The organism is Streptomyces sp. NPDC014995 (assembly GCF_043080745.1).
Classification (GTDB): Bacteria; Actinomycetota; Actinomycetes; order Streptomycetales; family Streptomycetaceae; genus Streptomyces.
This window is the reverse complement of sequence record NZ_JBIBVX010000001.1, coordinates 1-57,121: the sequence shown is the minus strand read 5'-3', so window position 1 is coordinate 57,121 and position 57,121 is coordinate 1. Positions and strand designations below refer to the sequence as shown.

General features: G+C 72.1%; 49 protein-coding genes (1 of these 49 cut by a window edge). 25 read left to right on the top strand and 24 right to left on the bottom strand.

The window, feature by feature from the left end; translation table 11 throughout:
• The 3 genes in view from ACF1A1_RS00245 to ACF1A1_RS00235 are tightly spaced (each overlapping or abutting the next) and all read right to left on the bottom strand, a layout consistent with a single transcriptional unit that may run on beyond the window.
• Positions 1–227, bottom strand: the 5' portion of a protein-coding gene (locus tag ACF1A1_RS00245) for a hypothetical protein (RefSeq protein WP_391643792.1). It extends 64 nt beyond the left edge of the window; 227 of the gene's 291 nt are visible here — the first part of the coding sequence; it begins with the start codon at positions 225–227; the stop codon falls past the left edge of the window.
• Positions 224–817, bottom strand: coding sequence for an RNA polymerase sigma factor (locus ACF1A1_RS00240; protein ID WP_391643790.1), 594 nt, complete (start codon positions 815–817; stop codon positions 224–226). Before ACF1A1_RS00240 ends, ACF1A1_RS00245 begins: the two co-directional genes overlap by 4 nt.
• Positions 814–2,370 (bottom strand): sodium:solute symporter, encoded by a 1,557-nt coding sequence (locus ACF1A1_RS00235; protein WP_391643788.1) that lies wholly within the window; start codon positions 2,368–2,370, stop codon positions 814–816. Before ACF1A1_RS00235 ends, ACF1A1_RS00240 begins: the two co-directional genes overlap by 4 nt.
• Positions 2,371–2,619: 249 nt before the next feature.
• On the opposite strand from ACF1A1_RS00235, the gene ACF1A1_RS00230 reads away from it, so the two are divergent.
• On the top strand, positions 2,620–4,776 hold the full coding sequence (locus tag ACF1A1_RS00230; RefSeq protein ID WP_391643786.1) for a carbon starvation CstA family protein: 2,157 nt from the start codon (positions 2,620–2,622) through the stop codon (positions 4,774–4,776).
• Positions 4,773–4,979, top strand: coding sequence for a CstA-like transporter-associated (seleno)protein (locus ACF1A1_RS00225; RefSeq protein WP_391643784.1), 207 nt, complete (start codon positions 4,773–4,775; stop codon positions 4,977–4,979). The genes ACF1A1_RS00230 and ACF1A1_RS00225 overlap by 4 nt, the downstream gene beginning before the upstream one ends.
• 90 nt (positions 4,980–5,069) lie before the next feature.
• Here ACF1A1_RS00225 and ACF1A1_RS00220 read toward each other — a convergent pair whose 3' ends face one another.
• From ACF1A1_RS00220 to ACF1A1_RS00205, 4 genes are all read right to left on the bottom strand, one after another.
• Entirely contained in the window at positions 5,070–5,861 is a 792-nt protein-coding gene (locus ACF1A1_RS00220; RefSeq protein ID WP_391643782.1) for an SURF1 family protein, read from the bottom strand.
• Positions 5,862–5,909: 48 nt separating this feature from the next.
• Complete coding sequence (locus tag ACF1A1_RS00215; protein WP_391643780.1) at positions 5,910–6,143, bottom strand: hypothetical protein; 234 nt, start codon at positions 6,141–6,143, stop codon at positions 5,910–5,912.
• A gap of 80 nt (positions 6,144–6,223) precedes the next feature.
• Positions 6,224–7,267, bottom strand: a complete 1,044-nt coding sequence (locus tag ACF1A1_RS00210) for a DEDDh family exonuclease (protein WP_391643778.1) — start codon at positions 7,265–7,267, stop codon at positions 6,224–6,226.
• Between the two features lie 219 nt (positions 7,268–7,486).
• Positions 7,487–10,123 (bottom strand): MXAN_6230/SCO0854 family RING domain-containing protein, encoded by a 2,637-nt coding sequence (locus ACF1A1_RS00205; RefSeq protein ID WP_391643776.1) that lies wholly within the window; start codon positions 10,121–10,123, stop codon positions 7,487–7,489.
• Positions 10,124–10,487: 364 nt separating this feature from the next.
• On the opposite strand from ACF1A1_RS00205, the gene ACF1A1_RS00200 reads away from it, so the two are divergent.
• On the top strand, positions 10,488–11,480 hold the full coding sequence (locus ACF1A1_RS00200; protein ID WP_391643774.1) for a sterol desaturase family protein: 993 nt from the start codon (positions 10,488–10,490) through the stop codon (positions 11,478–11,480).
• A complete protein-coding gene (locus ACF1A1_RS00195; RefSeq protein ID WP_391643772.1) occupies positions 11,477–12,145 on the top strand; it encodes a lysoplasmalogenase in 669 nt (222 codons plus the stop codon). The genes ACF1A1_RS00200 and ACF1A1_RS00195 overlap by 4 nt, the downstream gene beginning before the upstream one ends.
• A 112-nt stretch (positions 12,146–12,257) precedes the next feature.
• Here ACF1A1_RS00195 and ACF1A1_RS00190 read toward each other — a convergent pair whose 3' ends face one another.
• Positions 12,258–13,685 carry a CoA transferase gene (locus ACF1A1_RS00190; RefSeq protein WP_391643770.1) on the bottom strand — a complete coding sequence of 476 codons (1,428 nt, stop codon included), beginning with the start codon at positions 13,683–13,685 and terminating at the stop codon, positions 12,258–12,260.
• Positions 13,686–13,853: 168 nt separating this feature from the next.
• Positions 13,854–15,383: a S8 family serine peptidase gene (locus tag ACF1A1_RS00185; protein WP_391643768.1), complete on the bottom strand. Its 1,530-nt coding sequence runs from the start codon at positions 15,381–15,383 to the stop codon at positions 13,854–13,856.
• Positions 15,384–15,645: 262 nt separating this feature from the next.
• Here ACF1A1_RS00185 and ACF1A1_RS00180 point away from each other — a divergent pair, with 262 nt between their 5' ends.
• From ACF1A1_RS00180 to moaA, 3 genes are all read left to right on the top strand, one after another.
• On the top strand, positions 15,646–16,002 hold the full coding sequence (locus ACF1A1_RS00180) for a DUF485 domain-containing protein (RefSeq protein ID WP_391643766.1): 357 nt from the start codon (positions 15,646–15,648) through the stop codon (positions 16,000–16,002).
• Entirely contained in the window at positions 15,999–17,618 is a 1,620-nt protein-coding gene (locus ACF1A1_RS00175) for a cation acetate symporter (RefSeq protein ID WP_391643764.1), read from the top strand. The genes ACF1A1_RS00180 and ACF1A1_RS00175 overlap by 4 nt, the downstream gene beginning before the upstream one ends.
• Positions 17,619–17,765: 147 nt before the next feature.
• Positions 17,766–18,755, top strand: a complete 990-nt coding sequence (gene moaA / locus ACF1A1_RS00170; protein ID WP_391643762.1) for a GTP 3',8-cyclase MoaA — start codon at positions 17,766–17,768, stop codon at positions 18,753–18,755.
• On the opposite strand, the gene ACF1A1_RS00165 is transcribed toward moaA, so the two are convergent.
• Both ACF1A1_RS00165 and ACF1A1_RS00160 read right to left on the bottom strand, forming a co-directional pair.
• Complete coding sequence (locus ACF1A1_RS00165; protein WP_391643760.1) at positions 18,752–18,964, bottom strand: hypothetical protein; 213 nt, start codon at positions 18,962–18,964, stop codon at positions 18,752–18,754. The two genes, moaA and ACF1A1_RS00165, sit on opposite strands and share 4 nt — an antisense overlap.
• Positions 18,965–19,161: 197 nt before the next feature.
• Positions 19,162–19,584, bottom strand: a complete 423-nt coding sequence (locus tag ACF1A1_RS00160; RefSeq protein ID WP_391643758.1) for a DUF3099 domain-containing protein — start codon at positions 19,582–19,584, stop codon at positions 19,162–19,164.
• A 200-nt stretch (positions 19,585–19,784) separates the two neighbouring features.
• On the opposite strand from ACF1A1_RS00160, the gene ACF1A1_RS00155 reads away from it, so the two are divergent.
• Positions 19,785–20,063 carry a GlsB/YeaQ/YmgE family stress response membrane protein gene (locus ACF1A1_RS00155; RefSeq protein WP_391643757.1) on the top strand — a complete coding sequence of 93 codons (279 nt, stop codon included), beginning with the start codon at positions 19,785–19,787 and terminating at the stop codon, positions 20,061–20,063.
• Positions 20,064–20,201: 138 nt separating this feature from the next.
• On the opposite strand, the gene tyrS is transcribed toward ACF1A1_RS00155, so the two are convergent.
• From tyrS to ACF1A1_RS00140, 3 genes are all read right to left on the bottom strand, one after another.
• A complete protein-coding gene (gene tyrS / locus ACF1A1_RS00150; protein ID WP_391643755.1) occupies positions 20,202–21,470 on the bottom strand; it encodes a tyrosine--tRNA ligase in 1,269 nt (422 codons plus the stop codon).
• Between the two features lie 43 nt (positions 21,471–21,513).
• Positions 21,514–22,917 (bottom strand): metallopeptidase TldD-related protein, encoded by a 1,404-nt coding sequence (locus ACF1A1_RS00145; protein ID WP_391643753.1) that lies wholly within the window; start codon positions 22,915–22,917, stop codon positions 21,514–21,516.
• 82 nt (positions 22,918–22,999) lie between these two features.
• A complete protein-coding gene (locus ACF1A1_RS00140) occupies positions 23,000–24,523 on the bottom strand; it encodes a TldD/PmbA family protein (protein WP_391643751.1) in 1,524 nt (507 codons plus the stop codon).
• A 367-nt stretch (positions 24,524–24,890) separates the two neighbouring features.
• Between ACF1A1_RS00140 and ACF1A1_RS00135 the strand changes: the two genes are divergently transcribed.
• The 5 genes from ACF1A1_RS00135 (at position 24,891) to ACF1A1_RS00115 (ending at position 34,609) form a co-directional block, all read left to right on the top strand.
• Positions 24,891–30,932, top strand: a complete 6,042-nt coding sequence (locus ACF1A1_RS00135; RefSeq protein WP_391643749.1) for a hypothetical protein — start codon at positions 24,891–24,893, stop codon at positions 30,930–30,932.
• A 2-nt stretch (positions 30,933–30,934) separates the two neighbouring features.
• Positions 30,935–32,467 carry a hypothetical protein gene (locus tag ACF1A1_RS00130; RefSeq protein ID WP_391643747.1) on the top strand — a complete coding sequence of 511 codons (1,533 nt, stop codon included), beginning with the start codon at positions 30,935–30,937 and terminating at the stop codon, positions 32,465–32,467.
• Between the two features lie 140 nt (positions 32,468–32,607).
• A complete protein-coding gene (gene fabG / locus ACF1A1_RS00125; RefSeq protein ID WP_391643746.1) occupies positions 32,608–33,312 on the top strand; it encodes a 3-oxoacyl-[acyl-carrier-protein] reductase in 705 nt (234 codons plus the stop codon).
• A 5-nt stretch (positions 33,313–33,317) separates the two neighbouring features.
• On the top strand, positions 33,318–34,085 hold the full coding sequence (fabI, locus tag ACF1A1_RS00120; protein ID WP_389524717.1) for an enoyl-ACP reductase FabI: 768 nt from the start codon (positions 33,318–33,320) through the stop codon (positions 34,083–34,085).
• A gap of 161 nt (positions 34,086–34,246) precedes the next feature.
• Positions 34,247–34,609 (top strand): hypothetical protein, encoded by a 363-nt coding sequence (locus ACF1A1_RS00115; RefSeq protein ID WP_391643744.1) that lies wholly within the window; start codon positions 34,247–34,249, stop codon positions 34,607–34,609.
• Here ACF1A1_RS00115 and ACF1A1_RS00110 read toward each other — a convergent pair.
• Entirely contained in the window at positions 34,590–35,279 is a 690-nt protein-coding gene (locus ACF1A1_RS00110; RefSeq protein WP_391643742.1) for a FadR/GntR family transcriptional regulator, read from the bottom strand. The genes ACF1A1_RS00115 and ACF1A1_RS00110 overlap by 20 nt on opposite strands.
• A gap of 70 nt (positions 35,280–35,349) precedes the next feature.
• Between ACF1A1_RS00110 and ACF1A1_RS00105 the strand changes: the two genes are divergently transcribed.
• The 4 genes from ACF1A1_RS00105 to ACF1A1_RS00090 all read left to right on the top strand — a co-directional run bounded on the left by ACF1A1_RS00105 (position 35,350) and on the right by ACF1A1_RS00090 (position 37,811).
• Positions 35,350–36,687, top strand: coding sequence for a CynX/NimT family MFS transporter (locus ACF1A1_RS00105; protein ID WP_391643740.1), 1,338 nt, complete (start codon positions 35,350–35,352; stop codon positions 36,685–36,687).
• 4 nt (positions 36,688–36,691) lie between these two features.
• Entirely contained in the window at positions 36,692–36,808 is a 117-nt protein-coding gene (locus tag ACF1A1_RS00100) for an SGM_5486 family transporter-associated protein (RefSeq protein ID WP_391643738.1), read from the top strand.
• A 171-nt stretch (positions 36,809–36,979) separates the two neighbouring features.
• Positions 36,980–37,186 (top strand): hypothetical protein, encoded by a 207-nt coding sequence (locus ACF1A1_RS00095; RefSeq protein WP_391643736.1) that lies wholly within the window; start codon positions 36,980–36,982, stop codon positions 37,184–37,186.
• Positions 37,187–37,292: 106 nt separating this feature from the next.
• On the top strand, positions 37,293–37,811 hold the full coding sequence (locus ACF1A1_RS00090) for a SixA phosphatase family protein (RefSeq protein WP_391643734.1): 519 nt from the start codon (positions 37,293–37,295) through the stop codon (positions 37,809–37,811).
• Between the two features lie 93 nt (positions 37,812–37,904).
• On the opposite strand, the gene serB is transcribed toward ACF1A1_RS00090, so the two are convergent.
• Together serB and ACF1A1_RS00080 are read right to left on the bottom strand one after the other, a co-directional pair.
• Positions 37,905–39,116 (bottom strand): phosphoserine phosphatase SerB, encoded by a 1,212-nt coding sequence (gene serB / locus ACF1A1_RS00085; protein WP_391643732.1) that lies wholly within the window; start codon positions 39,114–39,116, stop codon positions 37,905–37,907.
• A 412-nt stretch (positions 39,117–39,528) separates the two neighbouring features.
• Positions 39,529–41,313: a streptophobe family protein gene (locus tag ACF1A1_RS00080; RefSeq protein ID WP_391643730.1), complete on the bottom strand. Its 1,785-nt coding sequence runs from the start codon at positions 41,311–41,313 to the stop codon at positions 39,529–39,531.
• 246 nt (positions 41,314–41,559) lie between these two features.
• Between ACF1A1_RS00080 and ACF1A1_RS00075 the strand changes: the two genes are divergently transcribed.
• Positions 41,560–44,070: an FHA domain-containing protein gene (locus tag ACF1A1_RS00075; RefSeq protein WP_391643728.1), complete on the top strand. Its 2,511-nt coding sequence runs from the start codon at positions 41,560–41,562 to the stop codon at positions 44,068–44,070.
• A gap of 86 nt (positions 44,071–44,156) precedes the next feature.
• Here the strand turns inward: ACF1A1_RS00075 and ACF1A1_RS00070 are convergent, their stop codons facing one another.
• The 3 genes from ACF1A1_RS00070 to ACF1A1_RS00060 form a co-directional block, all read right to left on the bottom strand.
• A complete protein-coding gene (locus tag ACF1A1_RS00070) occupies positions 44,157–44,918 on the bottom strand; it encodes a transglycosylase SLT domain-containing protein (protein WP_391643726.1) in 762 nt (253 codons plus the stop codon).
• Between the two features lie 300 nt (positions 44,919–45,218).
• Positions 45,219–46,355 (bottom strand): S-adenosylmethionine:tRNA ribosyltransferase-isomerase, encoded by a 1,137-nt coding sequence (locus tag ACF1A1_RS00065; protein ID WP_391643724.1) that lies wholly within the window; start codon positions 46,353–46,355, stop codon positions 45,219–45,221.
• The gene (locus ACF1A1_RS00060) at positions 46,352–47,050 is read right to left on the bottom strand and encodes an SDR family NAD(P)-dependent oxidoreductase (RefSeq protein ID WP_391643723.1); all 699 of its coding nucleotides are present in this window, start codon (positions 47,048–47,050) and stop codon (positions 46,352–46,354) included. The genes ACF1A1_RS00065 and ACF1A1_RS00060 overlap by 4 nt, the downstream gene beginning before the upstream one ends.
• 475 nt (positions 47,051–47,525) lie before the next feature.
• On the opposite strand from ACF1A1_RS00060, the gene ACF1A1_RS00055 reads away from it, so the two are divergent.
• The 3 genes from ACF1A1_RS00055 to ACF1A1_RS00045 all read left to right on the top strand — a co-directional run bounded on the left by ACF1A1_RS00055 (position 47,526) and on the right by ACF1A1_RS00045 (position 49,771).
• Entirely contained in the window at positions 47,526–48,704 is a 1,179-nt protein-coding gene (locus tag ACF1A1_RS00055) for a GAF domain-containing sensor histidine kinase (protein WP_391643721.1), read from the top strand.
• Complete coding sequence (locus ACF1A1_RS00050) at positions 48,697–49,338, top strand: response regulator (protein WP_391643719.1); 642 nt, start codon at positions 48,697–48,699, stop codon at positions 49,336–49,338. The genes ACF1A1_RS00055 and ACF1A1_RS00050 overlap by 8 nt, the downstream gene beginning before the upstream one ends.
• Positions 49,339–49,525: 187 nt before the next feature.
• On the top strand, positions 49,526–49,771 hold the full coding sequence (locus tag ACF1A1_RS00045; RefSeq protein ID WP_391643717.1) for a chaplin: 246 nt from the start codon (positions 49,526–49,528) through the stop codon (positions 49,769–49,771).
• Positions 49,772–50,028: 257 nt separating this feature from the next.
• On the opposite strand, the gene ACF1A1_RS00040 is transcribed toward ACF1A1_RS00045, so the two are convergent.
• Positions 50,029–50,817 carry a hypothetical protein gene (locus ACF1A1_RS00040; protein WP_391643715.1) on the bottom strand — a complete coding sequence of 263 codons (789 nt, stop codon included), beginning with the start codon at positions 50,815–50,817 and terminating at the stop codon, positions 50,029–50,031.
• A gap of 155 nt (positions 50,818–50,972) precedes the next feature.
• On the opposite strand from ACF1A1_RS00040, the gene ACF1A1_RS00035 reads away from it, so the two are divergent.
• From ACF1A1_RS00035 to ACF1A1_RS00025, 3 genes are all read left to right on the top strand, one after another.
• The gene (locus tag ACF1A1_RS00035; protein ID WP_391643713.1) at positions 50,973–51,770 is read left to right on the top strand and encodes an ABC transporter ATP-binding protein; all 798 of its coding nucleotides are present in this window, start codon (positions 50,973–50,975) and stop codon (positions 51,768–51,770) included.
• A gap of 105 nt (positions 51,771–51,875) precedes the next feature.
• Complete coding sequence (locus ACF1A1_RS00030; protein WP_391643711.1) at positions 51,876–52,307, top strand: NfeD family protein; 432 nt, start codon at positions 51,876–51,878, stop codon at positions 52,305–52,307.
• A gap of 141 nt (positions 52,308–52,448) precedes the next feature.
• Positions 52,449–53,402, top strand: coding sequence for an SPFH domain-containing protein (locus ACF1A1_RS00025; RefSeq protein WP_391643709.1), 954 nt, complete (start codon positions 52,449–52,451; stop codon positions 53,400–53,402).
• Between the two features lie 136 nt (positions 53,403–53,538).
• On the opposite strand, the gene ACF1A1_RS00020 is transcribed toward ACF1A1_RS00025, so the two are convergent.
• From ACF1A1_RS00020 to ACF1A1_RS00010, 3 genes are all read right to left on the bottom strand, one after another.
• Positions 53,539–54,045, bottom strand: a complete 507-nt coding sequence (locus ACF1A1_RS00020) for an HNH endonuclease (protein ID WP_391643707.1) — start codon at positions 54,043–54,045, stop codon at positions 53,539–53,541.
• A gap of 211 nt (positions 54,046–54,256) precedes the next feature.
• Positions 54,257–54,796, bottom strand: coding sequence for a YbhB/YbcL family Raf kinase inhibitor-like protein (locus tag ACF1A1_RS00015; RefSeq protein ID WP_391643705.1), 540 nt, complete (start codon positions 54,794–54,796; stop codon positions 54,257–54,259).
• Between the two features lie 391 nt (positions 54,797–55,187).
• Positions 55,188–55,970, bottom strand: a complete 783-nt coding sequence (locus tag ACF1A1_RS00010) for a sporulation protein (protein WP_391643703.1) — start codon at positions 55,968–55,970, stop codon at positions 55,188–55,190.
• Between the two features lie 146 nt (positions 55,971–56,116).
• Here ACF1A1_RS00010 and ACF1A1_RS00005 point away from each other — a divergent pair, with 146 nt between their 5' ends.
• Positions 56,117–56,758, top strand: a complete 642-nt coding sequence (locus tag ACF1A1_RS00005; RefSeq protein ID WP_391643701.1) for a DNA-3-methyladenine glycosylase — start codon at positions 56,117–56,119, stop codon at positions 56,756–56,758.
• The last annotated feature ends 363 nt before the right edge of the window (positions 56,759–57,121 follow it).

Genomic DNA, 57,121 nt, shown 5'->3' with positions numbered 1-57,121 from the left:
CCGGGGTTCGCGGGGGACTGGTTGAGCACCCACAGCCCGATCAGCGTCGCCAGGGTGAAGACGACGGCGATCAGGACGGCCAGCACCAGCCGTCGCCGGCGTTCCCTGCGCAGCCATTCGCCCCGTGCCGTGCGATAGGCGTCGGGGGCCGCCCGCACCCCGTCGGCCAGCGCCTCCAGGGCTTCGCGCAGCTCCCGCTCCGTGCGGTCGTGACCGGTGTCGTTCATCGCCGGGCCTCCATCGCCTGGGTCAGGGCGGCAAGGCCGCGTGAGGTGTGGGTCTTGACGGAGCCGCAGGAGATGCCCATCGCGGCGGCGATCTCGCTCTCCTTCAGTCCGAGCCAGTGTCGCAGCACCAGCGCCTCCCGCTGTCGCGCGGGCAACTGCTGGAGGGCGTCGATCAGGACCCGCTGGTCGTCGCGGAGCAGCGCGGTGTTCTCGGCGGAGGCGACGGTCTCGTCCGGGAGTTCGGGCGGGTTCTCGACGTGCTTGCGGGCGACCTGGAGGTGGCGTATCCGCATCCGGGTCAGGTTGCAGACGGTGGAGCGCAGATACGCCTCCGCCGCCTCGACGTCCCGCAGCCGCCGCCACTTGCGGTAGATCTGGTAGTAGGCCTCGGCCACCACGTTCTCCGGGTCGTCGGCGCCGAGCAGTACGGCGAGCCGCAGCATCGAGGAGTAGTGCAGCTCGAAGAGCCGGGCGAGACCGGCCTCGCGCTCCAGTTCGGCCGGGTCGACCGCCGTGGGGGCGAGCGGCTCGGCCGGCCCGGCGAGCGACGGCTCCGGCTCCGGCACGGGAAGGAGGTGTCTGCGTCTCACGGGTTGTTCGCTCCCGTCTCGGGGCGTCGCCTGACGGTCAGGCGGGACGGCAGGTCGGTGGTGTCGGCGCCGCGCGGGACGCCGAGGCGTTCGAGGGCGGCGGTGCCGGCCACCGCGACGGCCACGTTGAGCAGCAGCGCCGCCAGCCCGGCGTAGATCTCCAGTGGTCCGAAACCGAGGGTCACGATGGACGAGAAGCCCTCGCGGACGACCATGAGGGTGCCGGCCAGCATGCCCGTGGCCCACCCCGCGAGCAGGGCCCTCGGGTGCAGCCGGGCGGTGAACAGCCCGACGGCCACGGCCGGGAAGATCTGCAGGATCCACACGCCGCCGAGCAGTTGGAGATTGACGGCATCCTGGTCGCGCAGCCCGAACACGAACGCCACCGCGCCCACCTTCGCGGTGAGCGACACGGCCTTCGCGATGCGCACCTGCCGCTTGGGCGTGGCCGTCGGATGGACGTACTCGACGTACACGTTCCGCACGAAGCTCGTCGCCGCGGCGATCGACATGACGGCGGCCGGGACCAGCGCGCCCACGGTGATCGCGGCGAACACCAGCCCGGCCAGCGGCGCCGGCATCAGCCGGTCGACCAGCATCGGCACGGCGGCCTCGGCGCCGCCCCGGGGGGCCCGCACCCCCGTCGCGAGGGCCGCGATCCCGAGGAAGCCGAAGAGGGCGAGCAGGCCCGTCCAGGCGGGCAGCGCCACGGAGACCTTGCGCAAGGTGCGCGCCCCGTCGGCGGCGAAGGCGGCGGTGAGCACGTGCGGGTACATCAGCAGAGCCAGTGCGGAGCCGAGGGCGAGCGTGGCGTACGCGGGTTGCTGCGCGGGGGAGAGCAGCAGCGGGGAGTGGGCGAGGTCCGTCCCGCCGAGCCGCCGGGCCGCGCCCTCGAAGACCGGGCCGGGGCCGCCGAGCCGTTCGAGGACCAGCCAGCACACGGCGGTGAGCGAGACGAACACCGCCACCGCCTTCAGCGCGGAGATCACCGTGGGCGCGCGCAGCCCGTGCCGGTAGGTGGCCACCGCGAGCCCCGCGAACAGCGCCACCATCACCAGGTCCCCGGCCGGGCCGCGCGGAGAGACACCGCCGGCGGTCAGCACCGCCTGTATGCCGAGCAGTTGCAGGGCCAGGTACGGCATGGTCGCCAGAATCCCGGTCAGCGCGACCACCAGGGCCAGCGGCGGCGACCCGTACCGTCCGCGCACGAAGTCGGCGGCGGTCACGTAGCCGTGCCGGCGGGCCACGCTCCACAGGCGGCTCAGCAGGACGAAGGCGAGCGGGCAGATGATCACCGTGTACGGCACCGCGAAGAACGCGGGCGCGCCGTTGCCGTACGCCAGTCCCGGTACGGCGGTGAAGGTGTACGCGGTGAAGATGGTGCCGCCGAGCAGCAGCCAGGTCCACGCCGGGCCCAGGCTGCGGTCGGCCAGCGCCCAGCCCTCGAGGGAGGGGAGCCGGTCGCTGGGGCGCAGGCGCCGGGCGGTGACGGCGAACAGCGACGCCGCGCCGATCACGGCGAGGAATGTCGCGATCATGGCTCCGTCGGCCATGGGTCACCGTCCTTGGTGTTCCTGTGCCCTCGACCGTTGGTTGCGCGAGTGGCCGGTTCGGTTGACGGGAACCGGCGGGAAATCTTCTGGAAATTCGCTGTCAACCGGTTCCGGCGGGCGGGCAACTCTTGCACAGACCGACAGCGGGCGGGAGCCCGGAGGAGCCCACGGGCGTCGCCACCGCTGATCCGCACGGTTGGGGATACCGAACACCCCTTTTCACCCGCGCAGTCCGAGCGAGGAGCCGCCATGCCTGCGTCCACCCTGTCCGAAAACGGCCGTCCTGTGCCGGAAAAGTCGCGTATATCACTCAGGTCGATCCTGCTGTGGACCGCCGTCGCCCTGCTCGGCGCCCTCGCCTGGGGCGTCCTGGCGCTGGTCCGGGGCGAGGAGGTCTCCGCTGTCTGGCTGGTCCTGGCCGCGCTCGGCTCGTATGCCATCGCCTACCGGTTCTACTCGCGCTTCATCGCCCGGCGGGTGCTGAAGCCGGACGACCGCCGCGCCACCCCGGCCGAACGGCTGGAGGACGGCGTCGACTTCCAGCCCACCGACCGCCGGGTGCTGCTCGGCCACCACTTCGCCGCGATCGCGGGCGCCGGACCGCTGGTCGGTCCGGTCCTCGCCGCCCAGATGGGATACCTGCCCAGCACGCTGTGGATAGTCGCCGGCGTGATCTTCGCCGGGGCCGTGCAGGACATGGTGGTGCTGTTCCTGTCGATGCGCCGGGACGGCACGTCACTGGGACAGATGGCCCGTGACGAGATCGGCCGGGCGGGCGGAGCCGCGGCCCTGATCGCCGTGTTCGCCATCATGATCATCCTGCTGGGCGTGCTCGCGCTGGTCGTGGTCAACGCGCTGGCCCACTCCCCGTGGGGCACCTTCTCCGTCGCGATGACCATCCCGATCGCCCTGTTCATGGGCTTCTGGCTGCACCGCATCCGCCCGGGCCGGGTCGTCGAGACCAGTCTCATCGGGGTGGCGCTGCTGCTGCTCGCGATCATCGGCGGCAGCTGGGTGCAGAACTCCTCGTGGGCCGACACCTTCACCCTGAGCCCGACGACCCTCGTCTTCTGCCTGATCGGCTACGGCTTCGTCGCCTCGGTCCTGCCCGTGTGGATGCTGCTCGCGCCGCGCGACTACCTCTCCACCTTCATGAAGATCGGCACCATCGCGCTGCTCGCGGTCGGTGTGGTCGTGGCCGCGCCCGTGCTCAGGGCGGACGCGGTGAGCGACTTCGCCACCTCGGGCGCCGGGCCCGTCTTCGCGGGCGCGCTCTTCCCCTTCCTCTTCATCACCATCGCCTGCGGCGCCCTGTCCGGCTTCCACGCCCTGGTCTCCTCCGGGACCACCCCGAAGCTGATCCAGAAGGAGTCCCAGGTCCGGATGATCGGCTACGGCGCCATGCTGATGGAGTCGTTCGTCGCGATCATGGCGCTGATCGCCGCGGCGACCCTGGAGCCCGGCCTGTACTACGCGATGAACGCCCCCGCCGGACTGCTCGGTACGACGGCCGAGTCCGCGTCCCAGGCGGTGGCCGGCCTCGGCTTCACCATCAGCCCCGACCAGCTCACCCAGGCCGCCAAGGCGGTCGAGGAACAGACCCTGATCGCCCGCTCCGGCGGCGCGCCGACCCTGGCCGTCGGCATGTCGGAGATCTTCTCCGGGGTCTTCGGCGGCACCGCGATGAAGGCCTTCTGGTATCACTTCGCCATCATGTTCGAGGCGTTGTTCATCCTGACCACGGTGGACGCGGGCACCCGGGTCGGCCGCTTCATGCTCCAGGACATGCTCGGCAACGTGTGGAAGCCCGTCGGCCGGGTCAACTGGAAGCCCGGCATCTGGCTGTGCAGCGCCCTCGTCGTCGCCGCCTGGGGCTACTTCCTCTACATCGGCGCCACCGACCCCCTCGGCGGAATCAACCAGCTCTTCCCGCTCTTCGGCATCGCCAACCAACTCCTCGCCGCGATCGCCCTGGCCGTCTGCACCACCGTCCTGATCAAGTCCGGACGGCTGCGCTGGGCCTGGGTCACGGGCGTCCCGCTGGCCTGGGTGGTGGCGGTGACCTTCACCGCCGGCTGGCAGAAGATCTTCTCCGACAACCCCAAGATCGGCTTCTTCGCCCAGCGCGCCCGGTACGCCGACGCCATCGACGCCGGCCAGGTCCTGCCGCCCGCCAAGTCCCTCGACGACATGCACACGGTGGTCACCAACTCCACGGTCGACGGCGTCCTGATCGCCCTGTTCCTGCTGCTCGTCGCCGTGGTGCTGGTGAACGCGGCGGTGGTGTGCGTCCGGGCCGTCCGCGCGCCGGGCACGCTGCCCACGTCCGAGGCGCCGTACGTCGAGTCCCGCATCGACACACCGTCGCAGCCGGCCGCCGAGCCGCTCGCGGGGGTCCAGTCGTGAGGGGTCCCCGCTGGGCGGGGGCCGTGCGCTGGGCGCGGGCGGTGCGCTGGTACCTGCGCGAGCTGACCGGGGAGTCGGCGTACGACCGCCACTGCGAGCGGCACCGGCGCCACCACCCGCTCGCCCCGATCCCGACCCGCCGCGAGTACCAGGTGCTGCGCGCGCGGCACGGCGAGGAGCACGCGCAGAGCCGCTGCTGCTGACCGAGCCGCGACCACCCGTGCCGCGGGGGCGGCACGGGTGGTCGCGGGCGTGGCACGGACGGGTGAGGGTGGACCCGTGGAGGTGTCCTGCTACACCGTCGCCGGTTCGGCCGGCTCCGTCTCCTGCCGTGCCGCCTGCGCCCGGTCGCGCCGCTCGCGGCGGGCCAGGATCACCCATCCCACGGGCACGCAGGCGGAGAACAGCCACCACTGGATGGCGTACGCGTAGTTCAGCGCGGCATCCTCGTCGCCGGGCCTGCCGATCAGCTCGGGGCTGTCGCCCTTGGGCTCGGGGGCCGTCTGCGCGATGTAGCCGCCCAGCACCCGGGCGCCGAGGCGCTCGGCCTCCTGCTCGCTGTTGATGAGCATGACCTGCCGGTCCGGCAGTCCCTTGAGGTTCTTGATGCCGCTGGCGGCGGTCGTCTCGTCGGGCATCAGCCGCCCGGTGACGGTGATCTCGCCTGCGGGCGGCGCGGGGACCTCGGGGAACGCGGTCTGGCTCGGGCCGTCGGCGGGGATCCAGCCGCGGTTGACCAGCAGCACCTTGCCGTCCGTCAGGACGAACGGGGTGAGGACGTGGAACCCGACCTCCTCGTCGGCGTTGACACGCCGCCTGACGACGACTTCCCGGTCGGTGTCGAAGTGGCCCGTGGCGGTCACGCTGCGGTACCGCTCGTCGGTGGTGACGGTGTGTCCCGGGGAGGTCAGCCTCTCCACCGGCACCGGTGCGGCGGTGAGCGCCTCGGAGACCAGCTGGTTGCGGGCGCTGCGCTCCTCGTAGCGGTGCATCTGCCAGAAGCCCAGCCTGATCATCGTGGGGATGAGGAGGAGGGCGACCAGCGTGAGGATCACCCACTGCCGGGACAACAGGAAGCGGTACACCCCACGACGGTACCTCTCGGGCCGTGGGGTGCCTCCGGCAGGGTGCGGTCAGACGCGGTCGATGATGCCCACCTTCCCCTCCGCCCGCGCGCAGTGGGCGCCGCAGTACCAGTGGCCCTCGACCTCGACGCCCTGGCCGATGATCTGCACGCGACAGTGCTCGCAGATGGGGGCCATGCGGTGGATCGCGCAGGAGAAGCAGTCGAAGACGTGCACCGCGCCCTGCGCGTGCACCTCGAAGGTCATTCCGTAGTCGTTGCCACAAACTTCGCATCTCGCCATGGGCCACAGGGTGAGTGGTCGCCGTGGCGCGGGCGAGCTGGTGACGGGCGAGTCGCGCGGCAATCACCCGTACGTACGGGTCACCGGTCCGCGGGCGTCGAGTCCCCCGCCGCGGGCGGCTCCGCGTCCCCCGCCGCGGGCTCCACGTCCCGCAGCAGCTGCCCGAAGGCGGCTTCGTCGACGACCGGCGTCCCGAACTGCCGCGCCTTGACCACCTTCGACGTGCCCGAGTCGGGGTCATTGGTCACCAGCAGGCTGGTCAGCCGTGACAGGCTCGTCGCCACATGCAGCCCCGCCTCGGTCGCGCGGTCCTCCAGCAGCTCGCGCTCGACCGACGTGTCACCCGAGAAGGCCACCCGCATGCCCTGCTTGAGCCTTTTGCCCTCTTCGTACCGTCCGGGGTTGGGATAGGGACACGCGGGCCTTTTCCGGGACGGGCGCCAACTGCCGGGCCGGTAGCTGCCGTACCCGCCGGAACCGCCTGGCTGCTGCCCGATCCGGGGAGCGGGCCGGTCCTGCCACTCCGTCAGCGGACGGCACTCGTGCAGCGGCAGCCGTACGCCGCCCGCCGCCGCCGCTCGCAGGCTCGGCCGGAACGCCTCCGCCAGCACGCGTGCGTCGTCGAGCGCGTGGTGCGCGCGCCGCTGGACGACGCCGAAGTGGGCGGCCAGCGACTCCAGCTTGTGGTTGGGCAGCGGCAGGCCCAGCTCCTTGGAGAGCGCGATGGTGCACAGCCGCTGCCTCACCGGGGCCTCGCGCTCCGCGCGCGCGTACTCCCGCGCGATCATCTGCCAGTCGAAGACCGCGTTGTGCGCCACGAGCACCCGGTCCGCGAGCCGGGCCGCCAACTCCTCGGCGACCTCGCGGAACAGGGGGGCGCCCTCCAGGGTGTCGCTCGTCAGACCGTGTATCCACACCGGGCCCGGGTCGCGCTCCGGGTTGACCAGCGTGTACCAGTGGTCCTCGACCTCACCGCGCGCGTCCAGCCGGTAGACGGCGGCGGAGATGATCCGGTCGTCACGGGCCAGGCCGGTGGTCTCCACGTCAACGACCGCGTACCCCTGGGGATACGCGGCCGGCCACTCCATGGGGGAGGACACGGTGGGCATGCGGTCTTCGAGCATGGTCCCTGAGGATACGGGCCGCCACTGACACTCCGTACCCGCCTCCCGGTAGCGCGCCGGGCGCGGCCACACGCGCGTGCGAGACGAAGACGGACGGAAGGTGCCCGGGGGGTACGGCAGTTCGGGCGCGGCCCGGAGCCGGCGCGGGGTGCGGAGCCGGCGCGGGACGCGGGGCGGGCGGCAGCGGCACCGCGGCGGCCGGTCCGTACCGGCGGGCCGTCAGCCCAGCGCCGCCACCAGGTCCCCGGCCGCCAGCGGCGTCAGACCGCAGCCGTCGACCGGGCCGGGCAGCAGCCGGTACACCTCCCCGGAGGCCCGCTCCGGTGCCACGCCGCCGTGCACCAGCGCGAGCAACACGCGTTTCTCGGCGGCGGCTTCGGCGGCCAGCCCGTCGGCGCGGGCACCGTCGCCGTCCGGCCGCTCGCGCCGCTCGGGCACGTCCAGCGCACGTACGCGTGCCGCGAACGCCGTGTCGGCCTCGCCGTCCCGCCGGACGTAGTGCCACAGCTGGTCGCCGGCGCCCGGCCGCGGCGCGCGCCGTACCACCGCGACCTCGTCCGTGCGGGCGGCGGCGTGCCACACCGCCAGGTCCCACAGCGTCGTACGGCCGGAGGCGAAGTACTGGTGCAGGTCCCGGCCGGCCCGGCCCAGGTCGGCGGCGTGCCGGTGCACGTCGTGGTAGCCCTCGGCGGCCGACAGGTGCAGGTCCGTCCACAGGAACGTGCGGTGGCGCAGGTCCACCACGAGCGGGACGTGGATTCGGGAGTCGCCGACCAGGTCGTAGCGCTGGCGCACGGTGCGCGGGTCGTACGACGCGTCCCGTGCCTCCTCGGCGGCCGAGGGGAGCGTCATGAAGCCCGCGAAGGCGTCCAGGAGCCGCTCGAAGGGGATGTCGTTGAAGCTGAAGACGACGGGCAGCGCGTACCGCACGCCGAGGTCGCCGAGCGAGGTGAGGTCAAGGTCGACGTACTCGGTCGCACCGTGCGGCGCGGGGGCCGACGTCAGGTCGCCGGAGTGCACCGCCCACCGGTCGCCGTACACGAGGTTGGTGTAGTCGCAGAGGTCGACGAACTCCCAGTTCTCGTCGTACAGCGCCACCGACAGGTCGAGGTCGACGCGGGTCTTCGCGGGCTCCGTCCAGTGCAGGAACAGACGCATGACCTCGCCGTCGGGCAGCGGTTGCGTGCTGCCGCGCGCCACGGTGACCAGGGTCTTGGTGTCGGCGCGCTCGGTGGCCGGCACCGCGAGGCCGGTGAGCGCCGAGTCCAGCACGGCCAGCTCCACGCGCGGCGCGGCGGCCAGCCGGCGCACCGCCTCCGCCTCCAGCAGCGCGCACACCTCGCGTGTCACCGCAGGCGACAGCGGGCCGCGGGTGTCGTCGAGGGTGTACGCGTGCGTGACCTGGCCGCGCGGGAAGAAGACCCGCCGCCCGGACGGCAGATGGCGGACCCGCAGCCGCCCGAGCGCGGCCAGCAGCGGCGCCGGGCCCGCCTGGGGCAGCGCGCGTCGCAGCACGTCCGCGAAGCCCTCGGGCAGCACGTCGAGTTCGCGCAACCGCAGCAGGTGGTCGAGGCGGCGCAGCAGCTCACCGGGGCGCCGGGCCAGCAGCGCGAGGGCGCCCTCGGCGTCCTTCTCGGCCAGCGCCTGCTCGACGCGGGCACTCCAGGTGACGGCACGCAGCCGGGAGCCGTCGACGCGTACGGCGTCGGGGTGGGCGGCGGCGATCCGCAGCAGGGCCTCGCCGAGCGCCGCCCCCGCGGTGCCCGTGCCGTCGTCGGCGGCCCGCGCGAGGTCCGTCCCGCGCAGCACCGCGAACGCCGTCGCGGCCTTCGGATGGCGGGCGAACTGCTCGTACGGATGCAGGACCTCCGCGGCCCGCTTCCACGGGACCGGGTGCCGCAGCACGTCCTCCACCAGCGACGGCGCGGGCAGCCCGTCGAGCACGGCGAGCAGCCGGCGGCGCAGCGCGCGCGGCAGCGACCGCATCCGCGGCGGCTCGATCAGATCGCCCTCGCCCCCGGACCACACGCACAGCAGCCGCAGCACGTCCGTCGCGGTCGTGAGGTGCCGGTCGATCAACTCCAGGGCGTCCGCGCGCCGTTCGCGCACGCGCAGCATCCGCCCCAGCACCAGCGCCTTCGTCTCCCGCACCGGGATGTCCCGCGGGAACCACTCCACCCCCGCCGGCGCGTGGGCCAGCAGCACCGCCAGGTCCTCCCGGTCCCGCGGCGGCAGCGGCGTACGCCGGGCCAGCAGCGTCCGCAGCGCCGTCACGGCGTCGGCGCGCACGTCCCGCCCGAGCGCGAGCAGCTTCAGCGGACCCACGGACACCTCGCGCGCGTGCCGTGGACGCGCCGGCTTCAGGAACGGCTCGTCGGGGTCGACCCGGCGGTGGCAGAGGGGGCAGCCCGAGTAGTCGGCGCCGTCCCAGCACTCCCGGCACACCAGATGCGCGCACGGCGACACGGGGTGCACGCTGCCGACCGTGCCGCACAGCACGCACGGCTGCTTCGGCCACTGCAACAGCAGCGTGAAGACACGGTCGATCCACAGCTGGAACGTGTCGTCGGGCACCGAGGCCGGGAAGCTGCGGAACAGCGGCATGTGTGTGCGGTCGGCGCCCAGTTCGGCGTCGATGTGCGCGATCACCTGGCGCCCCGCGTCGGCCAGTCCGGCCGGGCCCAGCCACGCCAGCGCCGCCCGCAACTGCGCGTTCGGTGCGAACCCCCGGTCCAGCAGCTCCGCTTCGAGCGCGACGAGCCCCTCGTCCGTCGGCGGGTCGCCCGGCCGTGGCCCGGCCTGGTCGACGTAGACGGTACGGAGACGGCGGAGCAGCACGGACGCGAGTACGGACAAGCGGAATCCCCCGGAACGCATGGAAGAGCCCCGAAGTCGTCGGGGCGGGAGGTCAGTCGAGAGGCCGGTCGAAACGGGGGCGGAGAGTGGGCGCGCTACGGGATTCGTAGGAGTGAAGAAGGAAGCACGCGGCGGAGCCGCCCCCGTGACCACGACTGTAGGACGGGGCGGAAAGGGCCCGCCACCGATTATTCGCGCCGTGGGTACGGCGCCCGCGACCGTCGGCGGCGCGAGCGCGCGGCCCCGGCCGTCACCAGCGGTGGCGCTCTTGGCCGAGATCGCCAAGAAGCAAGCGCGTACCGTCGGTAATACTTGTCGGTAACAACGTCTAGCCGCAGCCCACCAGCGGTTCTACGGTGCCCCCATGCCGAACCTGCCCGATGTCGTGCTGTGGTCGATACCCGCCTTCGTACTGCTCACCGTGGTCGAGATGATCAGCGTCCGCCTCCATCCCGACGAGGACGCGGCCGGTTACGAGGCCAAGGACGCGGCCACGAGCATCGGCATGGGACTCGGAAGCCTCGGCTTCGACTTCCTCTGGAAGATCCCGATCGTCGCGATCTACACCGCCCTCTACGAACTGACCCCGCTGCGGGTCCCCGTCCTGTGGTGGACGATCCCGCTGATGCTGCTCGCGCAGGACTTCTTCTACTACTGGTCCCACCGCGGCCACCACGTCATCCGCATCCTGTGGGCCTGCCACGTCGTCCACCACTCCAGCGAGAAGTTCAACCTCACCACCGCGCTGCGCCAGCCCTGGACGTCCCTGACCGTCTGGCCCTTCTACGTCCCGCTCGTCGCCGCCGGCGTCCACCCGGCCGCGCTCGCCTTCTGCTCCTCGGCGAACCTCGTCTACCAGTTCTGGATCCACACCGAGCGCATCGACAAGATGCCCCGCTGGTTCGAGTTCGTGTTCAACACGCCCTCCCACCACCGCGTCCACCACGCCTCCCAGGGCGGCTACCTGGACCGCAACTTCGGCGGCATCCTCATCGTCTGGGACCGGCTCTTCGGGTCGTTCGTGCCGGAGGTGGAGCGGCCCGTCTACGGGTTGACGAAGAACATCAACACGTTCAACCCGATCAAGGTGGCCACCCATGAGTACGTCGCCATCGCCAAGGACCTCAGGGCGGCGCGCAGTTGGCGCGAGCGGGCGGGACGCGTGTTCGGCGGGCCGGGCTGGCAGCCGGCTCCCGCCACCACGACCGCCTCCGTGACCACGACCGCGCCCGCCACCACGACCGCGCCCGTCACCACGACCGCGCCCGTCACCACGACCGCCCCCGCCACCACGACCGCCCCCGCCACCACCCCGGACCCGGCCTCCGGGCCGGTCGAGGAGACCACGTCCGCGTGACCCGCTCCCGTCTCCTCCTCGCCGCCTTCGCCGTCGCCACCGCCGCGGATCTGGTCAGCCTCGCGGTCGGCTTCCCGCCCGGCCACCTCGTCGCCAAGCCCCTGCTGATGCCGCTCCTGGCCGCCTGGGCCGCCGTAAGCGGCGCACCCCGGCTCCTCGTCGCCGCCCTCCTGTGCGGCTGGGGCGGCGACACCCTGCTCCTCTTCGACGCCGACCCCGCCTTCCTCGCCGGCATGGCCTCGTTCGCGGCCGGCCACGTCTGCTATCTCGCCCTCTTCCACGGACGCGGACACGGCCTCCCACGCGCGCGTGCCGACCTCCTCGCCCCCTGCTACACCACCGCCCTGATCACCACCGTCGTCCTGCTGTGGCCGGACCTCCCGGCGGACCTCCGGGTCCCCGTCGCCTGCTACAGCACACTGCTCACGGCCATGGCGTACACCGCCGCCACCCGGCTCGGCCTCGTCGCCGGGCTGGGCGGCGCACTGTTCCTGCTCTCCGACACCCTCATCGCGACCGGCGTCGCCGACTGGCCGCAACTCCCGCGCCCCGACTTCTGGATCATGCTCACGTACGTCGCCGCGCAGTTCCTGCTGACCCGTGGCGCCCTGGACGCGCGGCTCGCGCCGACGGCGCACGGTGAGGTGCCCGCGACCACCCCCTGAGCGCACCCGGGCGGATCGCTGGAGCGGCGGAGCAGCGGAGCCGAGAAGCCCGAGCCCGGTGTGCCGGCCCCGCCCGCCAGGGGCGTGCCCATCCACTTCTCAGCGAGCCTTCTCAGCCCGCCGGATCCGTTTCCCAGCGCGCCGGATCCGCCCCCCACGGGCCCGGCGGCCTCGCCCAGTCGCCCGGCCCGCCGTCGAAGGACACCGGCGGCAGGGCGTACCGCAGCCGTCCGACACGGCTGCCCGTCGCGTCGGTCGCGTCGGTCGCGCTGGTCTCGCCGAGCCAGGCCTCCGGGCGGTCGTACGCGGCGCCGACCTCACCCTCATCCTCGTCCGCGTCCCGCCGCGCCCCCGCCGTCAGCCAGGCCGCCGTCCGCGCCAACGCCACGCGGACGAGCCGGCCGTAGCCCTCCGTCGACTGCTCGGTGAGCGCGCGCAGGACCGCCGCCGCCAGGAGGTAGCCCGTGCCGTGGTCCAGCGCCTGGGCCGGCAGCGCGCCGGGCCGCTCGGCTGTCCCCTCGATCGCCGCGATACCGGTCGCGGTCTGGACGAGGCTGTCGAAGCCGCGCCGTCCGCCCCACGGCCCGTAGGCCCCCCAGGCGGACAGCTGCGCCACGACCAGCCCGGGTCGGCGTTCGGCTAGTGCCCCGGGCGAGAGGCCGAACCGGTCCAGGGCGCCGGGTCGGTAGCCGGTGACGACGACGTCCGCCGAGGCGAGCAGCTCCTCGAACGCCCGCCGGTCGCCGGCGAGGTCCAGGGTCGCCGACCGCTTCCCGAAGCCCGTGTCGGTGTGCTGGTCCGGGAGTTCGGGCAGGTGGGGGGCGTCCACCCGCAGGACGTCCGCGCCCAGCAGGGCGAGGGTGCGGGTGGCGACCGGGCCGGCGATGACCCGCGTCAGGTCCAGCACGCGCAGTCCGGCGGCGGGCAGCAGGAGAGTGCCGTCCAGAGGCGGGAGCGCACGCGCGCGTGCCGTGTCCAGCCGCTCGGTCTCGACGAGCCGCCGCCGGGCAAGCTCCGCAGCCTGCTCGTGCGCGGCCCACTCCTCGGGCGTGCGCAGCGCCACGGCCAGGCCCCCGGCGGCGTACACCGCCTCCTCGACCTCCACGGCGGAGCGTTCGGCGAGTGCCGCCTCGACGGCGGCCGGGTCGTCCGGCAGGCCCGGGCCCAGTGCCCGCAGCAACCGCGTGCGGTGGTGCGGGTAGTTGGCGTGGGTGCGCACCCACCCGTCGGCCGTCCGCCAGAACCGCGACAGCGGCGCGAAGGCGACCGGCGCCCTGCCGTCCACCAGCAGATGACGTTCACTCACGAACGCGGTGGCCACCGCCCCGTCGTCCACCCGGACCCGGGGCACCTGCGCGAGCCCGGCCCGCCGCGCCCCCAGCTCCGCACCGGCCAGCGCGCACGCGCCGATGCAGGCCCGCGCCAGCTCCCGTACCGGGAGCCGTGCCGCGAGGGCGCCCTCTCGCACGACGGTCGACACGCGCGTGAGGAGCGCGGGATCGCCGCCCAGTTCCGACCAGGCGAACGCGATGTCAGTCATGACTGCACTATGCAGTATTGATCCAGTCAATAGATGGATCCCCGTGCCCGCACGGACATGGATCCCCCTGCCCGCACCGGACATCCCACGCCCCCACCGAACGGGAACAGGGGAAACAGAACGACGAAGGGGCCGGACGGATCCCCGTCCGGCCCCGTGGAGCCTCGCCTACTTCACCGCGCGCAACGCGTTCACGACACCGAAGCCGAAGAACCCGTTGACCCGCTTGCCGCCCACGCACGTGGCGTCCACCACGCCGTCACCGTTGCCGTCGTACGGCTCGGTCGGGCAACCCGGGTTGTCCGCCTGCGCCTTGAGCAGCGCCTGGAGCGCCGCCGGGGACGCGTACGGGTGGGTCGACTTCAGCAGCGCGGCCACACCGGCGACGTGCGGGGACGCCATCGAGGTGCCCTGAAGGAAGCCGTACGCGTTGTTCGGCATCGTCGACAGGATGCGGCCGTTGGCCGACGGGGTCTCCGGGATCTGGTACCGGTCGCCGCCCGGCGCCGCCACGTCGGTGACGCCCAGGCCGTAGCTGGAGTAGTACGACTTGGTGCCCTTGACGCCCGTCGCGCTCACCGTGACCACGCCCGGCAGCTGGGTCGGCACGTCGAGGCACACGTGCGGGTCGACCGTCCGGGTCACCGGCGTGGAGTCGTCGGGGCTGCTGGTGTCGACGATCTCGTCCGCGTCCAGGTCGTGGTTGGAGTTGCCCGCCGAGGCGATGTTGAGCGTGCCCTTCTTCTGGGCGTACAGCTGGGCCCTGTTGACCGCGTCGACAATGGCCTTCTGGTCGGGGTCGTCCATGCAGTTGTACAGCCACGGGTCGACGTAGTAGCTGTTGTTCGTGATCTCGACACCGTGGTCGGCGGCGAACACGAAGGCGCAGACGACGTTCTCCGGGTAGAAGAGGCCGTCCTTGGGGTCGCTCACCTTGATGCTGGACACCTTCGCCCCGGGCGCGACACCGGCCACGCCGATGCCGTTGCGGGCCGCCGCGATCTCACCGGCGACGTGCGTGCCGTGGTAGTCCTGCTCGGTGTACGGACGCCAGGCGCCCTCGGAGGTGTCCGCGACGCCGCCGACGCAGTTGGCCGACTGGGACGCCGAGAAGTTCGGCGCGAGGTCCGGGTGGGTGTCGTCGACGCCGGTGTCGATCACGGCGACCGTCACCTTCTTGCTGCCCGGGTTGATCTCCGCGGCCTTGTCGGCGCCGATCGCGCGCAGGTCCCACTGGTCGGCCTCGAGCGGCTCGCTCTCGCCCGCAGCGGCCGAGGCGCTCGCGGTCCTCGCGGCGTCCGCCTTCGACAGGAGCTGCACCGCTCCCTCATCGGTGGTCCCCGCGAGGGTCAGCGGCGCGGTCCGCGTGGCGCCCGCCGACTGCACTCCGCGCACCGCGCGTATCGTCGGGCCGAAGTCGGGGTTCGCCGAGTGCGCGACGAGCACGCCGATCTTCTCGTACGCCACGGTGACGGTGCCGCCGGCCGCGGCGATCGCCTTCTTCACCGACTCGATCGTGCGGTGGTCCACCTTCGTGTTGACGACGTACGCCAGGGTCCCGGCGTCGGCCGTCTGCGTGGCGGAGGTCGTGACCGGGGCCGCCGAGGCCGCCACCGGCAGGAAGCCGAGGGAGGCGGTCAGCGAGAGCACGACGGGCACCGCGAGGGCGAGGCGGCGTCTGGAAGGCAGATGAGCCATGGGGTCTCCACATCATCCGGAATCGAGACCGGCCCAGGACACGGTCGCGCCTGGGCAGGTACATGACGGGTGGTGCAGGCCTGAAGCTATCTTCCTGACTCGCCGGCCAGCAATGACCTACGGCGATGACTTCCGAAGAACCCGATCGAGAAGTACCCGATCGAGTTGAACCGGTCCACGCGCGCCGCCGTGACCTTGTGCAGGGAGCCCGAGGACGATCGAGCCCCCCGCACACCCGCCATCCGCAATGCGAGGAGACTCCGTGGCCACCGAGACACCGCCCCCCTCGAAAACCTCAGCCCAACTCCCCTCCACCGAGGAGTTCGTCGCGGTGCAGGAGAGTGCGGAGTTCGCCGAGCTGCGCCGCTCCTACCGCAGTTTCGCCTTCCCGTTGACCGTGGCCTTCATCGCCTGGTACCTGCTGTACGTCCTGCTGTCCAACTACGCGGGCGACTTCATGGGCACCAAGCTGTTCGGCAACATCAACGTCGCCTTCGTCCTCGGCGTAGCCCAGTTCGTCACCACGTTCCTCATCGCCTGGTGGTACTCGCGGCACGCCGCCGCGAAGCTCGACCCCAAGGCCGATGCCATCAAGTCCCGGATGGAGGGCGGCGCATGAGCCCCGCGATCACTTTGGCAGCCGGCGAGGCCGGCGAGCACCGGCCACTGATCATCAGTCTGTTCGCGGTGTTCGTCGTCGCGACACTCGTCATCACCGTCTGGGCGGGCCGCCAGACCAAGGACGCCGCCGACTTCTACGCGGGCGGCCGCCAGTTCAGCGCCTTCCAGAACGGACTCGCGGTCTCCGGCGACTACATGTCGGCCGCGTCGTTCCTCGGCATCGCCGGCGCGATCGCCCTCTTCGGCTACGACGGCTTCCTGTACTCCATCGGCTTCCTCGTCGCCTGGCTGGTGGCGCTGCTCCTGGTGGCCGAGCCGCTCAGGAACTCCGGCCGCTACACCATGGGCGACGTCCTGGCGTACCGCATGCGCCAGCGCCCGGTCCGTACGGCGGCGGGCACGTCCACCATCGTCGTGTCGATCTTCTACCTGCTGGCCCAGATGGCGGGCGCCGGCGTCCTCGTCTCCCTGCTGCTCGGCATCACCTCCGACGCCGGCAAGATCGCCATCGTCGCCCTCGTCGGCCTCCTGATGATCGTCTACGTCTCCATCGGCGGCATGAAGGGCACCACCTGGGTCCAGATGGTCAAGGCCGTGCTCCTCATCGGCGGCACCCTCCTGATCACCTTCCTGGTGCTGCTGAAGTTCAACTTCAACATCTCCGACCTGCTCGGCTCGGCCGCCGAGAACAGCGGCAAGGGCGCCGCCTTCCTGGAGCCCGGCCTCCAGTACGGCGCGACCGGCACCTCCAAGCTGGACTTCATGTCCCTGGGCATCGCCCTGGTGCTCGGCACGGCCGGCCTGCCGCACATCCTGATCCGCTTCTACACGGTCCCCAACGCCAAGGCCGCCCGGAAGTCCGTGAACTGGGCGATCGGCATCATCGGCGGCTTCTACCTGATGACCATCGCGCTCGGCTTCGGCGCCGCGGCCCTGATCTCCCAGGACGAGATCATCGCCTCCAACCCGTCCGGCAACACGGCCGCGCCCCTGCTCGCCCTCCACCTGGGCGGCGTCGACTCGACCTGGGGCGCGATCCTGCTCGCCACGATCTCGGCGGTGGCCTTCGCCACGATCCTCGCCGTCGTCGCCGGCCTCACCCTCGCCTCGTCGTCGTCCTTCGCGCACGACATCTACGCCAACGTCATCCGCAAGGGGAAGGCCACCGGCGCGGAGGAGGTCCGCGCCGCCCGCTGGGCGACCGTCTTCATCGGCATCGTCTCCATCGGCCTGGGCGCCCTCGCCCGCGACCTCAACGTGGCCGGCCTGGTCGCCCTGGCCTTCGCGGTCGCCGCGTCCGCGAACCTGCCGACCATCCTCTACAGCCTGTTCTGGAAGCGGTTCACCACCCAGGGCGCCCTGTGGTCGATCTACGGCGGTCTGATCGTGGCGGTCGGCCTGGTGCTCTTCTCGCCCGTGGTCTCCGGCGACCCCAAGGCGATGTTCCCCGACGTGGACTTCGCCTGGTTCCCGCTGAAGAACCCCGGCATCATCTCCATCCCGTTCGGCTTCCTGATGGGCTGGCTCGGCACCGTCCTGTCCAAGGAGGAACCGGACACCGGCAAGTACGCGGAGCTCGAGGTCCGGTCCCTGACCGGCACCGGCGCCCACTGAGGGACGTCCCCGGAGCGGCCGCGTCGTAGGGACCTACGACGCGGCCGCGTCTTACGTCGTGGGATCGGCGGCTGTCGTTGTCGGTGCCGTCGCGTACGCTCGCAGGTGACGGAACACATGCGATCCGCTACGAGGGAGGGGGCCCACGTGCTCATCGACACCTACGGCCGAGTGGCCACCGACCTGAGGGTCTCGCTGACCGACCGGTGCAACCTGCGGTGCACGTACTGCATGCCCGAGGAGGGCCTGCAGTGGCTGGCCAAGCCCGACCTCCTCACGGACGACGAGATCGTCCGCCTGATCGACATCGCGGTCCGCACGCTCGGCATCGAGGAGGTCCGCTTCACCGGCGGCGAGCCCCTGCTGCGCCCCGGCCTCGTCGGCATCGTCGAGCGCGTCGCGGCCCTCACCCCGCGCCCCCGGATGTCCCTGACGACCAACGGCATCGGCCTGAGGCGCACGGCGACCGCCCTGAAGGCCGCGGGCCTGGACCGGGTCAACGTCTCCCTCGACACGCTCCGCCCGGACGTCTTCAAGACCCTCACCCGCCGCGACCGCCACAAGGACGTCCTCGAAGGCCTCCAGGCCGCCCGCGAGGCCGGCCTGACCCCGGTGAAGGTGAACTGCGTCCTGATGCCGGACCTGAACGACGACGAGGCCCCCGACCTGCTGGCCTGGGCAGTCGAGCACGAGTACGAGCTGCGCTTCATCGAGCAGATGCCCCTCGACGCCCAGCACGGCTGGAAACGCGAGGGCATGGTCACCGCCGGGGACATCCTGGCCGCCCTGCGCACCCGCTTCGACCTGACCCCCGAGGGCGACGAGGCACGCGGCTCGGCCCCGGCCGAGCGCTGGCTGGTGGACGGCGGACCCCACCGCGTCGGCGTCATCGCCTCCGTCACCCGCCCCTTCTGCGCGGCCTGCGACCGCACCCGCCTCACGGCCGACGGCCAGATCCGCACCTGCCTCTTCGCCCGCGAGGAGACGGACCTGCGAGCGGCCCTGCGCTCCGGCGCCCCCGACGAGGAGATAGCCCGCATCTGGCGCCTGGCCATGTGGGGCAAGAAGGCCGGCGCGGGCCTGGACGACCCGTCCTTCGTGCAGCCGGACAGGCCGATGTCGGCGATCGGCGGCTAGGGCCCCTCGGTCGCTTCCCAGTCCTCGAACTTCACCACGTCCTTGAGGAAACCCCGGACACCGAGGAACTGGGACAGGTGCTCGCGGTGCTCTTCACACGCCAGCCACGTCTTCCGCCGCTCCGGCGTGTGGATCTTCGGGTTGTTCCACGCCAGCACCCACACGGCACCGGCACGGCAGCCCTTGGCAGAGCAGATCGCGTCACTCACAGGTTCGTCTCACAGGTGGGAAAACAAGGCGACGCCGAGCAGCCACGGGGGGAGCTGCCCGGCGTCGGTCTGTCGCTCCGACGGGGGATGCGGAGCGCGTACGAAGTATGTCACGGGTAACCGGCCCCACGGCACCGGAACAACATGATTGATCTGAGCTTTTCCTGAGCTTGGCGCACCGTCCGCTCACGGCCGGCTCACGGCCGCCGCTCGGCCGGATCGGCCTCCGCTTCCGTACGGTCGGATTCCGCGAAGCGCTCCTCTTCCGGGCCGGAAACACCGGACCCGGACACACCGGACCCGTCCTCCGCGCGCGGCGGCGCGAGCATCGGCCGCACCGGCGCCGTCACGAACGTCGAGGGAAGCCCCGGCGCGTTCTCCCGCCCGGCGTTGGCGATCACCACCGCGATGTAGGGCAGGACCGCCCCGAGGACCAGCGCCACCACGGCCACATGGCGCTCCACGTTCCACAGCACCGCCGCGAGGATCACGGCCAGGGTGCGGACCGACATCGAGATCACGTACCGCCGCTGCCGGCCTCGCACATCGTCCTGGAGTCCCTGACGGGCTCCAGTGATCCGGAACACCTCGACGTTGCCGCCGCCACTCCGCTTCCGCATCGCGTTCCACCATCCGCCCGCATCGAACTCTCCCCGGCATCCACCGTACGCCGCGACTGCGACACCTTCGAGGCCGGGGCGCCCACGGTGGGGCGGACGTCCTGCGCCGTACCGCGTACGGCTCCACCCGACATGCGCCGTACGGCAGACGGACCCACACTGGGGGCAATGCTCACGTCGAGCCGTACAAGGAGGCAGCCATGGGCTGGTTGTGGGCGATCATCGTGGGACTGGTGCTGGGCCTGATCGCCAAGGCGATCATCCCGGGCAGGCAGCACAGTCCCCTCTGGCTGACCACCATCTTCGGCATTCTGGGCGCCATCGTGGGCAACGCCGTCGCGCGCGGCTTCGGCGTGGACGAGACCCCCGGCATCGACTGGAGCCGCCACATCTTCCAGCTGATCGCCGCGATCATCATCGTGGCCTTCGGCGACATGCTGTACATGGCGACGCTGGGGAAGCGGAAGCACCGCACCTGAGCCGCGGCGCCCGGAAGGGGCCCGGCAGGGGCGCGGGGCTGTATCCGTCCGCGGCTCCGCCGCGGGGCGGGACGAGCCACGGCGAAGCCGCAGCCCGTGGAAACCCGCACCCCTGCGGCGGATCCCGGAAAGGGTGACTCAGCCCCCGGTGACCTCGACGGCCGCAAGGTTCTTCTTGCCGCGCCGCAGCACCAGCCACCGCCCGTGCAGCAGGTCTTCCGCGGCCGGGACGAAGTCCTCGGCGGTGACCTTGACGTTGTTCACGTAGGCACCGCCCTCCTTCACCGTGCGCCGCGCGGCCGACTTGCTGGCCACCAGGCCGACCTCGGCGAACAGGTCCACGACCGGTCCGAGTTCGGTGACCCGGATGTGCGGCACCTCGGACAGGGCCGCCGCCAGCGTCCGGTCGTCGAGGTCCGCCAGCTCGCCCTGCCCGAAGAGCGCCTTGGACGCGGCGATCACGGCGGCCGTCTGCTCGGCGCCGTGCACCAGCGTCGTCAGCTCCTCGGCCAGCGCCCGCTGGGCGGCCCGGGCCTGCGGACGCTCCTCGGTCTGCCGCTCCAGCTCCTCCAGCTCCGCACGGGAACGGAAGGACAGGATGCGCATGTACGAGGAGATGTCCCGGTCGTCCACGTTCAGCCAGAACTGGTAGAACGCGTACGGCGTCGTCATCTCCGGGTCGAGCCAGACGGCGCCGCCCTCGGTCTTGCCGAACTTGGTGCCGTCCGCCTTGGTCATCAGCGGCGTCGCCAGCGCGTGCACGGTGGCGTCCGGCTCCAGCCGGTGGATCAGGTCCAGGCCGGCGGTGAGGTTGCCCCACTGGTCGCTGCCGCCCTGCTGGAGCGTGCAGCCGTAGCGCCGGTAGAGCTGGAGGAAGTCCATGCCCTGGAGGATCTGGTAGCTGAACTCGGTGTAGCTGATGCCCTGGTCGGACTCCAGGCGGCGGGCCACGGAGTCCTTCGTCAGCATCTTGTTGACGCGGAAGTGCTTGCCGATGTCGCGCAGGAACTCGATCGCGGACAGGCCGGCCGTCCAGTCGAGGTTGTTGACCATGACGGCCGCGTTCTCCCCCTCGAAGGAGAGGAACGGCTCGATCTGGCCGCGCAGCTTGTCGACCCAGCCGGCGACCGTCTCCGGGGCGTTCAGCGTGCGCTCCGCCGTGGGGCGGGGGTCGCCGATCAGGCCCGTCGCCCCGCCGACCAGCGCCAGCGGCCGGTGACCGGCCTGCTGGAGCCGGCGCACGGTGAGCACCTGCACCAGGTGGCCGACGTGCAGGGACGGGGCGGTCGGGTCGAAGCCGCAATAGAACGTGACGGGACCGTCCGCGAGCGCCTTGCGCAAAGCGTCCTCGTCAGTGGACAGGGCGAACAGCCCCCGCCACTTCAGCTCGTCGACGATGTCCGTCACGGTTCTCGTGTCTCCTCGAGTGGGCTCGTAATCAGGTACGAGGTTATACGCCCTGGCTGACAGAGCTCATATTGAAGTCCGGCACCCTCAGCGCGGGCATCGCAGCCCTGGTGAACCAGTCGCTCCACTCCCGCGGCAGCGTCTTCTCCGTGCGCCCGGCCTCGGTGGCCCGGCCCAGCAGGCCGACCGGCGACTCGTTGAACCGGAAGTTGTTGACCTCGCCGACGACCTCGCCGTTCTCGACGAGGTACACGCCGTCCCGGGTCAGGCCGGTCAGCAGCAGCGTCGCCGGGTCGACCTCGCGGATGTACCACAGGCAGGTCAGCAACAGCCCGCGCGCGGTGCTCGCCACCATCTCGTCCAGCGAGCGGTCGTCGCCGCCGTCCAGGATCAGGTTGTCGCCCGCGGGAGCCACCGGCAGGCCGGTCAGCGCCGCGCTGTGCCGGCTGGTCGCGAGGTGCTTCAGCTCGCCCCCGTCGACCCATTCCGTGGCCCGGATCGGCAGCCCGTTGTCGAAGACCGACTGGTCGCCGCCCGAGGAGTGCGCGACGACGAACGGCGCCGACTCCAGACCCGGCTCGTTCGGGTCGCTGCGCAGGGTCAGCGGCAGCTCGGTCAGCTTCTCGCCGAGGCGGGTGCCGCCGCCCGGCTTGGAGAACACCGTACGGCCCTCGGCCGCGTCCCGGCCCGACGCCGACCACAGCTGGTAGATCATCAGGTCCGCGACGGCGGTCGGCGGCAACAGCGTCTCGTACCGACCGGCGGGCAGCTCGATCCGCCGCTCGGCCCAGCCCAGGCGTACGGCGAGCTCGGCGTCGAGCGACGCCGGGTCGACGTCCTTGAAGTCCCGGGTCGACCGGCCCGCCCACGCCGAGCGCGTACGGTCGGGCGACTTGGCGTTGAGCTCCAGCGTCCCGTTCGGCTGGTCGTGCCGCAGCCGCAGCCCCGTCGACGTGCCCATGTACGTCGACACCAGTTCGTGGTTGGCGAAGCCGTACAGCTCGCGGCCGCCCGCCCGCGCGCGGGCGAACGCCTCGCCCAGGGCCGGCGCGAAGTCGGCGAACACGGCGGACGAGGTCTCGGCGGGCGCGTCCGTGAACTCCGGGGACGGCGCCACCCCGGTGACCAGCGGCTGCGCGTCCTCGGCGGGCCCGGCCCCGCGCGCGGCGGCCTCGGCGGCCCGCACCAGCGGCTCCAGCTCGTCCGCGGTCACGGCGGCCCGCGAGACGACCCCGGAGGCGGTGCCCTCCTTGCCGTCGACCGTCGCGATCACGGTGAGTGTGCGCGAGCGCGTCACACCGTTGGTGGTGAGCGCGTTGCCCGCCCAGCGCAGGTTGGCGGTCGACTGCTCGTCGGCGATGACGACACAGCCGTCGGCCCGCGACAGCTCCAGGGCCCGTTCCACGACCTCGTGCGGCTTGTTCGCCTTGTTGGTGCGCGCGCTCATCGACCCGCCTCCTGCGTCGTGTTCAGGCTGTGCTCTCCCGGGGGACGACCCCCGGACCCCCGGCCGGTCCTGCTGCTGGCGCTCATCGACCCGCCTCCTGCGTCGTGTTCAGAATGTTGACGCCCTTGAACAGGGCCGACGGGCAGCCGTGGGAGACGGCCGCGACCTGGCCCGGCTGCGCCTTGCCGCAGTTGAAGGCGCCCCCGAGGACGTATGTCTGCGGACCGCCGACGGCGGCCATGGAGCCCCAGAAGTCGGTGGTCGTCGCCTGGTAGGCCACGTCCCGCAGCTGCCCGGTGATCCGCCCGTTCTCGATCCGGAAGAAGCGCTGCCCGGTGAACTGGAAGTTGTACCTCTGCATGTCGATCGACCAGGACCGGTCCCCGACGACGTAGACGCCCCGGTCGACGCCTCCGATGAGGTCCTCCGTGGACATGCCCGCCGGATCAGGCCGCAGCGACACGTTCGCCATGCGCTGCACCGGTACGTGGCCGGGGGAGTCGGCGAACGCGCATCCGTTGGAGCGCTCGAACCCGGTGAGTCTCGCGATCCGCCGGTCCAGCTGGTAGCCGACGAGCGTGCCGTCCTTCACCAGGTCCCAGGCCTGTGCCTCGACGCCCTCGTCGTCGTACCCGACGGTCGCCAGGCCGTGCTCGGCGGTGCGGTCGCCGGTGACGTTCATCAGGTCGGAGCCGTAGCGCAGCTTGCCGAGCTGGTCGAAGGTGGCGAAGGAGGTGCCGGCGTAGGCGGCCTCGTAGCCGAGGGCCCGGTCCAGCTCGGTGGCGTGCCCGATCGACTCGTGGATGGTCAGCCACAGGTTGGACGGGTCCACGACCAGGTCGTACAGCCCCGGTTCGACGCTGGGCGCCCGCATCTTCTCGGCGAGCAGCTCCGGGATGCGCTCCAGTTCGTCGTCCCAGTCCCAGCCGGTGCCCGTGAGGTACTCCCAGCCCCGCCCGGCCGGCGGCGCGATCGTCCGCATCGAGTCGAACTCGCCGCTGGACTCGTCGACCGACACCGCGGTCAGGTGCGGGTGCAGCCGCACGCGCTGCTGCGTGGTCACCGTCCCCGCCGTGTCCGCGTAGAACTTGTTCTCGTGGACGGTGAGCAGCGAGGCGTCCACGTGATTGATCCCGTTCGCCGCGAGCAGCCGTGCGCTCCACTCCGCGAGGAGCGCCGACTTCTCCTCGTCGGGCACGGTGAACGGGTCGATCTCGTACGACGAGATCCACGTCTTGTCGGCGTGCACCGGCTCGTCGGCGAGCTCGACCCGCTCGTCGGACCCGGCGGCCTCGATGACCTGGGCGGACAGCTTCGCCATCGCCACCGCCTGGGAGGCGACCTTGGCCGCCGCGTCCATCGTCAGGTCCACGCCCGACGCGAACCCCCACGTGCCGCCGTGCACCACGCGCACCGCGTACCCGAGGTCGGTCGTGTCCGACGACCCGGCGGGCTTGGCGTCCCGCAGCCGCCAGGACGCGCTGCGCACCCGCTCGAAGCGGAAGTCCGCGTGCTCCGCCCCCAGCGCACGCGCGCGTGCGAGCGCGGCGTCGGCCAGGGCGCGTAGGGGCAGTGCCAGAAATGACTGGTCGATTTCATGGGGCACGGATGGGTTTCCCTTCGCGCTGTCACCGGTGAGGACCGTTCAAAACCGCTCCTGGGAGTGAATCATGTCCCCGCGGACCCGGGAGCAGGAAAATCGCGTCACCGGACGCCCCGCCTCCGCGTGATTTTCCCGTTACCGAGGGTGCGTTGTCGGTGGCAAGTGTCAGTATCTGTCCATGCACGGTTGGGGGCTTGATTTTCGTACGTGGCTGTTGTCGCTCGACGAGCGCAGTCTGCGGGGGTTGTTGGCGCAGCACCAGTGTCTGCGGCGCAGACAGTGCCAGCACCGGCGGCGTCCGAAGGACGGGGCGAAGGAGTTACCGGGGGCGGTCGCCTCACGACGCGACGCGCACTCGGTACGCGTGTGGTTGACCACCGCGACGGAACCCATGCTCCAGTCGGCCGCCGCCTGCGGTGTCGCCTGGGCCTCCCAGACGCTCGTGGGGGTCCACGGCTTTCCGGGGCACGTGGTGGCGCATCCCACCGAGGACCAGCTGCTCACGATGCTGGAGGTCCTGGAACCCACCCTGGCCCGGTGCGCCGTCTACGGGCTGCTCGTGCCGGAGGCCCTGAGAAGGCTGCCCGCGGCGGAGATCGCCGCGCGGCACAGGGACCGGTGCCTGGCCGCGGCGGACCGTGAACCGCCGCCCGACGCCAGGGAGATCGGCCCGGCGCTCGCACGGGAACTGGGCGAGCGGGAGCAGCCGGGCGCGTCGGCGGACGGCCGGGGAGAAGAGGCGGGGGACGACTGTCCCCAGGGCACGGAACCGGCCGGTGGCCAGGAACGGAGGGGGACGGGGATGACGACGGCCGAGGTGCGGGCGGTCGGCACCGGCGACGACGGCGACGCCGTCCGCCGGGCGGCGAACGCGCTGCGGGGGTCCGGCGCCGACATAGCGCGGGACCTGCGGGACTTCGCCGACGCCGTGACGGAGGGCCGGCTGCCCGGGACGGCCGAGGGACTGGCCGACCGGCTGACCGCGTGGGCCGGCGAACGCGCCCGCCTCGCGGAGACGGTGTCCGCTCAGGAGGGCCACTGGCCCGCCGACGCCGGATACGCGGAACTCGCGGCGGAACTCGACCGCCTCGGCCGGCTCCGGGCCGAACGGGTCGAGGCCCGCGCCCAGTTGGAGAAGCTCCGGCTGCGCGCGGCGCAGTACGAGGGGCTGATCGCGGAAGCGGTGGCCGAGGCGGAGGCCGACGGCCTGCGCATGGCGCTGGACGGCATACGCGGCCAGATGGCGCGGTTCGAGGCGCTGTTGGGGACGGGGACGCCGTCGGTCGCCGAGGGGACGACGGCCGTGGAACCGGCCGCCGTCGAGTCCGCCGTCGAGCACGCCGGAGGGCCTGGCGCCGAGCCCGAGGCCGTGGCCGGCACGCCGGGCGGGCGCCCCGGCGCGCAGGACCCCACCGCCGACGGGACGGACGGCCTCGGGAGCGTGGCGGACAGCGCGCTCCCCGAGACGGACCGCGTGCCGCGCGCGGTGGACGGCGTACCGCAGTCCGCGGAGGGCGGCGGCGCCGATGCCGACGGAGCCGACGCGCCCGCCGAGGAGGGCGCGGAGGGTGTGCACGCACGCGTACCGGCCGGCCCGGTCGCCGAGGCCGGGACTCTTGAGCCGTGCGGAGAGCCGCCCCAGCCGGGCGGCACCTCCTCGTCCAGCGACCGCCCGTCGTCGAGCGAGCCCCTCCGCCCGCAGGTCGTCGAGCCCCGGCCGGACACCCACTCCCGGCCGGCCACCGACCCCACGTCCCTCGCCCGGCCCAGGCCCGCCCCGCAGCCCGTCGCGGACCCGGAACCGCACCTCGCCCCGCAGCCCGCGCCGCGGCCCCAACCGGCCCACACGCCCACCGCCACCACGGCCACCGCGCCGCCCACCCTCACCTCGAACACCGTCAACCCACCCACCGTCACCACGCCCAACGCCACCACCGTCCTCCACACCACCTCCGCCACCCCCAACCCCCCTCCCACCCGGCCGGCACAGCGCCTCACCGAGGAAGTGGCCCACCCCTGGACGGCGCCGGAGGGCGGCCCGTCCCCGCTCGCCCGGCTCCTCACGCGCGGGCACCTGCCGCAGGCCTACTGGATGACGGCGGCGTCCGAGGAACTCCCGCACCGCACCAGGGCGCTGTCCTTCCTGACGGCCGCCTTCGCCTGCGCCGACGTGGACGGCGCCACCCAGGTGCAGAGGGAGCACGACATCACGGTCCTCGACCTGGTCGAGGACCGTGAGGCGCACCTCGTGGCCCTGGTCGCCGCGATGAGGTCGGGCCTCACGGCGGGCTGGCCGCACACCCTCGTCAGCGACTTCAGCATGCCCTCCGGCCTGTCCCAGCCCTGGCAGCACCTGCTGATGGTGCTCAAGGAAGCCGTGCGCGAGTGCCACATCTTCGTGCCCGGCGCTGCCGAGCAGGCCACCGAGCTGGACCACCAGGTCACCGTCCGCGACCTCGAGGAGTCCGCGCGGGTCCTCCTGGAGGACCTCCCGCGCCGGAAGATCAAGTACCAGCGCGCCTCCCGGGTGCTCCAGTACCTGACCGGCCCCTCGGGACAGCTCCACCAGGCGCTGCGGGCGGTGCTGGACTGGGCCCGCGGCACGGCCGACGACACCGCGCTCAGGGCCTTCGGCGAGAACCTCCGCCGCAGCGAGTACGTCGACCGGCTCATCGAGGACGCCGACAGCCGCTTCCGCACCCCGAAGCAGGCCAGGGAAGCCATCCACTCGGGTGCGCTGCGCCAGCTGCACGCCACGATCCGCTCGGTGGGGGAGCTGACCGCCAAGGCCGAGGCGATGGCCGCCGCGGCCCAGGCCAGGGACGCCGCCTCCGGCCCGAAGGTCCCCCAGGTCGAGGCCGCCGTGGCGGACCTCGTCTCCTACGACGACCCGCCGGGCGTCGGCGGAGCCGCTCTCGGCCTGCTCAGGATGTGGCTGGCCGCGGAACCCGTGGTCCCCACCGGAGCCCTGGTCGAACCGGACGGCTCCCTGCGCCCCTCCGACGACTGCCTGCTCCTGCTGCCGGACCTCCCGCGCGACGCCACCGGCCGGCTCGACCTCGCCGACCCGCGCACCGCCCCCGCCCTGGCCGGCCTGCTCTGCCCGGCCTCCCCGGAGACGGCCCTGGCCGAGTACCTGGACCGCGGCGACCTGCACCTGGCCCGGGCCCTGGTCCGGATGGCCGGCGAGTCGGGCGCGGAGCCGGCCGTGCAGCCCGACTGGCTGGAGGACGCCGTACGCCGCTGCCGTGAGGCGGAGAAGGCGTGGCGCCGCAGGATCGGCGAGCACCACCGTCTGGCCGCCTCGCACCTGGCCCAGATCCGGACGCTGAACCTGATGCCCTCCGACACCGAGCGCGAGTTCACCGGCCGGCTCCAGGAGTTCGCGGACGGCGACGAGGCGGGCCGCTACCGCTACGCCCTCGGCGCCCTGCGCGACCTGGTCGCCGAACTCACCGAGCTGGTCGCGGAGTCCACCAAGCGCCTGCGCGAGCGCCTGGAAGCGGTGTGGTTGGACCCCGAGCGCCCGCTCTCCGAGCCGGACCACGAGCGGATCCTGCGCCTGATCGACGAGGGCGACACCGTCACCGCGCAGGAGTTCCTCGCGCTCGTGGAGAGCGGCCAGCGCCTGCCCGACCGACCCGACGACGAGGGCGCCGAACTGCGCGAGTTCCTGGCCGGCCTCACCGGCCCCGGAGCCCCCGCGCCCGGCGGCGACGGCGTCCCCGCCGGCTGGTGGGTCGACCGCTACAGCCGGGGCGAGAAGGTCACGCCCAACGCCGATCTGGGCCTCGCCTCCTGGAAGGCCCTGTGCACCAAGAAGGGCCGCAACGGCGACTGGCGGCACCACATCTCCCGGGTGCTGCGGCTGCTGGGCCTGAAGCCCACCGCCCAGTTCCAGATCGAGCGCACGGGCCAGGGCGTCCGCCGGTTCAAGGGACGCGCCACCGTCACCGAGGCTCCCGGGTACGTCGCGGCGCTCGGCTCCCGCGCCACCGCGTACACCGTCCTGCTGATCTGGGAGGAACAGCGCGCCGACGGGCCCCTCGCCCACCTCGAGGACTCCGACGTCGACGCCAACATCGTCCTCTACCTGCACCCCCTCGGACCGGAGGGCCGCCGCACCCTCACCGAGGCCTCGCGCCGCAAGGCACAGCAGGCCCTCGTCGTCGACCCCGCCGTGGTCGGCTGGATGGCGGCCCGCGCCCCCGGCGCCTTCCGCGCCCTGCAACGCGTCACGCTGCCCTGGGCGTCGTACGACCCCTACACCCCCTTCGTCGCGGGCGCCGTGCCCCCCGAGGTCTTCTACGGCCGCGACCAGGAACTGCGCGAGGTGATGAACCCGGAGGGCGGGCTCTTCCTCTACGGCGGGCGCCAGCTGGGCAAGTCGGCGCTGCTGCGCAGGGTGGCGGAGCTGTTCCCGAGCAACTCCGACGCCAACGTCGCCGTCTACCTGGACCTCGTCAAGGCCGAGATCGGCCAGGCGGAGTCACCCGAGCGGATCTGGAACCTGCTGGCCGAGGACCTGAAACGGCAGAAGGTCATCGACGCCCGGAAGGTGTCCGACCAGGCGGGTCCCGACGTGGTGGCCAAGGCGATCCGCAGCTGGCTGGACGCCGACGACTCCCGTCGGCTGCTCATCCTCGCCGACGAGGCGGACGCGTTCCTCACCGCCGACTCCCGCCGGGTCTTCCGCTCCGGCGGCGAGTCCACGTTCCAGAACGTCAAGCGCTTCCAGCACCTCATGGAACAGACGGACCGCCGGCTCAAGGTCGTCTTCGCCGGCCTCCACCAGGTGCAGCGCTTCGGTGAGCTCTCCAACGTCTCCACCGCGCACGGCGGTCCGGACGTGCTGGTCGGCCCGCTCAACCCCACCGCCGCCGTACGCCTGGTCACCGAACCCATGGCGGCCCTGGGCTTCGTCTTCGAACGCCCGGAGCTGGTCTGGCGCATCCTGGCCATCACCAACTACCAGGCCAACCTCGTGCAGATCTTCTGCAGCGAGCTGGTCCGCACCCTCCAGGCCCGCTCCCAGCGCGGCCCCCACCGTCCCACGCCGATCACCGAGACGGACGTCCAGGACGTCGCGGCCTCGGAGACCGTGCGCACCCGGCTCGCCGAGCGGCTGCGCTTCACCATCAACCTGGAGGACCGCTACCGCGTTCTGACCCTCGTCATCGCCCTGCGCAGCCTGGACGACGGCTACCGGGGCGACTACTCCGCCGAGGAACTCCTCCAGTGGGCCCGGGAGGCCTGGGAGGAGGGCTTCCAGGAGCTGGGCGTCAAGCAGGTGCAGATCTACCTCAGGGAGATGGTCGGCCTGGGCCTGCTGGTGCAGCTGGGCGACCGCTCCCGGTTCGCCGTCCGCAGCCCCAACGTCGTCAACATGCTGGGCACCCGCGACGAGCTGCTGCTGGAGCTGCGGGAGACCGAGTTCAGCCAGCCCTACGAGTACGACCCGAGGGCGGCCCGCCGACTGCTGGGGCGCGACGGCCGCAGCGATCCGCATCGTTACGTGACGCGCTACAGCCCCCTCACCGAGGGCCAGCTGCACGAGGCCGCGCAACCGGGCGTCACGGTGATCGGCACCACCAGGCTCCACCGCCCACAGCTGATGATCAGAGCCACGGAGCGGTTCGCCGAGACGCGCGGCGTGGAGGTCCGCCGGGCCACCGCGGAGCACGACCTGCGCGCGGTGCTCACCGACGCCTCCCGCCTGCGCAAGAACTACGTCCTCGCCCTCGACCTGCGCGGACTCGACGGGGCGGCGCTGGCGGACGCGGTGCGGCTGTGCGTGGAGCACGCGGGCCCCGCCGCCGACGCCCTCGTCCACCAGGCCGAGGGCCGCAAGCGCTCCAACCACCGTTCTGTGTTCGTGGTCGCCGACGCGCTGGCCGTAGAAACCGTGCAGGAGCCGCCGCAGGGGGTCGAACCGCTGCCCGTGCGCTTTCTGCGCCCCGAGCGCTGGTCGGTGGAGAGCCTGCGGGCGTGGCCGGAGTGCCCGTTCGTGTCCAAGGCCGACCGGGCTCGGCTGATCAAGGTCACCGGTGGGTGGGCCACGTGGGTGGAGGCGGCCATCGCGGACGTGACCGTCCAGGGGGCGACGCTCGACAGCGCTCTGGACAAGGCGGCCCGTGCGATCCGGCAGCCGGAGAACCTCGACAGGCACTGCGAGGAAGCCGGCCTGGAGCGCCGCGACCTGGACCTGCTCGCCCTGTGGAGCGGCTATGTGAGCGAGGGCCAGGGCGTCCCCATCGACCAGGTCGCCGAGGCGGTGGAACTGCCCGAGCCGGAGACCGAGGTCTGGCTCGCCCGCCTGGACCGGCTCGGTCTCGTCGACGCGGTCGCCGACGGCATCGCCATGGACCCGGTGACGTTCCGTGCCGTGGCCGCCCGTCACACCGGGGAGTGACGGTGGCCCCGACCGGTGAGGAACTGGCCCGGCTGCCGGGCGTGCGCGGCCAGATCGAACGCATAGCGGCCGATCTGGCCGCCGGCCGCACCTGCGTGTGGCTGATGCCGGACGACCTCGTCGACCAGGGCGTCGCCGAGGACCTGCACCGCGCGGTCATGGCGCGCTGGCCGGAACAGGTCCAACTGCCCGAACCCGCGACCGCGCCGGAACCGGACGAGTGGGCCGGCGAGGGGGACGAGTGGAACGCCGAGGCGGACGGGGCCGCCTGGCCCGCCGGTCCCGCCGACGACGTCCCGCTGCTCGACGGGTTCGACGACGGCTTCGACATCGGCTGGGACCTCCCGGCCCCCCGGCGCGCCCCGGCGCCCACGTCCGCGGAAGGCGGGCCGTCGGAGCTGCTGACCCGGCTGGCCAAGGAACTCTCGCTCGACCCGGACCACGCGCTCGACGAGCTGACCGACCCCGCCGTCCACTGGCGGCCGGTCATCGGCATACGGGCCTGGACCGAACCCGACCCCCGCCAGGGCACCGCGGGACGCGCGGGAGAGCGCGGCCACGACATCGCGCGGCTGGTGCGCGCTCTGGCAGCGGCGATCAAGGAGGCGGGCCTCCCGCCGGAGCAGCGGCCACGGCTGATGGTCACCGGCCGGCTCCGCGACCTGCCTCCCCAGCTCCCCGACGAACTGGAACTGGAGCTGGCCACCGCCTCGGTCCACTGGTGGTGGGGCACGATCGGCCGGCTCGACAGCGCCACCCTCCTGACCGGGCTCGACGGACACCAGGACCACGGCCGCAGGCCCGCCAAGGCAGGCACGGTACTGCGCGCACGGGTCCTGCGCGCGGTGCGCGCGGAGGTGGCCGGCGAGCTGTGCGGCGCGGACCTCGCCCTCGCGGCGGACCTCTTCGCCCGCTGGGACGGCAGCGACCGCACCCTCGACGACTGCCTGCGCGCCTGCCTGACCGCCCGGGCCCGGGCGGTGGCAGCCGACCGCCCGGCGGTGCACAGCGGCGCCGGCCTCCAGCACAAGCCGCCGTCGGGCCTGCGCCGGGCCTGGGCGGACGGGACCGTGCAGGCCTGGGAGGGCCGGCCCAGACTGCACCCCGCGCTGTGGCACAACGACGGCACCGGGAGCCGCCCCGACCAGGTCAACGTCCTGGTCGGCCTGGCGCAGGCCCGCGTCCTGACGCCGTGGATCGAGGAGGCCCGGCGCGCACTGGCGGAGCTGGCGCTGTCCTTCGCCAGCCGGCCGGTGGCGGAACTGGTGAAGCTCCACCTGAGGACCCGGCTCCCCGACTGCGACACCCACCCGGAGCGCACCTTCCGGTGCGCCGAGGCGGCCGAACTGCAGCGCGCCTGCCTCAGCGGCCACATATCCCTGCCGGTCGAGGAACGCCTCCTGCTCGCGACACTGGTCAAGGCCCGCAACCGGCTCGCGCACCGCCAGGTCCTCCGGGACGAGGACCTCGACGACCTGTGTGCCAGACTGACGGCCGCCGACCTCCGATGGGGCCGTGACACGCAAGGACTGTAGGAATCCGACAGTGGCGCCGGTGCCCCACTGTCGGTGCCCGAATGTCCCCGAGCCGGGGCGGACCGATAGGTTTCGAAGGAAGCCGCCTGTCAACCAGCGTCCGGGCGGTTGTGTCAGACCCCTATGGAAAGGGTGATCCGTTGAGCCGCTCGGTTCTCGTCACCGGAGGAAACCGGGGCATCGGCCTCGCCATCGCCCGCGCGTTCGCCGACGCCGGCGACAAGGTCGCCATCACGTATCGCTCGGGTGAGCCGCCCGCCGGCTTCCTGGCCGTCAAGTGCGACATCACCGACGCCGAGCAGGTGGAGCAGGCCTACAAGGAGATCGAGGACGCGCACGGCCCGGTCGAGGTGCTGATCGCCAACGCGGGCGTCACCAAGGACCAGCTCCTGATGCGCATGTCCGAGGAGGACTTCACCTCGGTCATCGACACCAACCTCACCGGCACCTTCCGGGTCGTCAAGCGCGCCAACCGCGGCATGCTGCGCGCCAAGAAGGGCCGCGTCGTGCTCATCTCGTCGGTCGTGGGTCTCTACGGCTCGCCCGGCCAGGCCAACTACGCCGCCTCCAAGGCCGGCCTGGTCGGCTTCGCGCGCTCCCTCGCCCGTGAGCTGGGCTCGCGCAACATCACCTTCAACGTCGTCGCGCCCGGCTTCGTCGACACCGACATGACCAAGGTGCTCACCGACGAGCAGCGCGCGGGCATCGTCTCGCAGGTGCCGCTCGGCCGGTACGCGCAGCCGGAGGAGATCGCCGCGACGGTGCGGTTCCTCGCCTCGGACGACGCCTCGTACATCACTGGAGCCGTCATCCCCGTTGACGGCGGACTGGGAATGGGTCACTGATCACCATGAGCGGAATTCTCGAGGGCAAGCGCGTCCTGATCACCGGTGTGCTGATGGAGTCCTCCATCGCCTTCCACACCGCCAAGCTGGCCCAGGAGCAGGGTGCCGAGATCATCCTGACCGCGTTCCCGCGGCCCACGCTGACCGAGCGCATCGCCAAGAAGCTGCCGAAGCCCACCAAGGTCATCGAGCTCGACGTGACGAACGACGAGCACCTCGGCCGCCTCGCGGACATCGTCGGCGAGGAGCTGGGCGGCCTCGACGGCGTCGTCCACTCCATCGGCTTCGCGCCGCAGGACGCCCTCGGCGGCAACTTCCTCAACACGCCGTTCGAGTCGGTCGCCACGGCCATGCACGTCTCGGCGTACTCCCTGAAGTCGCTCACCATGGCGTGCCTGCCGCTGATGCAGAACGGCGGCTCGGTCGTCGGCCTCACCTTCGACGCGCAGTACGCCTGGCCGCAGTACGACTGGATGGGCCCGGCCAAGGCCGCCCTGGAGGCCACCAGCCGCTACATGGCGCGTGACCTGGGCAAGCAGAACATCCGCTGCAACCTCATCTCGGCGGGCCCGATCGGCTCCATGGCCGCCAAGTCCATCCCGGGCTTCAACGACCTGGCCGCCGTGTGGGACAGCCGCTCCCCGCTGGAGTGGGACCTCAAGGACCCCGAGCCGGCCGGCCGCGGTGTCGTCGCCCTGCTGAGCGACTGGTTCCCGAAGACCACGGGCGAGATCATCCACGTGGACGGCGGTCTGCACGCCATCGGCGCCTGATCCCCGCCCTCGTCGTCGACGCCCCGTCCCCCGCACCGCGCGGGGGGCGGGGCGTCACCCGTTCGGCCCACCCGGCCGGGCGGGGGAGGGCCCCAGCAGGCACGCTGAAGTGTGCGTCCCGCACGCGCTTCCCTCCCCAGCACGGCCGAGGAGGTCCCCTTGTGCGCCTGTCCAGCAGCCTGGCCCCAGTGACCGTCGCCGTCGCCGTCGCCGTCTGCCTCGTCCTCTCCCTGCCGTACGACGCCCTGCCCCACGCGCGCGTGGGGGCACCGGAACCCACCGCCAGGCCGGACCCGTTCGGAGCGGAGTGCCGCGTCGCCCTCCAGGGCTCCCACGTCGTCGCCCACTGCCACAACCCCTACGCCGACACCGACCGGGTCCGTCTGCACATCGAGTGCGCCCGCTGGTGGGACCTCGACACCGACGGCGCCCCCGTCGAGGCCGGGCCCGCGATGACCGTACGGCTGACCGGCCGGTGCTGGAAGGAGGTCCGTACGGCCTGGGTCAGCCACCAGAGGGCGTGAACCGCCCGGGCCGGCACAGGAACGGATAGCTCGCCGCCTCCAGGGCGGCCCGCTCCGCGTCCCCGGCCCGGATCGCGTCCAACAGCCGGGTGTGGTCCATGTGCGTCTCCGGGGTCAGCTCCTCGCCGACGTCCGCGCGCAGCCAGTCCCGCAGCACCTCGCCCAGGTCCGCGTACATCGCGGTCATGACGTCGTTGTGGGAGGCGGCCACCACCGCCAGGTGGAACGTCGCGTCCGCCGCGACGAACGCCTCCGCGTCGCCCGACTCCCATGCCTCCTCGCGCCGCAGCAGCAGCGCGTCCAGCTGCTTGAGGTCCTTCTCCGTACGCCGCTCCGCCGCCAGCCTCGCCGCCCCGGACTCCAGCGTGGAGCGCAGCTCGGCGATGTGCCGGGGGTCGGCGTCGGCGAAGCGGCGGTGCATCACGCCCGCCAGCTCACTGGTCGCCACGACGTACGTGCCCGAGCCCTGCCGGATGTCCAGCAGGCCGTTGTGCGCGAGCGCGCGGACCGCCTCGCGCACCGTGTTGCGGGCGACGCCCAACTGCTCGACCAGCTCGGGCTCCGTCGGGATGCGCGAACCCACCGGCCACTCGCCCGAGGTGATCTGGGCGCGCAGCTCGGCGATGACCTGCTCGGACAGCGCCGAGCGACGCGGGTGGCTCAGGGGCATGACACACCTTTGCACGCCGGGGCCGGGGACGAAGCACCCGGAGATGGACAGTCAATCATCCCATGATTCTATGATGGGTGGCATGGCTAGTGGAGAGACTCGGACGACGAGGTCCCCGGACCTGCGTACCCCGGCGGCGGACCAGGTGGCGGACGAGCCCACCCGAGCGGCCACGCGCGCGTGGCCGACACGGCTGCTCGTGGTCGGCATCGTGCTGTCCGCCCTCAACCTCCGCCCCGCCATCACCAGCCTCGGTGCCCTCCTCGAGGAGGTCCGCGACGGCCTCGGCATGAGCGGCAGCGTGGCCGGGCTGCTCACCTCGGTGCCCCCGCTCTGCTTCGCCGTCTTCGGCGTCATGGCCCCCCGCCTCGCCCGCCGCTTCGGACCGGGCGCGGTGGTGTGCGCGGGCATGGCCGCCATCGCCGCGGGCCTGCTCATACGGCCGTACGCCGGCAGCACGGCCGGCTTCCTGGCCGCCAGCGCCCTCGCCCTGATGGGCATCGCCGTCAGCAACGTCCTGATGCCGGTCATCGTCAAGCGCTGGTTCCCCGACCGGGTCGGCTCCATGACCGGCCTGTACTCGATGGCCCTCGCCCTCGGCACCTCGGCCGCCGCCGCGGTCACCGTGCCCGTGACCGAGGCGCTGGGTGGCGGCTGGCAGTCCGGGCTCGCGGTCTGGGCGGGCCTTGCGGCGGCCGCCGTACTGCCCTGGCTGCCGCTGGTGCGCGAGCGGGAGGCGGCGCCCGCCGGGCGGGCCACCGCACGCGCGGAGACGCCGACCGGGATGCGCGTCACCCGGAGCCGCACCGCCTGGGCGCTCGCCGTCTTCTTCGGACTCCAGGCCACCGCCGCCTACATCACCATGGGCTGGATGCCGCAGATCTTCCGGGACGCGGGCGTGGCCGCGAGCACGGCGGGCCTGCTCCTCGCCGTCACGATGGTGATGGGCGTGCCGCTGGCCTTCGTCATCCCGCGCGTGGCGGCCCGGCTGCCGCACCAGGGCCCGATCGTGCTCGCGCTCGGCGTCTGCGGTCTCGCCGGATACGCCGGCCTCCACTTCGCGCCCGCCGGTGGCGCCTGGGCCTGGGCACTGCTGCTCGGCGTCTCCAACTGCGCCTTCCCGCTGGCCCTCACCATGGTCGGCATGCGGGCCAGGACCGGCGTGGGCGTGGCGCAGCTGTCGGCCTTCGCCCAGAGCACCGGCTACCTGATCTCGATCCCGGGTCCGCTCCTGGTGGGCGTGCTCTACCAGCACAGCGGCGGCTGGGGGCTGCCCCTCGCGCTGATGGCGGCGCTGATGGTCCCGCAGATGGTGGTGGGCGTCCTGGCCGGCCGTGACCGCACGGTGGAGGACGAGGCCACCCGCCGACCCCGCGGCAGCCGGCGCGGGCGCGAGGTGCGAGACTGACCGCATGCCAGTGCTCGATCCGAACCCCGGGAACGGCCAGAAGAAGATGCTGCTCGTCTTCGGCTCGTTCTTCCTCATCTTCGTGATCATCGCCGTCATCGCGACGATCGCCTCGCCCTGACGGGCCCGCCCCACCCGGGGAGGGTGGGGCTGGCCCCCCTGTCCCCTAGGGGGTCAGGCTCAGGGTCAAGTGGGTGGATCACCGGATGGGCCGATGGCCGCCGGATCCGTACCTTCGAAGTGTGACCGCGCGAGGCGGACCACGGACCACTCGAAGACAGCGGAGGCACCCATGTCGGCCCCCACGCACACCCGGCCCCACCCGGTCGCCACGGGCGGCGTCGGCACCCGGCTGCCCTGGTGGGCCCTCGCTCTCCCGGCGCTCGCCTTCGTCACCCTGCTCGCGCTGATACTGAACCCCTCGGACGCCCAGGCGGCCGCCGGCGACCCGGCGATCACGCAGTTCGTCGAGCGCGTGCGGCAACTGCTCGCGCGCTAGCCGTGTCGATCACGCCCCGGGCACACCCCTCACACCCCGGTCCGCCGGTGAAGCCCCATGTCAACTCCCTGCGCCCCGTGGCCTGTTTCATGCGAAGCTGGGAGCCATGAGCGTCGCAGAACCCCGCAGGATCGTCCTCTTCCGGCATGCGAAAGCCGACTGGCCCCAGGTGCCCGACCACGAGCGGCCACTCGCAGAGCGGGGCCGTCAGGACGCCGCCGTCGCCGGACGCAAGCTGACCGACACCGGCATCCCCATCGACCTGGCCCTGTGTTCCACCGCGACCCGCACCCGCGAGACATGGAAGCTCGCCGTCCACGAGTTCCCGCAGCGGCCGAAAACCGTCTACGAGGAGCGGATCTACGAGGCCTCCCCGGGCGAGCTGATCGCCCTGCTCAACGAGACCTCCGACGACGTCCGCAACATCCTCCTCGTCGGCCACAACCCGGGCATCCAGGGCCTCGCCGACATCCTCTCCGGCAGCGACGAGGGTGAAGCCCGCGAGCGGATGAGCCGCCGTGGCTTCCCGGCCGCCGCCTTCGCCGTCGTGTCCTTCGACGGCTCCTGGAAGTCCCTGGAGCCGGGCGTGGGCACCCTGCTCGACTACTGGACGCCGTCGGAGTAACCGCCGCCAGGCGTATGTCCCCGCCACGCGCGTGGGCCCGGCACCACCGCGGCGCCGGGCCCTGTCGAGTCGTCGGCGCCGGGCGCCGGACCGCTACTCGTCGTGCGTGTCCGCCGCCTCGACCTCTTCGCGGGTGATGCCCAGCAGATACAGGACGGTGTCCAGGAACGGCACGTTCACCGCGGTGTGCGCCGCCTGGCGCACGACGGGCTTGGCGTTGAAGGCGACCCCGAGACCGGCCGCGTTGAGCATGTCCAGGTCGTTGGCGCCGTCACCGATCGCCACGGTCTGCGACAGCGGTACGCCCGCCTCCGCGGCGAACCGGCGCAGCAGCCGCGCCTTGCCCGCGCGGTCCACGATCTCCCCGGTGACCCGGCCCGTCAGCTTTCCGTCGACGATCTCCAGCGTGTTCGCCTGGGCGAAGTCCAGCCCCAGCCGCTCCTTCAGGTCGTCGGTGACCTGGGTGAAGCCGCCGGAGACGACCCCCACCTGGTAGCCGAGCCGCTTCAGCGTCCGGATGAGGGTGCGCGCGCCCGGCGTCAGCCGCACCTCCGCGCGCACCTTCTCGACCACCGACGCGTCCAGCCCCTCCAGCAGCGCCACGCGCGCGTGCAGCGACTGCTCGAAGTCCAGCTCGCCCCGCATCGCCGCCGCCGTCACCTCGGCGACCTCCTCCTCACAGCCGGCGTGGGCGGCGAAGAGCTCGATCACCTCGTCCTGGATGAGCGTGGAGTCGACGTCCATGACGACGAGCCGCTGGGCCCGCCGGTGCAGGCCCGCCGCCACGACGGCGACGTCGACACCGAGCGCGGCCGCCTCCGTGACCAGGGCGGTGCGCAGCGGCTCCGTCTCCACGCCGGAGACCGCGAACTCGACGGCCGTGACCGGGTACTTGGCCAGCCGGAAGATACGGTCGATGTTGCCGCCGACCTTGGTGATCCTGGCGGCGACGGCGGCCGTGGCCTCCGCGGTCAGCGGGTGGCCGAGCACGGTGACGAGGGAGCGGCCGAGGCCACGCGGACGGTTGTCACCGATGCCGGAGATGATCTCCGCCTGCATCTTCATCGACTCCGCCCAGCTGTGGACGGTCGACCGCAGGTCCCCCTCCAGCCCGCGCGGCGGCTCGGTCACCAGCGCGCACAGCACCATGCGGCCACGGGTGACGACCTGCTCGATGTCGACCACGTCGACGGAGTAGGCGGCGAGGGTGTCGAAGAGGCCGGCCGTGATGCCCGGCCTGTCCTTGCCGAAGATCTTGACAAGGAGAGTGGGGACGTCGGTCGGCGAGGTCTGCTCAGCGCTCATGGTGTACCCACCGTATCCGGCACCGAGTGCCTGCCGCCGCTGAGGTCCGTCTGGCGGACACGGAACAGTGCGTGACATGCGGGTAACAGCCTCCTGAAACCCCGGCCACGGCGTCCGACGCACCACCTCGGCGGGGCCTTCCCGGCTTGTCCGGCGGAGGCGCGGCCGGATGTGGGGGAGGAGGCGGCGGTGGCCCGTCGTCCGAGGACCTTCCCCCGGACCGTGGCGGCCCGTCGGCCCGCCGGGGCGGCGGCCCGCCCGGCCCCTGCCCGTCAGCACCGGAGGCCTCGCCCGCCTGAGCACTGCCCGGAGGAACGGCGTCCCGGCCCGAGCCCGGCCGGGGGCGGCGGTCCGGGCCGACCTGCGCCGGACTGAGGGCCACCCGCCGGTCCCGGCCTCCCCCCGCCCCCCTTCACCGCCCGCTCCCCGTCTCCCCCCGTCCGCCTCCCCGCGGCCGGGCCTCGCGCCCGGGATCCCCGTCTCCCGGCCGTGCGTCCTCCGGCTCCCTCAGGTGCTCCGGCATCCGCAGGTACGGATTGGTCGCCGGGTTGGGTGGCCGGTACGGCGGGCTCGGCGCGTACGGCCCGGACCGGTCGTCCATCGGCGGTGGATGCCCGGCTCCCTCCACGGACGGCGTCGCCGATGTGCGTCGGCCGTCCGGACGGGGCGCATCGCCCGAGCCGCCGACCGCCGTCCCCGCCGCCGTACCCCGGTCGTCCCGGTACGGCGGATGCCCGGCCCCTGGTTCCAACGCCCCGCGGCCCGCCGCCCCGATCCCCCTGTCACGGAGTGCCAACGGTGCAGCCCGACCGCCCGCCGCCCCGGTCGCGCAGGCCAGCAGTGCGCCGGTGGCGCCCGCCCCCGCGCCCCACGCGGCGCCGAGCAGCGAGGCCGTGCCGAGGTGCCCGTGCAGCGCGATCCCGGCCCCGAACGCGTCGAACCCGAGCACGGACAGGGAGGCGTTCACGGACACGTCCGTCAGCCGGGCGAGCAACGGGAGCGTCACCGCGGTCACGATCCCCAGCCGCAGCGCGCACCGCGCGACGAAGCCGGGGACGCCTGGATCCCGTACCCCGCCGGCAGGCGTCCGCACGCCCACCAACACCCCTGCCGACAGCGTCATCAGAGCCGTGGCCACCCCCAACAGCCACACGCGGATGTCGAGTTCGGCCAGCCGTGCCAGCGTCACCGAGTGCTCGCCCCGGACGCCCAGCAGGTCGTCCAGTGGATCCGGCAGGACGTTCGTCAGAGGACCAGTGGCGCGGCCGTCCCACGGCACGAACAGGCCGATGCCGACGCCGAGCCAGACCCCGTTCGGCGCGCCGAGCAGCGCCGCTCCCGCGATCCGCCCCGGATGGTCGTCGCCGGTCGCCGCGTACGCGGCCGCGGCCAACCCGGCCGCGACGGCCACCAGCAGCACGGTGACGACGGCGGACACGGCGGGCCGTACCACCCGGTGCACGGCCTCCCACCCGCGCGGCAGCGGTGTACGGCGCGAGGCCAGCAGCGCGATCAGCAGGACCCCCGCCGACCAGACCAGCCCACCGAGCAGCGTCGGGCCCGTGTCGACGGTGAAACCGACGGCCGCCCGCGCGTCCACCAGGTCCCCGAGCCGGTCCGGCAACAGCCCGCCGATGTCCCCGAGGTCGCCCAGCCCGGGCACCTCCACACCGCCACCGCCCACACCCCCGCCGGGCAGGTCGTCCAGCCCCAGCGCCCCGCCGTCGATCGTGACGACGTCGTGCCCCGCCCAGGCCAGTCCGCCCAGCATCGCCACGCACAACGCGACCACCGCGCCCGCGCGCGCGAGGAGTTCGGCCGGCGCCACCACAACTCCCGCCGTGCGCAGGGACCGTAGGAAGAACCACGACAACAGCAGCGCCCCGACCAGGCTCACGCCCAGTGGCGTGATCTCGACGGCCGTGCTCGCCTCCGCGCTCGTGAGGCCGAAAGCCGACACGTCGCCCGACGGCGTCACCGAACCACCCGCCCCGAGCGCCACCACCGCAGCCGTCATCGGACCCAACGAGCCCGCAGCGTCCGCCCCCAGCAGACGCAGCCCGAGCGCCGCCGTCCCCGCCATCCCGATCAACGCCCAGCTCACCGCGGTGATCGCGGACAGCAGCACATCCGCCCACGGCACACCCCCGCCGTACTGCGCGCTCCCGACGGGCCCCACACCCGTGCCGGCACTCATGCAGACCCCCCGATCCGCGGCGCGGAGCGGCGAAGATCGCCGCTTCCGTCCCCCTCGCGTGCGTTTACCACTCTCCGGCCCGGTTTCAACCCCGTCAACGGCAACGGCCGATGAGCTGGTGTGCGGTCTTCACAAGGCCCGACTTTCGGTCAGGGGGCCGCGCCTGAAATAGTTCCCGACGATGTTCGACATCCCTAGACTCCCTCTGATGGGGGTAACTCGGGGGACTACTCAGTGGGGCATGGAGTGCCGGAACTCGTACTGGAATTGAACGGACGCACCTGGACGCTCGATCCGTCCAGGGCATACACCCTCGGACGTGATCCGCAGGGCGACATCGTCCTCGACGACGCCAGGGTCTCCTGGCGTCACGCCACGGTCAGCTTCAACGGCCGTGGTTGGGTCCTGGAGGACCACGGCAGCACCAACGGCACGTTCGTGCAGGGTCAGCGGATCCAGCAGGTGGAGATCGGCCCCGGCTCGGCGGTGCACCTCGGCAACGCGAACGACGGACCGCGTCTGAGCCTCTCCGCGGCGGCCGCGGGCGTCGGCGTGCCGCAGGCTCAGCCGCAGCAGCAGCCGTACGCCGCGCAGGGGGCGAATCCGGGCTGGGCCCAGCAGGCGCCGCAGCCGCAGGCCGCGCAGGCCGGCTGGCAGCAGCCGCAGCAGGCCGCCGCGCCCATCCCGCAGCAGCAGGGTTCCGGCGTCGGCGCGGGGGCGCCGCCGGTCTACGGCGACCGCAGCCCGACCACGTTCCACCAGTTCTCCCTCGGCCGCGTCATGCGCATCGGCCGCGCCCTGGAGAACGACCTGGTCGTCTCCGACCTCCAGGTCTCCCGCAACCACGCCGAGTTCCACTCGACGCCCGACGGTCGTATGGAGATCCGCGACCTCGGCTCCCACAACGGCACCTACGTCAACGGTCAGCCGATCGCCAAGGGCGGCTCGCAACTGCTCGGCCCGACCGACGTCGTCGGCGTCGGCCACTCGACGTTCCGGATCGTCGGCGACCGCCTCGAGGAGTTCGTCGACACCGGTGAGGTCTCCTTCTCGGCCCGCCACCTGACCGTCACGGTCGACGGCGGCAAGCAGATCCTGAAGGACGTCTCCTTCGGCGTCCCGGAGAAGTCGCTGATCGCGGTCATCGGCCCGTCCGGCTCCGGCAAGTCCACCCTGCTCAAGGCGCTCACCGGCTACCGGCCCGCCAACCAGGGCGACGTCCTCTACGACAACCGCAACCTCTACAAGCAGTTCGCCGAACTGCGCCAGCGCATCGGTCTGGTCCCGCAGGACGACATCCTGCACAAGGAGCTGACCGTCAAGAAGGCCCTCAAGTACGCGGCCAAGCTCCGCTTCCCCGCCGACACCACGGCGGCCGAGCGCGACGCCCGCATCGACGAGGTGCTGCGCGAACTGAAGCTGGACATCCACAAGGAGAAGAAGGTCACCTCCCTCTCCGGCGGCCAGCGCAAGCGGGTCTCCGTGGCCCTGGAGCTGCTCACCAAGCCGTCGCTGATCTTCCTGGACGAGCCGACCTCCGGTCTCGACCCGGGCATGGACCGCGACGTCATGCAGCTGCTGCGCGGCCTCGCCGACGACGGTCGTACGGTCCTCGTCGTCACCCACTCCGTGGCCGAACTCGCCCTGTGCGACAAGCTGCTGGTGATGGCACCGGGCGGCGCCGTGGCGTACTTCGGCCCGCCGGAGGAGGCGCTCAACTTCTTCGGCTACGACAGCTGGGCCGACGTCTTCTCCGCCTTCGAGAACTACCGCGACTACGACTGGGCGGGCCGCTGGAAGGGCTCGCAGCACTACCAGATGTACGCCGCGGACATCGACGCCATCGCGCCGCAGTCCGTACAGATGCCGCCGATGCAGGCGATGAAGCCGCCCAAGCCGCAGGGCTGGATGTCGCAGTTCGTCACGCTGGTGCGCCGCTACGTCTCGGTGATCGCCTCCGACAAGGGCTTCCTCGCGCTGATGGTGATCCTGCCGGCCGTCCTGGGGGCGGTGAGCCTGCTCATCGACGCGGACCGCGGCCTGCTGCCCAACCAGCCGAACCCGCAGACCGGCCGGATCATCCCCAACGGCACGGCCACCACCGTCCTGCTGATCCTCGCGGTCGGCGCCTGCTTCGCCGGAGCCGCCAACTCGGTCCGTGAGCTGATCAAGGAACGGGTCATCTACGAGCGGGAGCGCGCGACCGGCCTGTCGCGCTCCGCGTACCTGATGTCCAAGGTGTTCGTGCTCGGCATGATCACCGTCCTGCAGGGCCTGCTGGTCGGCGTGATCGGCTTCTCCAGCCGGGAGATCCCGGAGGAGGGGCTGGTCTTCGGCAAGCTCACGCTTCTCGAACTCTCCGTGCCGATCATGGCCCTGGGCTTCACCTCGATGATGTTCGGCCTGATCATCTCCTCGCTGGTGAAGACCGCCGAGAAGACCATGCCGTTGCTGGTCATGTTCGCGATCATCCAGGTGGTGTTCACCGGCTGCCTGTTCGCCCTGAACGGCTCGATCGGCGTCAACCAGTTCTCGTACCTGATGCCGTCGCGCTGGGCGGTCGCCGCCGCGGGCGCCACGCTGGACTTCAACAAGATCAGCCCGCCCGAGGAGGGCGTCGACAGCGACCCGCTGTGGGAGCACACCGTCGGTGCCTGGACCATGGACATGGCCGCGCTGATCGTCCTCGGTGTGATCTGCGGCTTCTTCGTGTCCCGCTTCCTGCGCCGCCACGAGCCCGAGGTCATGCGGAAGTAGGTTCGCGATCCCGACCGGCACGGGCCGGGAAGACGGACGGAGGGCGGCACCCGGTGACGGGTGCCGCCCTCCGCTGCGTCGGGGGCTCAGTACGCGCTGTCGACGTTGTCCATGGAGCCGTAGCGGTCGGCCGCGTAGTTGCAGGCGGCGGTGATGTTGGCGACCGGGTCGTAGATGTTCCAGGACGTGCCGGGCACGTGGTAGGCCTTGAAGGTCGGCGGGATGACCTGGAGCAGGCCCTTCGACGGGACGCCGTTGATGGCGTTGATGTCCCAGTCGTTGATGGCCTTCGGGTTGCCCGAGGACTCCCGCATGATGTTGCGGTGAATGCCCTCGTAGGAGCCCGGGATGCCGTGCTTCTTCATGACGTCGAGCGACTCGCGGATCCAGCCGTCCAGGTTGTCGGGGTAGCTCTTCGCGGCGGCCTTCTTGATCGCGACGCGCTGAGCGGCCCGGCTCGCGGCCGCCTTGGCCTTGCGTTCCGCGGCGGCCTTCTGGGCGGCGGCCTTCTTCGCGGCGGCCGCGGCGGCGGCCTTCTTCTTCGCGGCGGCGGCCGCGGCGGCCGCCTTCTTCTTGGCGGCGGCGTCGGCAGCGGCCTTCGTCCTGGCTGCGGCGTCGGCGGCCTTCGTCTTCGCCTCGATGGCCTCGACCTTCAGGCCGGCGGTGGCCATCCGGCCGGTCACGCTGGGCGTGAGGTCCTTCACCTGCTCGGAGCTGTAGACGACGCGGGAGGAGGCGACGGCATCCGTCGTGGTCGTCTGTGCGTCGGCCGGCACCACGGAGAAGGCGAGGGCGGCACCGAGCGTGGCGACACCGGCGATCGCGATCTTGTGAGTGTTCTTGGGCATGGCGGAAGGACCTCTTCGAATAGCGCGGAGGTCGCTCTCTTTGTCCGTCGGCGGACACGGGTGCTTGTGGCACGAACACCGCGGGCAGAATCCCCGGCGCTGAGCGACGGCAGTAATTCTTAGCGGCCGCAAAATTCGGAGGCAAAGGTGTGACGTACGATCCCGGGTAGTGGATCAGGGAAGGGCAAATCGGGACAGATCAAGCCATCTGTCCCGTTCACGCCGTCCCTTTTCTCTCCTATTGACCCTCGTACGTGATGTGCACCCTATGTGCGGGCTCACATCGGGCGTCGATCGTTCTCACCCGCAGTTGCTGGAGCAAGGCTCTGAGTGAGGGCTGTTCGCCGCGAGGAGGAGGTGTGCGTCCCCGAACTCGTGCCACAGGTAGCGCCCGCGCAGCGCCTCGTCGTAACCCCGGTCGATCGCGGCCCGCCCCGCCACCGCCTCCAGCATCAGCAGATGCGAGGCTTCCGGCCCGTGCAGCCCGGTCAGCAGCCCGTCCACCACCCGCACCCCGCGCTCGGGCGTGACGACGAGGTCCGTCCACCCCTCACGCGCGCGGACCACCCCGTCCGGCCCGGCCGCCGACTCCACGGCCCGCACAGCCGTCGTCCCCACCGCGATCACCCGTCCGCCCACCCGTCCCCCGGCACCCCCCCTCCCGGGAAGCGCCGCCCGCCCTTGCCGTTCCGCCCTGACGGCGTTGATCAACCGGGCCGACGCCTCCGGCACCGTGAACCGCTCCGGATACGGCGCCTCGTGCGCCTCCGCCGAGGCCACCCCGGTGTGCAGGGTGACCGGCGCGAACCGCACCCCCCGGCTCACCAGCTCCGCCACCAGCCGCGCCGTGAAGGGCCGCGCCGCACTCGGCATCTCCGCACTGCCCGACCCGCCGGCCGCCGGCAGCGCGAACACCGTCTGGTACACGGACAACGGCTGGTCCCGCTCCGTATAGGAGTAACGGATGGGCCGCCCGTGCTCCCGCAGCAGCCCCAGCACGGACCCGCCGGACACCCGCGCCCACCACAGCCGCCCACCGCCCCCGCTCAGCGCCTCCTCCCACACGAGCCGCACACCCCCGGCCAGCCGCACCTCCGTCCCCGCGGGCCCTCCCGCACGCGCACGCGTGGTGCCCCTCCCGTCCGGATCGCGCAGCTCGACGGCCCACCGCCCGTCGTCCCCGCGCGTGGAGAAGTGCACCACCACGCGCGCGTGCCCGACCCGCCCGTCCACCGCGGCCGCCAGCGTGGGCGAGGTGTTCACCACCAGCAGGTCACCGGCCCGCAGCAGCTCGGGCAGCTCCCGGAACACGTGATGCGCCACCTCCGTCCCCCGCGACACCAGCAGCCGTACGGAGTCCCGGTCGCGCCCGGGCCCACGCTGCTCGGCCGGAACGCGCGCCGACAACTCCTCCGGTACGCGCAGGGCCGGCGTCATCGCCGTCCCTCCAGCAGCGCCGGCGCCCCGAACCGCCCGCTCGCCGGCCGCTCGTCCAGCAACCGCAGGAACGCCGGCACCACACTGCCCGGCTCCGGCCGCGGACCGACGTCGTCCGGTACGGCCGCCGCGTACAGGTCCGTGGCCATGTCCCCGGGGTCCACCGCCCACACCCGCAGCCCCGGCTCCTCCTCGCCGAGCACCGCCGCGAGCTGGTCGAGGGCCGCCTTCGAGGCCCCGTAACCGCCCCACGTCCCGTACGCCTCGGCCGCCGCGTCCGAGCTGATCGTGATCACCGCGCCCGCCCGCGCCCCGCGCAGCAGCGGCAGCGCCTCCTGGACGAGACCCAGCGCGGCCACGACGTTCACCTCCAGCGCCCGCCGCAGTCCGTCCAGCGGCAGCTCCTCCAGCCGGACCAGCGGCTCGGCGCCCAGCGCGCTCGCGTTGTTCACCAGCAGGTCGCAGCCGCCGAGCCGCCGGGCGGCCACCACCAGCGCGGACCGGTGCGCGGGATCCGTGACGTCCCCCGCGACCGCCTCGACCCGCGTCCCGTGCTCCGCGACCGCGTCCGCCGTCTCCTTCAGCACCTCCGCCGTCCTGGCGTCCAGCACCACATCCCAGCCCCGAGCGGCCAGCGCCTCCGCCAGCGCCCGCCCCAGACCCTTCGACGCCCCCGTGATGATCGCTACCGGCATGACATCCGTCCCCTCGTCCGACCCGCCTCCACCGGGCGGTGACCACAACGTAGGAACCGGACCGCCCGCCCCGCCTCGGACGCGGGGCGGGATCCACCGGGGCCCTTCGTCGTACGCCCCCGTGCCCCGGCCCCTCGCCCTACGCCCCGGCCCCTTGCCCTACGCCCCGGGCCAAGGGTCTGCGGCCCTCCAGGCCGTGTCTCTCGGATCATCCCGGGGCCGCGGGGCCGCGGGGCTCGGCACGCTGCGGGGCTCGGCACGCACATCTGCCGCGTTGCCGTCGGGCGTCCATGCTCCGCATCGACGCCCTCCTCCGACTTGCGGCTGCACGCACCGAGCCCCGCTCACCGGCGTCAGCCGGGCGCCGCGGCCTCGAGTCGGGCTGATCCGAACGCCACGGCCTAGGTCTCGCGGCCCACCCCACCGCCGTCAGAGGTCCGATCCCGCTGTCACGGCCCGCCGGTACCGTGAGGACATGAGTCAAGGCCCCCGGTCCGGCCTCGCCGCGGTGAGTTCCGCGCTGCTGGCCATGAGCAGGCATCTCGAGGTGCGCGACGTCCTCAAGACGATCGTCGCCTCGGCCCGCGAGCTGCTCGACGCGCAGTACGCCGCGCTCGGCGTCCCCGACGACCACGGGGGCTTCGCCCAGTTCGTCGTCGACGGCGTCGGCGAGGAGCAGTGGAAGGCCATCGGCCCGCTGCCCCGCCAGCACGGCATCCTGGCCGCGATGCTCCACGAGGCGAGGCCCGAGCGCCTCGCCGACGTGCGCAAGGACCCGCGCTTCGAGGGCTGGCCCTCCGCCCACCCCGACATGTCCGACTTCCTGGGCGTGCCCATCCGCGACGGCGACGAGGTCATCGGCGCCCTGTTCCTGGCCAACAAGCTGCGCCCCGAGAGGGAAGACCCCCCACACGGCCCGTGCCCGGAACCGGCCGACGGCTGCGGCTTCACCGAGGACGACGAGGAGCTCCTCTCCATCCTCGCCCAGCACGCCGCGATCGCCCTCACCAACGCCCGCCTGTACGAGCGCAGCCGCGAACTGACCATCGCCGAGGAACGCTCCCGGCTGGCCCACGAACTGCACGACGCGGTCAGCCAGAAGCTGTTCTCCCTGCGCCTGACCGCCCAGGCCGCCGCCGCCCTCGTCGACCGCGACCCCTCCCGCGCCAAGGGCGAGCTGCAACAGGTCGCCGCGCTCGCCGCGGAGGCAGCCGACGAACTGCGCGCCGCCGTCGTGGAGCTGCGCCCCGCGGCCCTGGACGAGGACGGCCTCGTCGCCACCCTCCGCACCCAGATACAGGTCCTCGACCGCGCCCACTCCGCGCGCGTGACCTTCACCAGCCACGGTGTGCGCGCCCTGCCCGCCGCCCAGGAGGAGGCCCTGCTGCGCGTCGCCCAGGAGGCACTGCACAACGCGCTGCGCCACTCCGGCGCGGAGCACGTCGACGTGACCCTCCACAAGCGCGGCCCCGACACGGTCCTGCGCATCACGGACGACGGCGACGGCTTCGACCCCACGGCGATCCGCAGGGCCGGCCGTCACCTCGGCCTGGTGTCCATGCGGGACCGGGCGAACGGCGTCGGCGGTGGCCTGAAGGTGGAATCGGCGCCCGGCAAGGGCACCACGATCGAGATGGAGGCCCCCGGTGGCTGACGCAATCAAGGTGCTGCTCGTCGACGACCACCAGGTCGTCCGCCGGGGCCTGCGCACCTTCCTGGAGGTGCAGGACGACATAGAGGTCGTCGGCGAGGCCGCCGACGGCGCAGAAGGAGTCGCCCGCGCCGAGGAGCTGAAACCCGACGTCGTCCTGATGGACGTCAAGATGCCCGGCATGGACGGCGTCGAGGCCCTCCGCAGGCTCGGCGAACTCGACAACCCCGCCCGCATGCTGATCGTCACCAGCTTCACGGAACAGCGCACCGTCGTCCCGGCCCTGCGCGCGGGAGCCGCCGGGTACGTCTACAAGGACGTCGACCCCGACGCGCTGGCCGGCGCCATCCGCTCGGTCCACGCCGGCCACATCCTGCTCCAGCCGGAGGTCGCCGGCGCCCTCCTCTCCCAGGAGGAGGCCAACTCCGGGTCGGGGAGAGGCGGTTCGCTCACCGAGCGGGAGCGCGAGGTGCTGGGCCTGATAGCCGACGGCCGGTCCAACCGGGAGATCGCCCGCGCCCTGGTCCTCTCCGAGAAGACCGTCAAGACCCACGTCTCGAACATCCTGATGAAACTCGACCTCGCCGACCGCACCCAGGCCGCCCTGTGGGCCGTACGCCATGGTGTGGCCGGCTGACAGGCGCTCCGGCGCACGCCCGGGGCGTGCCGCGGCGCCGATCCGGACCGGTTCCCTCCGGTCCGAGATTCATACCGTCGTGGGAATGTCCCCCGGATGGCGCATCCTCCGACGGGCGCCGGCGTTCTCCAGTGCGTGCCGCGGCGACTGCCGCGGCAATCGCCAGGAGGGCCAGGAGGGCTCAGAAGTGAAGAACCTGAAGAAGGCAGCGGCCGTGATGATGGTGGCCGGTGGACTGGTGGCCGCGGGCGCCGGCGCAGCCTCCGCCACCTGCGGCGCGTCGGCCGCCGGCGAGGCCAAGGGCTCGCCGGGCGTCGTCTCGGGCAACGTCATCCAGGCCCCGGTGCACATCCCGGTCAACGCCGTCGGCAACAGCGTCAACGTCATCGGCGCGCTGAACCCGGCCTCCGGCAACACGGGCCTCAACCACTGAGGTCCCCCGACCACTGACGTCCCTTCCGGACCTCCCAGTGCCCGCCGGCCTCCCCCGGCCCCATTCCGGGGGAGGCCGGCGGGCAGCCCGTCCACCCGCGGGCAGTCGTGACGCCCGGGGCGGCACGGGTGGGCGTGGCGGCACCCCGTCATCGCCGGGCTGCGCCCCCCACCCCCCGGCACCAACCCCCAGCCACCACTCAACCGACGCTAACGTCACCCACCCCCACTGCCCCGCTCCCCACCGCCCCCCGCTCCTCACCGCACCCCCCGCTCCAGTTCCTCCACATACGCGTTGTACGCGGCAACCTGCGCCCGCCGAGCCGTCCGCTCCACCGGCCGCAACGCCTCCCCCCGAGCCCCCATCTCCGACGCACTCACCGCACCCCCAGGCCCCTTCTCCAAGGCCAGGGAGATCAACAACCCCACCCGCTGCGCCAACTCCAGCACCCGCACCGCCCGCGGCGGATACCCCGGAGCCAACACCTCCCGCCCCCGCTCCGCCCGAGCCCGGTACGCGTCGATCGCCGCCTCCGCCACCGGCCCCGACGCCGCCACGTCCAGCCGGGACAACACCGCCGTTGCCTCCCGCAACGCCTCCGCCAGCTCCCGCTCCGCCTCACCCAGCGACGGCACATCCGCCGGCGGAGCCTCCCGCACCGGGAGGCAGTGCCACACCACCTCGACGTGCACATCACCCTCCGGCCCGGCCTCGTACACCTCCGGCACCAGCCCCAGGGCCGCCCCGTGGCACACCACCGCCTGCTCCGCCTCGAGCGCCCGCGCGTTGAACTCCGGCGGCCCGCTCAACCCCAGCGGATGCCCGGGCGCCGGCAGCGCCACCCGCAGCCCCTTCACCCCCAGCGCCCGCAGCCGCCCCAACGCGAGAGTGAGCCCGACGGGCGCGGTCTCGCCCGGCAGCCCCTCCACCCGGTGCACGGCGTCCTCACCGACGACGGCGAGCACGGCGTCGTCCGGCGAGACGAATCCGGCCAACAGAGCATTTCCCCAAGCGGCAAGGCGACCAGAGCGCGGTTCCGAGAGCATGCCCCCCAGCCTAAGGAGCGGACCGATGGAACGGCTCACCCGACCGGTGGCGTAGATTTTCCTGAAGGGCCGCGCCCACCCGCGCGCGGCGGTCCGAGCCACAGGCGTACGCGACGACCGAGTCCGGCCACACTGCAAGGGGAGACAACGCGCTCATGAGCGATGTTCTGGAGCTTCAGGACGTATCCGTGGTCCGTGAGGGCCGGGCTCTGGTGGACCAGGTCTCCTGGTCGGTCAAGGAGGGCGAGCGCTGGGTCATCCTCGGCCCCAACGGAGCCGGCAAGACGACCCTGCTGAACGTCGCGTCCAGCTACCTCTACCCCAGCAAGGGCACCGCCACCATCCTCGGCGAGACCCTCGGCACACCCGGCACCGACGTCTTCGAGCTGCGCCCGCGCATCGGCATGGCCGGCATCGCCATGGCCGACAAGCTCCCCAAGCGCCAGACCGTCCTGCAGACCGTCCTGACCGCCGCGTACGGCATGACGGCCGGCTGGCAGGAGGAGTACGAGGACGTCGACGAGCAGCGCGCCCGCGCCTTCCTCGACCGCCTCGGCATGAGCGACTACCTCGACCGCAGGTTCGGCACCCTCTCCGAGGGCGAGCGCAAGCGCACCCTCATCGCCCGCGCCCTGATGACCGACCCCGAACTGCTGCTCCTCGACGAGCCCGCCGCCGGCCTGGACCTCGGCGGCCGCGAGGACCTCGTACGCCGCCTCGGCCGCCTCGCCCGCGACCCCATCGCCCCGTCGATGATCATGGTGACGCACCACGTCGAGGAGATCGCCCCCGGCTTCACCCACGTCCTCATGATCCGCCAGGGCAAGGTCCTCGCCGCCGGCCCGGTCGAGCTGGAGCTCACCTCCCGCAACCTCTCCCACTGCTTCGGCCTGCCCCTCGTCGTGGAACAGGTCGGCGACCGCTGGACCGCCCAGGGCCTGCCACTGTCCTGACGGCCTTCCTGGCCCCTCCGTCCCCAAGACCTTTCCCAACGGCCTTCCCAACCGCCCCCGTTCGCGCCCTGTCGGCGGCAGGACCCACGGACCTACCATGAACGCGTGAACGACATCGACGCGTGGGTGTGGTGGCTCGTCGGCGCGGCAGCGCTCGGAATCCCGCTCGTGGTGACCGCGATGCCGGAGTTCGGCATGTTCGCGGCCGGCGCCGTCGCGGCCGCGGTCGCCGCGGGCTTCGGCCTCGGCGTCGTGGCCCAAGTGCTCGTCTTCGTCGCGGTCTCGGTCGCCCTCATCGCCGTGGTACGGCCCATCGCGGCCCGGCACGGCGCGCAGCGACCCCGACTCGCCACCGGAGTCGACGCGTTGAAGGGCAAACAGGCTGTCGTACTGGAGCGCGTCGACGGTTCCGGAGGGCGCATCAAGCTCGCCGGCGAGGTCTGGTCGGCGCGCGCCCTCGACACCGCCCGCACCTACGACGTGGGTCAGGAAGTGGACGTGGTGGACATCGAGGGGGCCACGGCGATCGTCATCTGACCTTGCACAACTCCCGCACGAGGCAAGTGAACCGAACACACCACGAGCCACACGACGGTCTGTCAGACTCGACCAGCAAGATCTTCAACAAGTCTAAGATCTTCCGAAAGCGCCGAGGCGGAGAAGGGTACGGGGAGCACGATGGAACCGGTCATCATCGTCTTGATCATCCTGGTGGTGTTGGTCTTCATCGCCCTGATCAAGACGATCCAGGTCATCCCGCAGGCTAGCGCCGCCATCGTGGAGCGGTTCGGCCGCTACACACGCACGCTCAACGCGGGCCTCAACATCGTCGTCCCGTTCATCGACACCATCCGCAACCGCATCGACCTGCGCGAACAGGTCGTGCCGTTCCCGCCGCAGCCGGTGATCACCCAGGACAACCTGGTCGTCAACATCGACACCGTCATCTACTACCAGGTGACCGACGCCCGCGCCGCCACGTACGAGGTCGCCAGCTACATCCAGGCGATCGAGCAGCTCACCGTCACCACGCTGCGCAACATCATCGGCGGCATGGACCTGGAGCGCACCCTGACCTCCCGCGAGGAGATCAACGCGGCCCTGCGCGGCGTCCTCGACGAGGCCACCGGCAAGTGGGGCATCCGCGTCAACCGCGTCGAGCTCAAGGCGATCGAGCCGCCGACCTCCATCCAGGACTCGATGGAGAAGCAGATGCGCGCCGACCGTGACAAGCGCGCCGCGATCCTCACCGCGGAAGGAACGCGTCAGGCCGCCATCCTCACCGCCGAGGGTGAGAAGCAGTCCGCGATCCTCAAGGCCGAGGGTGAGGCCAAGGCCGCCGCGCTGCGCGCCGAGGGCGAGGCCCAGGCGGTCCGTACGGTCTTCGAGGCGATCCACGCCGGCGACCCGGACCAGAAGCTTCTCTCCTACCAGTACCTCCAGATGCTCCCGAAGATCGCCGAGGGCGACGCCAACAAGCTGTGGATCGTCCCCAGCGAAATCGGCGACGCCCTCAAGGGACTCTCCGGCGCCATGGGCAACTTCGGTTCCCTGGGCGGCGGTTCGAACAGCGGAGGCAACTCCGGCAACGGCAACGGCACGGAACGCCGGGAGAGGCCGTCGATCGACTGACGGCCGCCGGAAACCGGAAGCGAACAGCCCCGCCAACCCCCAAAGGGCGCGGGGCTGTTGTTCTACTCGGCTGCACGACGTGGACGCGACCAGCCACGAACACCCCGCAGACCGCGGACATCAGCAGCCCTACGGTCTAAGCGGCATCCAGCGTCAACCACTCCGGCAGCGCAGCCAGGTCCTCCTGGGCCAGCGCCAGCAACATCGCGTCCTGCGGGGTCGGTTCGAAAGGCTGCCGCAGCAGAGGCATCCCCGCCTGCTCCGGAGTCCGGTCGGCTTTACGGTGGTTGTCCTCCGCGCACGAGGCGACCGTGTTCAACCACGAGTCCCGCCCACCCTGCGCCCGTGGCACCACGTGGTCCACGGTCGTCGCCCGCCGCCCGCAGTACGCGCACCGGTGCCGGTCCCTGACCAGCACACCCCGCCTCGACCACGGTGCTTGTCTTCGGAACGGAACCCGAACGTACCTGCACAGCCTGATCACCCGGGGCACCGGTATGTCGACGGCGGCTCCGCGCATCCGCAGTTCGGGGTGGGCCTGCTCGACGACGGCCTTGTCCTGAAGCACCAGAACGACGGCTCGGTTCAACGTCACCGTCGACAGCGGCTCGAAGCTCGCGTTCAGTACCAGCGTGTCCCGCATACCAGCCCACCTCCCGTGTGCACCGGCCCACCCCATGGCGGGCTGGGATCAACTCTGGCCGGGCACGCCGAGATGGACAACGCAATATCTGCTGCTCCCACGGGGGGTTACCCCCGCGACCCCCGGCAACAAAAATGCCCGCCCCTGATCACTTCCAAGACCAGGAGCGGGCAAACGTTGAATGAACGATGAGCTTACTCGGCCCGCCGCGTCAGCTCTGCGCGGGGTTCTCGTACTCACCGATCAGCTGGGCCCGCGCGATCGTGTGGAACCGCAAATTGAACCCGATGGCAGCCGGCGAGGCGTCGGAATCCGGGCCGAGCTTCTCCTGGTCCACCGCGTACACCGTGAAGACATAACGGTGCGGCCCGTCCCCGGGCGGCGGCGCGGCCCCGCCGAACTCCTTCGTGCCGTAGTCGTTGCGTGCGTGAACGGCGCCCTTCGGCAGCCCCTCGAACCTGCCGCTGCCCGCACCCACCGGAAGCTCGGTCACCGAGGCCGGGATGTCGAAGAGCACCCAGTGCCAGAACCCGCTGCCGGTCGGCGCGTCCGGGTCGTAGCAGGTCACCGCGAAGCTCTTGGTCTCCGGCGGGAAACCCTCCCACCGCAGCTGCGGCGAGGTGTTCCCCTCGGAGTGGACCTGGGCGCTCTTGAGCGTCGCGCCCTCCTGCACGTCCTCGCTCGTGACCGTGAACGACGGCACCGGCGGATGGAAATCGTGGGGGAGCGGCCGCCTCTTCAGCTCGGTCACCTCGATACCTCCTGATCGATCGGAAACGAATTCCACCTGCGAGCCTACGGCTTTCACACCGTCACCCACCGTCTCGCCGGGCCTGAGCGGCCAGGAGTGTCACCCCCGGCACGCCGAGCCGGCCACCGCACGGTGCTGCTCGAGGCCGCACGGCCGACGTCGCAGCCGTGGCGACCCGAACCCGGATCGCTCGGGTGGCGGCGCGGGCCCGCTCAAGGAGCGAGCCGACAGCGAATCGATGAGGCCGGACCCTCGGCAACACACCGAACAACCGCCGACCCATTGGCGCAGTCCCCGGCTGCACCCTCCAGCCCCTCCTGTCACGCCATAAGGACAAGGCCCGGAGCACCACACGGCGCTCCGGGCCTTCCCTGCCTTCACACCCTCGTACCTAGAACCAGTTCCGCTTGCTGCCGACCTCGGACAGCCACTGGTTGAGGTACGCCGCCCAGTCGGTCCCCTGGTAGTCGTGCAGCCCCACCTGGAACGACCGGAAGGTGTCACTGCCCTCGCTGAACAGCCCCGGCTTCTTGTCCATCTCCAGCACGACGTCCATCGCCTGCGCGTCGGCCACGAAGCTCAGCTCGACCTGGTTCAGCCCCCGGTACTGCGCCGGCGGGAAGAACTCGATCTCCTGGTAGAACGGCAGCTTCTGCCGCGTACCCCGGATGTGACCGCGCTCCAGGTCCGCGTTCTTGAAACGGAAGCCCAGCTGGAGGAAGGCGTCAAGGATCGCCTTCTGCGCCGGCAGCGGGTGCACGTTCACCGGGTCCAGGTCACCGGAGTCCACGGCCCGCGCGATCTCCAGCTCGGTGGTCACACCGATGTTCATACCGCGCAGCGCCTGCCCGTCGATCATCGTGATCGGCGTCTCCCACGGGATCTCCAGACCGAACGGCACGGCGTGCACCGCGTTCGCCTGCAGCTCGAAGGCCCCGCCGAGACGCTGCTTGGTGAACTCGATGTCCTGCTTGTACTCCTGGTCGCCGTTCTCGATCTCGACCTTGGCCTGAAGCCCGACCGACAGTGCCTCGATCTGCTGGTTGACGGACCCGCCCTGGATCCGCACCTCACCCTGCACGACGCCGCCCGGGACGACGTTGACCTCCGTCAGCACCGTCTCGACCGAAGCCCCACCGGCCCCGAGACTCGCGAGCAGCTTCTTGAACGCCATGACTCTCCCTCTACGACCTCTACGACGGGTTCCTTGATCCCTACAAACGCGATCCGGTCGTGGCCGGTTCCGACTCACACCCTGGCAACCCGAGTGCCCGCCGACCACCCCGACGCACCCACCCATCTGCACTACGCTCGGAGGGCATGATCGCGACCCCCGACCGTACGCCCCTTCCCCGGTCCTTCTTCGACCGCCCCGTCCTGGAAGTGGCCCCCGACCTCCTCGGCCGCCTCCTCGTCCGCACCACCCCGGACGGTCCGATCACCCTCCGCCTCACAGAGGTCGAGGCCTACGACGGCCCGAACGACCCGGGTTCCCACGCCTTTCGAGGCCGCACCGCCCGCAACAGCGTGATGTTCGGTCCTCCCGGACACGTGTACGTCTACTTCACCTACGGCATGTGGCACTGCATGAACCTCGTCTGCGGTCCCGACGGCAGGGCGAGCGCCGTCCTCCTGCGCGCCGGCGAGATCGTCGAGGGCGCCGAACTCGCACGCACCCGTCGACTCTCGGCCCGCGATGACAAGGAACTGGCCAAAGGCCCCGCCCGTCTGGCCACGGCCCTGGACGTGGACCGAGCCCTCGACGGCACGGACGCCTGCACCCCCGGAGACACCCCCCTCCGCATCCTCGCGGGCACCCCCGTACCGCCCGACCAGGTACGCAACGGCCCCCGCACGGGAGTCTCCGGCGACGGCGCCGTGCATCCCTGGCGCTACTGGATCGCCAACGACCCGACGGTGAGCCCTTATCGGGCCCATGTGCCGAGGCGCCGCCGAAGTTGACTCGCCCAGGGCAGGGGCGTAACGTGGCCCGAGCCGCTTGAACCGGGTACGGCGATCGCCTGCAGCCGGAAGCGGCCAACCCACTACCTACGACGCCCCTCAGCGGGGTCGAATTCGGTATGCCCGCATGCCCGAATTCGAACTCGGCGGAGCTCGATTATGAGCTGGCGAGGGAATCGGCTAACGTAGTGAATGTCGAAAGGCCGACGAGCGAAAGCCGGAAGCCCCAGACAAAGCCCGCCGACAGGGAATCGGATCGAGAAAAGATCTGATAGAGTCGGAAACGCAAGACCGAAGGGAAGCGCCCGGAGGAAAGCCGCGAGAGAGTCTCTCGGGTGAGTACAAAGGAAGCGTCCGTTCCTT

Excerpts from the sequence above, each read along its gene's own strand:
- ACF1A1_RS00065 (WP_391643724.1), bottom strand. The coding sequence starts at position 46,355 with ATGACGCCGGCCCTGCGCGTACCGGAGGAGTTGTCGGCGCGCGTTCCG.
- ACF1A1_RS00105 (WP_391643740.1), top strand. The coding sequence starts at position 35,350 with ATGATGGGTGGCATGGCTAGTGGAGAGACTCGGACGACGAGGTCCCCG.
- ACF1A1_RS00145 (WP_391643753.1), bottom strand. The coding sequence starts at position 22,917 with ATGAGCGCGCGCACCAACAAGGCGAACAAGCCGCACGAGGTCGTGGAA.
- ACF1A1_RS00190 (WP_391643770.1), bottom strand. The coding sequence starts at position 13,685 with ATGACTGACATCGCGTTCGCCTGGTCGGAACTGGGCGGCGATCCCGCG.
- fabI (WP_389524717.1), top strand. The coding sequence starts at position 33,318 with ATGAGCGGAATTCTCGAGGGCAAGCGCGTCCTGATCACCGGTGTGCTG.
- ACF1A1_RS00110 (WP_391643742.1), bottom strand. The coding sequence starts at position 35,279 with ATGCCCCTGAGCCACCCGCGTCGCTCGGCGCTGTCCGAGCAGGTCATC.
- ACF1A1_RS00095 (WP_391643736.1), top strand. The coding sequence starts at position 36,980 with ATGTCGGCCCCCACGCACACCCGGCCCCACCCGGTCGCCACGGGCGGC.
- serB (WP_391643732.1), bottom strand. The coding sequence starts at position 39,116 with ATGAGCGCTGAGCAGACCTCGCCGACCGACGTCCCCACTCTCCTTGTC.
- ACF1A1_RS00080 (WP_391643730.1), bottom strand. The coding sequence starts at position 41,313 with ATGAGTGCCGGCACGGGTGTGGGGCCCGTCGGGAGCGCGCAGTACGGC.
- ACF1A1_RS00215 (WP_391643780.1), bottom strand. The coding sequence starts at position 6,143 with ATGGCGAGATGCGAAGTTTGTGGCAACGACTACGGAATGACCTTCGAG.
- ACF1A1_RS00005 (WP_391643701.1), top strand. The coding sequence starts at position 56,117 with ATGATCGCGACCCCCGACCGTACGCCCCTTCCCCGGTCCTTCTTCGAC.
- ACF1A1_RS00235 (WP_391643788.1), bottom strand. The coding sequence starts at position 2,370 with ATGGCCGACGGAGCCATGATCGCGACATTCCTCGCCGTGATCGGCGCG.
- ACF1A1_RS00090 (WP_391643734.1), top strand. The coding sequence starts at position 37,293 with ATGAGCGTCGCAGAACCCCGCAGGATCGTCCTCTTCCGGCATGCGAAA.
- ACF1A1_RS00055 (WP_391643721.1), top strand. The coding sequence starts at position 47,526 with ATGAGTCAAGGCCCCCGGTCCGGCCTCGCCGCGGTGAGTTCCGCGCTG.
- ACF1A1_RS00210 (WP_391643778.1), bottom strand. The coding sequence starts at position 7,267 with ATGCTCGAAGACCGCATGCCCACCGTGTCCTCCCCCATGGAGTGGCCG.
- ACF1A1_RS00025 (WP_391643709.1), top strand. The coding sequence starts at position 52,449 with ATGGAACCGGTCATCATCGTCTTGATCATCCTGGTGGTGTTGGTCTTC.
- ACF1A1_RS00070 (WP_391643726.1), bottom strand. The coding sequence starts at position 44,918 with ATGCCCAAGAACACTCACAAGATCGCGATCGCCGGTGTCGCCACGCTC.
- ACF1A1_RS00230 (WP_391643786.1), top strand. The coding sequence starts at position 2,620 with ATGCCTGCGTCCACCCTGTCCGAAAACGGCCGTCCTGTGCCGGAAAAG.
- ACF1A1_RS00060 (WP_391643723.1), bottom strand. The coding sequence starts at position 47,050 with ATGCCGGTAGCGATCATCACGGGGGCGTCGAAGGGTCTGGGGCGGGCG.
- ACF1A1_RS00155 (WP_391643757.1), top strand. The coding sequence starts at position 19,785 with ATGGGCTGGTTGTGGGCGATCATCGTGGGACTGGTGCTGGGCCTGATC.
- ACF1A1_RS00035 (WP_391643713.1), top strand. The coding sequence starts at position 50,973 with ATGAGCGATGTTCTGGAGCTTCAGGACGTATCCGTGGTCCGTGAGGGC.
- ACF1A1_RS00100 (WP_391643738.1), top strand. The coding sequence starts at position 36,692 with ATGCCAGTGCTCGATCCGAACCCCGGGAACGGCCAGAAGAAGATGCTG.
- ACF1A1_RS00160 (WP_391643758.1), bottom strand. The coding sequence starts at position 19,584 with ATGCGGAAGCGGAGTGGCGGCGGCAACGTCGAGGTGTTCCGGATCACT.
- ACF1A1_RS00200 (WP_391643774.1), top strand. The coding sequence starts at position 10,488 with ATGCCGAACCTGCCCGATGTCGTGCTGTGGTCGATACCCGCCTTCGTA.
- ACF1A1_RS00020 (WP_391643707.1), bottom strand. The coding sequence starts at position 54,045 with ATGCGGGACACGCTGGTACTGAACGCGAGCTTCGAGCCGCTGTCGACG.
- ACF1A1_RS00040 (WP_391643715.1), bottom strand. The coding sequence starts at position 50,817 with ATGCTCTCGGAACCGCGCTCTGGTCGCCTTGCCGCTTGGGGAAATGCT.
- ACF1A1_RS00185 (WP_391643768.1), bottom strand. The coding sequence starts at position 15,383 with ATGGCTCATCTGCCTTCCAGACGCCGCCTCGCCCTCGCGGTGCCCGTC.
- ACF1A1_RS00010 (WP_391643703.1), bottom strand. The coding sequence starts at position 55,970 with ATGGCGTTCAAGAAGCTGCTCGCGAGTCTCGGGGCCGGTGGGGCTTCG.
- ACF1A1_RS00175 (WP_391643764.1), top strand. The coding sequence starts at position 15,999 with ATGAGCCCCGCGATCACTTTGGCAGCCGGCGAGGCCGGCGAGCACCGG.